The organism is Vibrio toranzoniae, assembly GCF_024347655.1.
GTDB classification, from domain to species: domain Bacteria; phylum Pseudomonadota; class Gammaproteobacteria; order Enterobacterales; family Vibrionaceae; genus Vibrio; species Vibrio toranzoniae.
On record NZ_AP025514.1, the window covers coordinates 1,268,480 to 1,326,150 of the forward strand.

At 44.2% G+C, this 57,671-nt stretch carries 36 protein-coding genes (2 of these 36 running past the window's edge); 15 read left to right on the forward strand and 21 right to left on the reverse strand.

Annotated features, from left to right (window positions below; translation table 11 throughout):
- Nucleotides 1-315: the 3' portion of a GlpM family protein gene (locus OCU50_RS05630; protein WP_060467518.1), read on the forward strand. The gene continues 36 nt to the left of window position 1, outside the view; only the last 315 of its 351 coding nucleotides appear in the window; its start codon lies off the left edge, out of view; the stop codon is at nt 313-315.
- Nucleotides 316-643: 328 nt separating this feature from the next.
- On the opposite strand, the gene OCU50_RS05635 is transcribed toward OCU50_RS05630, so the two are convergent.
- The 3 genes from OCU50_RS05635 to OCU50_RS05645 form a co-directional block, all read right to left on the reverse strand.
- Nucleotides 644-2,014 (reverse strand): SLC13 family permease, encoded by a 1,371-nt coding sequence (locus OCU50_RS05635; RefSeq protein ID WP_060467519.1) that lies wholly within the window; start codon nt 2,012-2,014, stop codon nt 644-646.
- 245 nt (nt 2,015-2,259) lie between these two features.
- Nucleotides 2,260-3,012, reverse strand: coding sequence for a SanA/YdcF family protein (locus OCU50_RS05640; RefSeq protein WP_060467520.1), 753 nt, complete (start codon nt 3,010-3,012; stop codon nt 2,260-2,262).
- A gap of 148 nt (nt 3,013-3,160) precedes the next feature.
- On the reverse strand, nt 3,161-4,849 hold the full coding sequence (locus tag OCU50_RS05645) for an NAD-dependent malic enzyme (protein ID WP_060467521.1): 1,689 nt from the start codon (nt 4,847-4,849) through the stop codon (nt 3,161-3,163).
- 184 nt (nt 4,850-5,033) lie between these two features.
- Here OCU50_RS05645 and OCU50_RS05650 point away from each other — a divergent pair, with 184 nt between their 5' ends.
- Both OCU50_RS05650 and OCU50_RS05655 read left to right on the forward strand, forming a co-directional pair.
- Nucleotides 5,034-7,418 (forward strand): helicase-related protein, encoded by a 2,385-nt coding sequence (locus OCU50_RS05650; RefSeq protein ID WP_060467522.1) that lies wholly within the window; start codon nt 5,034-5,036, stop codon nt 7,416-7,418.
- A gap of 204 nt (nt 7,419-7,622) precedes the next feature.
- Nucleotides 7,623-8,000 carry a hypothetical protein gene (locus OCU50_RS05655; protein WP_060467523.1) on the forward strand — a complete coding sequence of 126 codons (378 nt, stop codon included), beginning with the start codon at nt 7,623-7,625 and terminating at the stop codon, nt 7,998-8,000.
- A 140-nt stretch (nt 8,001-8,140) separates the two neighbouring features.
- On the opposite strand, the gene OCU50_RS05660 is transcribed toward OCU50_RS05655, so the two are convergent.
- The 7 genes from OCU50_RS05660 to OCU50_RS05690 form a co-directional block, all read right to left on the reverse strand.
- The gene (locus OCU50_RS05660; RefSeq protein WP_060467524.1) at nt 8,141-9,244 is read right to left on the reverse strand and encodes a phosphoribosylaminoimidazolesuccinocarboxamide synthase; all 1,104 of its coding nucleotides are present in this window, start codon (nt 9,242-9,244) and stop codon (nt 8,141-8,143) included.
- A gap of 213 nt (nt 9,245-9,457) precedes the next feature.
- Nucleotides 9,458-9,865 (reverse strand): SulA-like leucine-rich domain-containing protein, encoded by a 408-nt coding sequence (locus OCU50_RS05665; RefSeq protein WP_060467525.1) that lies wholly within the window; start codon nt 9,863-9,865, stop codon nt 9,458-9,460.
- Between the two features lie 338 nt (nt 9,866-10,203).
- Nucleotides 10,204-10,392 (reverse strand): hypothetical protein, encoded by a 189-nt coding sequence (locus tag OCU50_RS05670; protein ID WP_004733419.1) that lies wholly within the window; start codon nt 10,390-10,392, stop codon nt 10,204-10,206.
- Nucleotides 10,393-10,557: 165 nt separating this feature from the next.
- On the reverse strand, nt 10,558-11,634 hold the full coding sequence (locus OCU50_RS05675) for a J domain-containing protein (RefSeq protein ID WP_060467602.1): 1,077 nt from the start codon (nt 11,632-11,634) through the stop codon (nt 10,558-10,560).
- A gap of 155 nt (nt 11,635-11,789) precedes the next feature.
- Entirely contained in the window at nt 11,790-12,458 is a 669-nt protein-coding gene (locus tag OCU50_RS05680) for a YiaD family glycine zipper/OmpA-like lipoprotein (RefSeq protein WP_060467526.1), read from the reverse strand.
- Between the two features lie 111 nt (nt 12,459-12,569).
- Complete coding sequence (locus tag OCU50_RS05685) at nt 12,570-13,259, reverse strand: DUF2786 domain-containing protein (RefSeq protein ID WP_060467527.1); 690 nt, start codon at nt 13,257-13,259, stop codon at nt 12,570-12,572.
- Nucleotides 13,260-13,463: 204 nt separating this feature from the next.
- Entirely contained in the window at nt 13,464-14,147 is a 684-nt protein-coding gene (locus OCU50_RS05690; protein WP_060467528.1) for a DUF3334 family protein, read from the reverse strand.
- Nucleotides 14,148-14,367: 220 nt separating this feature from the next.
- Here OCU50_RS05690 and ydiJ point away from each other — a divergent pair, with 220 nt between their 5' ends.
- From ydiJ to OCU50_RS05705, 3 genes are all read left to right on the forward strand, one after another.
- Nucleotides 14,368-17,403, forward strand: a complete 3,036-nt coding sequence (ydiJ, locus tag OCU50_RS05695; protein ID WP_060467529.1) for a D-2-hydroxyglutarate dehydrogenase YdiJ — start codon at nt 14,368-14,370, stop codon at nt 17,401-17,403.
- Between the two features lie 67 nt (nt 17,404-17,470).
- Nucleotides 17,471-17,932, forward strand: a complete 462-nt coding sequence (locus OCU50_RS05700) for a methyltransferase family protein (RefSeq protein WP_060467530.1) — start codon at nt 17,471-17,473, stop codon at nt 17,930-17,932.
- A 151-nt stretch (nt 17,933-18,083) separates the two neighbouring features.
- Nucleotides 18,084-19,727: a trypsin-like serine protease gene (locus tag OCU50_RS05705; protein ID WP_060467603.1), complete on the forward strand. Its 1,644-nt coding sequence runs from the start codon at nt 18,084-18,086 to the stop codon at nt 19,725-19,727.
- A gap of 106 nt (nt 19,728-19,833) precedes the next feature.
- On the opposite strand, the gene OCU50_RS05710 is transcribed toward OCU50_RS05705, so the two are convergent.
- The 6 genes from OCU50_RS05710 to hutC all read right to left on the reverse strand — a co-directional run bounded on the left by OCU50_RS05710 (nt 19,834) and on the right by hutC (nt 27,203).
- Nucleotides 19,834-20,559, reverse strand: a complete 726-nt coding sequence (locus OCU50_RS05710) for a DUF3581 domain-containing protein (RefSeq protein WP_060467604.1) — start codon at nt 20,557-20,559, stop codon at nt 19,834-19,836.
- Nucleotides 20,560-20,786: 227 nt separating this feature from the next.
- Entirely contained in the window at nt 20,787-22,319 is a 1,533-nt protein-coding gene (gene hutH / locus OCU50_RS05715) for a histidine ammonia-lyase (protein ID WP_060467531.1), read from the reverse strand.
- A 14-nt stretch (nt 22,320-22,333) separates the two neighbouring features.
- On the reverse strand, nt 22,334-24,025 hold the full coding sequence (gene hutU / locus OCU50_RS05720; protein WP_060467532.1) for a urocanate hydratase: 1,692 nt from the start codon (nt 24,023-24,025) through the stop codon (nt 22,334-22,336).
- A gap of 48 nt (nt 24,026-24,073) precedes the next feature.
- Complete coding sequence (gene hutG / locus OCU50_RS05725) at nt 24,074-25,138, reverse strand: formimidoylglutamase (protein ID WP_060467533.1); 1,065 nt, start codon at nt 25,136-25,138, stop codon at nt 24,074-24,076.
- Nucleotides 25,125-26,375 (reverse strand): imidazolonepropionase, encoded by a 1,251-nt coding sequence (gene hutI, locus OCU50_RS05730; RefSeq protein WP_060467534.1) that lies wholly within the window; start codon nt 26,373-26,375, stop codon nt 25,125-25,127. The genes hutG and hutI overlap by 14 nt, the downstream gene beginning before the upstream one ends.
- A gap of 114 nt (nt 26,376-26,489) precedes the next feature.
- Entirely contained in the window at nt 26,490-27,203 is a 714-nt protein-coding gene (gene hutC / locus OCU50_RS05735; protein WP_060467535.1) for a histidine utilization repressor, read from the reverse strand.
- 181 nt (nt 27,204-27,384) lie between these two features.
- On the opposite strand from hutC, the gene OCU50_RS05740 reads away from it, so the two are divergent.
- Nucleotides 27,385-28,128: a sporulation protein gene (locus OCU50_RS05740; protein WP_060467536.1), complete on the forward strand. Its 744-nt coding sequence runs from the start codon at nt 27,385-27,387 to the stop codon at nt 28,126-28,128.
- Nucleotides 28,129-28,207: 79 nt separating this feature from the next.
- Here the strand turns inward: OCU50_RS05740 and OCU50_RS05745 are convergent, their stop codons facing one another.
- Entirely contained in the window at nt 28,208-29,194 is a 987-nt protein-coding gene (locus OCU50_RS05745; RefSeq protein ID WP_060467605.1) for a DUF3187 family protein, read from the reverse strand.
- Nucleotides 29,195-29,554: 360 nt separating this feature from the next.
- Here OCU50_RS05745 and thrS point away from each other — a divergent pair, with 360 nt between their 5' ends.
- The 5 genes from thrS to yqfB all read left to right on the forward strand — a co-directional run bounded on the left by thrS (nt 29,555) and on the right by yqfB (nt 33,253).
- Nucleotides 29,555-31,483 carry a threonine--tRNA ligase gene (thrS, locus tag OCU50_RS05750; protein ID WP_017055194.1) on the forward strand — a complete coding sequence of 643 codons (1,929 nt, stop codon included), beginning with the start codon at nt 29,555-29,557 and terminating at the stop codon, nt 31,481-31,483.
- An 83-nt stretch (nt 31,484-31,566) separates the two neighbouring features.
- Entirely contained in the window at nt 31,567-32,037 is a 471-nt protein-coding gene (infC, locus tag OCU50_RS05755) for a translation initiation factor IF-3 (RefSeq protein WP_009846505.1), read from the forward strand.
- Nucleotides 32,038-32,141: 104 nt separating this feature from the next.
- On the forward strand, nt 32,142-32,336 hold the full coding sequence (rpmI, locus tag OCU50_RS05760; protein WP_060467537.1) for a 50S ribosomal protein L35: 195 nt from the start codon (nt 32,142-32,144) through the stop codon (nt 32,334-32,336).
- Between the two features lie 42 nt (nt 32,337-32,378).
- On the forward strand, nt 32,379-32,732 hold the full coding sequence (rplT, locus tag OCU50_RS05765) for a 50S ribosomal protein L20 (protein WP_004733517.1): 354 nt from the start codon (nt 32,379-32,381) through the stop codon (nt 32,730-32,732).
- Nucleotides 32,733-32,935: 203 nt separating this feature from the next.
- On the forward strand, nt 32,936-33,253 hold the full coding sequence (gene yqfB / locus OCU50_RS05770; protein WP_060467538.1) for a N(4)-acetylcytidine aminohydrolase: 318 nt from the start codon (nt 32,936-32,938) through the stop codon (nt 33,251-33,253).
- Nucleotides 33,254-33,354: 101 nt separating this feature from the next.
- On the opposite strand, the gene OCU50_RS05775 is transcribed toward yqfB, so the two are convergent.
- From OCU50_RS05775 to OCU50_RS05790, 4 genes are all read right to left on the reverse strand, one after another.
- A complete protein-coding gene (locus OCU50_RS05775; protein ID WP_060467539.1) occupies nt 33,355-34,593 on the reverse strand; it encodes a leucine-rich repeat-containing protein kinase family protein in 1,239 nt (412 codons plus the stop codon).
- A 114-nt stretch (nt 34,594-34,707) separates the two neighbouring features.
- Nucleotides 34,708-36,282, reverse strand: coding sequence for an ABC-F family ATP-binding cassette domain-containing protein (locus OCU50_RS05780; RefSeq protein WP_060467540.1), 1,575 nt, complete (start codon nt 36,280-36,282; stop codon nt 34,708-34,710).
- Between the two features lie 521 nt (nt 36,283-36,803).
- On the reverse strand, nt 36,804-37,382 hold the full coding sequence (locus tag OCU50_RS05785; protein ID WP_060467541.1) for a TetR/AcrR family transcriptional regulator: 579 nt from the start codon (nt 37,380-37,382) through the stop codon (nt 36,804-36,806).
- Nucleotides 37,379-38,815, reverse strand: coding sequence for a coniferyl aldehyde dehydrogenase (locus tag OCU50_RS05790; protein ID WP_060467542.1), 1,437 nt, complete (start codon nt 38,813-38,815; stop codon nt 37,379-37,381). The genes OCU50_RS05785 and OCU50_RS05790 overlap by 4 nt, the downstream gene beginning before the upstream one ends.
- 583 nt (nt 38,816-39,398) lie before the next feature.
- On the opposite strand from OCU50_RS05790, the gene speA reads away from it, so the two are divergent.
- The 3 genes from speA to OCU50_RS05805 all read left to right on the forward strand — a co-directional run.
- Nucleotides 39,399-41,306: an arginine decarboxylase gene (gene speA, locus OCU50_RS05795; RefSeq protein ID WP_060467606.1), complete on the forward strand. Its 1,908-nt coding sequence runs from the start codon at nt 39,399-39,401 to the stop codon at nt 41,304-41,306.
- Nucleotides 41,306-42,235, forward strand: coding sequence for an agmatinase (gene speB / locus OCU50_RS05800; protein WP_060467543.1), 930 nt, complete (start codon nt 41,306-41,308; stop codon nt 42,233-42,235). Before speA ends, speB begins: the two co-directional genes overlap by 1 nt.
- Before the next feature lie 661 nt (nt 42,236-42,896).
- Nucleotides 42,897-57,671: the 5' portion of a retention module-containing protein gene (locus OCU50_RS05805; RefSeq protein ID WP_065311168.1), read on the forward strand. Its footprint extends 3,147 nt past the window's final position; the window shows 14,775 of its 17,922 coding nt (coding positions 1-14,775); the start codon lies at nt 42,897-42,899; its stop codon lies beyond the right edge, outside the window.

A 57,671-nucleotide genomic window follows, 5' to 3' on the forward strand; every position in this document is an offset into this window, starting at 1 on the left:
GCTGCCGTTTTACTGATTGCGCTGTTGTCGAAGAGTAAGAGCTTTTACATCGCAGGCTTAGTGCCGTTGTTTCCTACCTTCGCTTTGATTGCTCATTATATTGTTGGTACTGAACAAACTATGGTGGAGTTACGCACTACGGCACTATTTGGGCTGTTTTCGCTTGTGCCATACGCAGCTTATCTTGGCGCGGTTTATGTGTTCAGTTATCGCTATAACTTGGTATCGACACTCTCATTAGCTACTATCGTTTGGGTTATGTGTGCTTCTATGCTCATGTTAGGTTGGACGCGTTTAGTAGCCAGTGCGATTTAGTTATTGGTGAGCTGGTGGCCTTTTGAATAGGTCGCCGTGCCGTTCACGTTCGGTTGAGCATTTAACAATTAAGCAGAGAGTAATCTAAGAAGCTGGTTAGTTATGAAACATGGAAGGTTAGAAACAAAAACGGTGGCGAAGAGTCACCAAAAGGGAAAAGCGTTTTTATTGTTTTTTTGGATGCCCGCTCAGTGATAGCTTCAAGTAGGTGACAGCTTCACACTGAGCGGGCATTTTTGTATTGGTTGAGCCGGGGGAACTGCAACCAATTTTTAGAGCATTCCTATAAGTATTGACCTATCAGGTCTACTCTTTAAGCATTGAATGTTTACCAGAAAATCCAAGCGAACAACGTAAGTACTAAGATACAAACTAGGTTTAACACCATACCGATTCGCATCATCTCTTTTTGTTTGATGTGACCAGAGGCAAACACGATTGCGTTAGGTGGTGTTGCAACTGGTAACATAAAGGCACAAGACGCAGCAACGGCGATCAACGCTGATAAAATAACGGGTGACATACCAAGAGCTTCAGCAATAGTTGCAAATAAAGGGACAAGCAGTGCGGCACTTGCGGTGTTACTCGCAAATTCAGTCAGGAATACAACAAAAGCAACTACAGCAAGAATTGTGAGAAGCACGCCAGCCGTTTCCAAGAAGCCACTGAGTGAGTGTGCTAAGAAGACACTGGTACCTGTCTCTTTAAGAACATTACTTAAGCAGATACCACCGCCGAACAGAATAAGTACACCCCAATCCGTTGATTTCTCGACATCTTTCCAATCAACAACTCTAGAAGCACCAAGCAGTACAATCGCACCAATTGCAACTAAGCTATCAAATTTAGAGAACCCGCCGATCATTGCATTGATTGGCTTACCGAATATCCAAAGCGTAACTGTTAAGAGGAAGATAGATAGAGTGATTTTCTTGCTGTTCGTCCATTCAACAGGAGCGTGGTCTAATTCAAACTTGTGGTTTAGCTTAGGTTTAGTCATCACATATAGGATGACCATTGCGATTGGGAGCAAGATCATTGAGATCGGCAGACCCAGTTCCATCCACTCAGTAAAACTCAAGCCAACTTCCGCTGCTGCGATTGCATTTGGAGGACTGCCGACCAAAGTTGCAATACCACCAATGGATGCGCAGTAGGCGATACCCAACAGAACAAACACGTAGGTGTTGCGGTCTTCGCTTTGGTCAACTTTATTCATGATGCCAAGAACAAGGGGAAGCATCATTGCAGTGGTGGCTGTGTTTGAGATCCACATCGATAACCCAGCGCTCACGCCAAATAACATGAAGACGGCGACTGACATTTTCCCCTTTGCTATTAGAAGTACCTTGTCAGCAATCGCTTTATCTAGTTCTTGTTTATTGAGTGCCGCCGCAAGAGCAAACCCACCCATAAACAGAAAGATGATCGGGTTGGAAAAGTTAGACAATGCAGCGGATGTGTTAAAAACACCAAACAAGATAGCCAAGAGTGGAATAAGCAAAGCGGTGATGCTGACGTGGATAGCTTCGGTTAACCATAAAATAGCGACAAATACGAGAATACTTAGGCCTGTATTCACTTGAGCTTCGAAAGGCAAGGTGTTGAGCAATAGTGCAAATAGCGAGAAATTACCAATTAAGATCATGCTGTTGCGTGTAAACAGCCAGTGTTTCAGTGTAGTAACAAGTGCCGTCATAAGGCGCTCCTTTTGTTTATCCTCGTTTTATTGGTGCACCTGACCCAAAGAGCGATGCTTCTTATTTTTTCGAGGTATATAGTTTTCGAATTATCTTGTTTCAAGCTATACAGTGCTAATGCATTGACTTGATGTAGGGGTGAGCTTTGTTGGGATAATGTTACTTAAGTTAATAAAGGAGTGTTGGTGTGTTTTTGTGTAACAGTGGGGAAGTGTGAGGTAACAAATTAAAAATGTGTAGTTTTCTACACATCAGTCTCTGCTGGTCCTGCAATAGGCAGAGTGATAGGTGATGATTCTTGTTTTGGGTTTAGTTGAATTGGCTCTTTCGGGCCAAGAAATTTAGGTGTGGTCCCAATAATGTATAGGTCAAGAAACGCTTTGGTGCGGGCAAACACTTCACGTAAGCGTATGGTCATTCCCGAGTGATGAGTTGGTCCAGAAACCGCTAAACACTTTGCGTGTATATCATAAGAATTAGCGATAAATAGCGCTCTTTCACAGTGAAACTTTTGAGTGATGATCAGGAAGTTATCTGTGTCGAATATTTTTTTTGCACGAACAATTGAGTCTAATGTCCTAAATCCAGCGTAATCTAGATTGATTCGTTCATCAGGAACACCTGCTTTCAATAAGTCTCGTTTCATCGTCCAAGGTTCATTGTAAGAACGGTGAGCGTTATCGCCACTCAGTAAAAATTGATTCACCTTTTCACGATTGAACAACTCGATAGCGGCTTCAATTCGGTATTTATAATAATCGTTGAGCGTTCGACCTAAATATTTGCTGGTGCCGAGGACAACCGCAACTTCGCGCTCAGGTACTTCATCGATATCGTAGATGATGCGATCTTCTGCTTGCCATGAAACCCAATAATCGATAGCAATAATTGCAGCGCAGCTTACCAAGAATACGAGGAAAGCGCCGAATATAAACCCTTGTAGTTTTTGGCAAGCTTTTAGTAAGTAGGTACGGTAAACGTGAGAATCGAATTTCACTCTCGGTATGGCCCTTTGGTTGAACATTAAATTTTTGGTGTTCGATAATACCAAATAAAAATGAGAAAAATCAGTTAAAAAGACAAGACTGTGTAAAGAAAAAGCCCCTGTGATTACAGAGGCTTTGATTAGAAGCGTAACAATTTTATCAGAATGCAGTGCGCTTATAGCGACGGTAAACCGGCTGCCAGAAGTGTTGGTCAATGGCTTGTTGTAGTGCTTCGCCGGTGATCTCTAGAGCTACACCTTGTTCAATCGCTTTTTTACCAACAGCAAGAGCAATCTTCTTAGATACGGTATGGATCTCTTCCAATGGTGGAAGTAGAGCACCTGAACCATTGATCGCGAGTGGCGAGCACGTTGCAAGAGCACGACTCGATTCCATTAGCATTTCGTCAGTGATGCGTGAAGCATTCACAGCAAGTACCCCAAGGCCGATCCCTGGGAAGATGTAGCTATTGTTACACTGAGCAATTGGGTAAGTTGTGCCGTTATGAGTTACTGGCTCAAACGGACTACCCGTTGCAACCAATGCTTTTCCATCAGTCCAACGAATGATGTCGTTTGGTGTTGCTTCAACACGGCTAGTTGGGTTCGACAGTGGGAACACAATAGGGCGTTCACAGTGTAGATTCATCTCTTGGATGACTTCTTTACTGAATAGACCCGGCGCACCAGATACGCCAACAAGAACGGTTGGTTTTGCGTGACGAACGACATCCAGTAGTGAGAAACCTGAGCTATCACTTTCCCAATCTTTAGTATTCGCATTGGTTTGAACTAAGCGTTGTTGGAAATCAAGTAGGTTTTGCATGCCTTCTTGTAGTAGACCCCAACGATCGACCATGTACACTTGAGAACGAGCTTGAGCATCACTGATACCTTCAGATACCATTTGCGCGATGATCGCTTCAGCGATACCACACCCCGCAGATCCAGCCCCTAAGAAGGTAATACGCTGTTCTGAAAGTTTGCTGTTTGCGGCTTTACATGCTGCAAGTAGAGAACCCACAGTGACCGCTGCTGTACCTTGGATGTCATCGTTGAAACAACAGATGCGATCTTTATAGCGCTCAAGCAATGGCATTGCATTCTTTTGAGCGAAATCTTCGAATTGTACTAATGCATCAGGCCAACGGCGTTGAACGGCTTGGATGAACTCTTCAACGAATGCATTGTAGTCAGCCCCTGTGATACGAGGGTGACGCCAACCCATGTACATAGGGTCTGCAAGACGTTGAGGGTTGTTAGTACCAACATCAAGTACAATTGGTAGCATATAAGCTGGGCTGATGCCGCCACAAGCTGTATAAAGTGCGAGTTTACCAATTGGAATACCCATACCACCGATCCCTTGGTCTCCCAAACCAAGAATACGCTCACCATCTGTTACCACGATAACTTTTACGTTGTGGTTGGTTGCATTATTCAGTAGGTCATCGATGCGATCGCGGTTCGGATATGAGATAAACAGACCACGGCCCCGACGGTAAATATTTGAAAAGTTTTCACATGCTGCGCCAACCGTTGGCGTGTAAATGATAGGCATCATTTCAGAGATGTGGTTTTGAACTAAACGATAAAAGAGCGTTTCATTTGTATCTTGGATATTACGCAGATAGATATGCTTATCCATATCGCTTTCGAAGTTGCAATATTGCTTGTAAGCACGTTCAACTTGTTCTTGAATTGTTTCGGTTGTTTCCGGTAACAAGCCTTCAAGGTTGAAAGAACTACGTTCTTGAGCTGTGAATGCACTGCCTTTGTTTAGAAGAGGAGTACTTAGTAGAGCAGGACCAGCATAAGGTATATATAGAGGGCGTTTATCGTTGTTCATTGGATGCCTAATATGGGAGAAAGGGTAACTAAAAAATGATAACGGTTTAGTTATTCAATTGTAAATAGTTTCTCCGAGATCTTAGCAAACAAAATGATATTCTTACTTATGTCCCACACTTCTCGAATTCTAACACCATAATTCGTTATACTTTGCTCACAGTTTTCCATTAGTTACCCTCTGTATGTCATCACTTCCCATCGATTCTTATCAAAAAACTTTCCATGAACAGCTCTCTAATTCTCATCTTGTTGTCGAAGCTGAAACTGGATCGGGTAAATCAACACGCTTACCAGTTTGGGCATCAGCGCATGGGCGAGTGTTGGTTGTTGAACCAAGACGAATCGCTTGTACGTCACTCGCTAAATATTTAGCGCAACAATCGGGTGAGAAGCTAGGTTCAAAAGTTGGCTATGCCATCAAGCTAGAGTCGGAATACAACGAGCAAACGAACGTTGTGTTTGTGACTCCCGGTATTGCATTACGTTGGTTATCAGAAGATGGGCTCGCAGGCTTTGACGTCATCGTTGTTGATGAATTTCACGAAAGACGGTGGGATATCGATCTGCTGGTGGCGATTCTCAAACAAAAACTGAGCCATCGTTTGGTGATAACATCAGCAACGATTGAAGGGGAGCGTCTTGCTCACTACTTGAATGCGAATCGAATCAGTTGCGAAGGTCGAACCTATCAAGTTGCTATTGAACACCGAGCGACGGAATCAAGAACATTGCCGGATATTCGACATTTAGAGCAACGTATTGCAGAAGAAGTGACTCATCAACTTATCGCTTCTTATGGTGATATGTTGGTTTTCCTGCCGGGAAAAAAAGAGATCATGCAATGTGAACAAGCCTTGGCGAAAAATCCGGATATCCAAGTCATTAAATTGCATGCATCGGTCAGTGATAAAGAGCGAGATCTTGCGTTGTCTGGTCGCAATACTGGTAATAGCTATAATGGCAGCGGTTTGCGAAAGGTCATTCTTGCTACCAACGTGGCAGAAACCTCATTAACCATTCCCGACATTGGTGTGGTGATAGATTCAGGATTGGAAAGACGAACCGTTCAACGCAACGGCAGAACGACTCTGATGCTCAAATCCATATCACGAGCCAGTGCCAAGCAACGAGCGGGCCGTGCGGGTAGGGTGATGGATGGTGTCTGCGTTCGCCTATATGGTGAACACGCTGCATTAGAGTTAGTCACGCCTCCTGAGCTGCAGCGCGAAGAACTGACAGAGCCAATGCTTGCAGCTGCCTGCTGTGGAGCACCACTTGAGAGCCTATCTTTCCTCGATTCTATTCCTGATAAATCGCTAAACAGCGCGACTCAAACCTTGCTAACGATGGAAGCGATTAACATCAACCATCAAATTACTGAGCACGGTAAAAAGCTATACCCGCTACCGATTGATGCTCTGTATGCCGATATCGTTACTCGAATCAAAACCAAAGCACTCAAAGAGGCCATGGTGGATCTCACGGCCGCATTGTCCGTTCCGGCTCGTTTGTACCAATTACCTAGCAATGCAGAGCACCTTGAAGCGCTGGCTCAGCAAGAAAAAGAAGGGTGTGATTTATCCCTGTTAATTCAGATTGTTCGCGGTCGTGATTATCCGCATTTAGAAATAGACCAACAGGCATTAAATGAAGCCCAAGGTTTGGCGAAGCAAATGCGTGAGGTGTTTGAGCTTCCTCAGTTAGAAGTCGCGTCACGTTTCCAACGCATTGAACTGCTTAAGACCATTATGAATCTGCATCCTGAACTGGTGTTTGTACGCCGAGTTAAAAGAAAAGAAGCCTTTGCGAATGGCATGTTAGAGGTGGTACTCGGCCGTCAGAATCGTTTCCCTGATAATGCACAAGCCATGTTGGTGTTGGACACTCATAGCTTGCCGGGGCGTGGCGTGAAGCAAACACTGACCTTAGCGACGACCACTGCGCCTGTTCCTTTAGAACTCGTTGTTGAAGCAGAATTGGGTGAATGGCAGCAAGGTGAAACCGTGGTCAATGATGAGGGCGTGTTTACCGAAATGGCATTGGTGTACGCTGGCCGCACGATTACGACTAAGTTAGTGGCGGCAGAAGGTCAGTTGTCGTTGAAGCTTATCGTAGACCTCGTAGTCAGCGGTGAGCTGCTTCCCGGTTTTGCAGAACGCCGCACTCAAGAGATCAAGCATTGGCAGTTGTACGTGAGACTTGGCCTCGATGAGCAAATACACAATACCCCAGAGATTGAACAATTGAGTTTTGAGGGATGGTTTATAGAGCAACTCGAAGTGTTAGGGGTTACTGACATCAGCGACCTAGAAATGTTCGAGCATTCAGATATTCCCTTTGAAGGCATCCCAACTTGGCTCTATTCAGAGTTTTCAGAAAAATATCCGTTTGCCTTGAGCCTTGCCGATTTACAGCTTAGTGTCGAATACTTCCCCGGAAGAAAGCTGATTTACGTGCATTATCAATCGGGTGGTCGCAAGTTATCGGCAAAACGTTGGGAGCTACCAACATGGTCAGGATGGCGTATTCAATATAAAAAAGCGAGCCGTATTATCGATATCAAATAGCTTAGATAAGTTTTATCTCTAAAATATTAATCAAATAGGCGCATATGTGATTTGTCAGTACTTATTTTGTTACAAACTTGATTTTTATATGCCTTTTTAACCAACCAAAAGGTCATAAAAGACCATTCTTCTATATCCTATTGCTATATAAAAGAAGTTGGTGGATATTAAGTATATTGTGTTGCCAAAGTGTCGGGGGACATCATGGATAAACAGAAAGAAACGTGTGTAGAATTTGATTACACAACATTTCTTGGCGCCTCATGCAGTAAAAAATGGACTTTCCTTGAAGCACTTACCACCATTGCCCCAGTATTCAGTACTGTCTGGCGCGATAGTATTAAAGAGCTAGCAAGCCCAGAAGATCGCTTATGGCAGATGGCATTGAAATCAATGTCTACTCGTAAAAGTGATGAGTCAAACATTGTCACCTTGCTTAAGCTTGCCAAGCTAGAAGGGATAAATGAACTCAAAGTTGTGATGCCATATTCTCTTGAAGAAGAGCAGATAGAGTATATCGAATCGCGTAGTCATTTAGTGCTTGCGGTTAATTCTGGAGAAGAGTTTACCATTAAGCTCTAGCTACAAGTACCAATCCTAAGCTTTAATTATGAACGTTGACCACAAGCGTTAAGTGTACGACAACTTATTAACATCACATAGAAAGGGCCTCAATCTTGAGGCCCTTTTTGTATTCAGGTTGCATTAGAAAACGAACGCAATTAGTCGATCAGCCCGTAGTCGGCACGCAATATATCGATGATCTCTTGTTTAGGATTGTCGCTCAGTACGATCTCAGCACCTGTAATTTTTGCTGCGATATCAAGGTAAGTTCGAGACAAAGACATTAATGAATCTAGTGGAAGTTCATTATCACGAGCTAATGCTTCACGCTCTGGCATACGTTCTTTGTTCAACAAGATGTCTGCATCAGGGAAGTAGTTAAGCAAGAACTGACGGAAACCTTCTTTTGAGTTTTCAACGATATTGCCGTTTTTGTATTCCTGAGCATCCCAGATTCGCGATGAGTCTGGAGTGCCGACTTCATCCATATAAATGAGTTTCTCTTTGCCTTGAGCATCGTTTACATAGCCAAATTCAAACTTCGTATCGACAAAGATTTGGTCTACGTTAGCTAATGCTTGGCTGATAACGTTAAAGCCTTCCTTTAGCAGTTTCTCGTAATGTGCGATATCACTCTCTTGAGTAAAGTTGAACGCTGCGAAGTTATCTTTGATGCTGTTACGTGTGATGTTGACGTCATCAGCTTCAGGTACGCCGGGGATACCTTTTAAAATCCCTTTTGTTGAAGGTGTGATTAGAAGCTCAGGTAGTTTCTTGTCTTTCTCAAGTCCTTCCGGCATCTCGATACCACAGAATTCGCGTTCGCCATTCGCGTATGCACGCCACATTGAGCCTGTGATGTATTGACGACAAATAGCTTCAATCATGACCGGGCGAGCTTTTTGTACAATCCATACGAATGGGTGAGGGATATCAAGAATATGACTATCGGCAAGCCCGTTGTCTTGGAACAGTTTGAACCAATGGTTAGAGATAGCATTCAGAGCCGCCCCCTTACCTGGAATACCTTTAAGATTCCCTTCACCGCGCCAGATACAATCAAACGCAGAGATTCGGTCACTGATCACCATAATAGCTAGAGGAGCGTCTGGTGCTACATCGTAGCCTTTCTCTTGAATTAGTCGTTGGCTATCTTCTTCAGTTAACCAGTAGACTGAGCGAACCTTGCCACTGTGGACAGGTTTATCAGTGCGGATTGGTAGGTCATCATTTACGGCAAGAACTTGATCAGCAAGGCTCATTTAGACATTCCTATTTTTTATCAAACGTCGTACAGAGAAGTGCGGTGTGCACATGATTAGATGGGCATTATACCCAATCTATTATTTGCTTCCAGAGAAAAAGCAATCGATTGCTAAATCTGTTGATCAAATAAAAACCCCCGCCTAACTATCCGCTAAGAAATTGGCGAATTGTAGAGCAGGGGGAAGGCAGTATGTTTGGACTACGTCGGTTTAGTGAATACGTTCTGAATTGGCATCCATAAAGAAGACTTCACACTGAAAGCGCAACCCTAACGTTCTTAGGTACTGTTGACTGAACTGGTCAATAGAAGAACTCGCAACAATCGCACTCGCATTCTTAGAGCGGATGGCTTTCTCGACTGTCTCGACTTCTGTCATTTGGTGCGATGCTTTCATATGAATAACGCGGTCGCAGCACACGTTATGTTGTTTGAGCTGCTTGGCTGATGGTCTTGGTGTTTGAGCAGTAAACAGCAGCCATTGATATTGATTGGACAGCAACGCCATTCTTGCGAACAACGCTTCCTCGTTTGAGTTTTTGTTTTTGCGAGAAACTGATGTAAATGCGCAGTGAACTAGCGGGCTAGAGTGTTGTGCTTTAACGTGTGCTTGAATCATTTTGCTGTCCTTATATACATGCTGTATGTGTATACAGTAGTTTTTGTTGTTTATAAGATCAAGTTATTTTTGCGGGATTATTGGACGATCTTTGTCAAAAAAATAGATAGTGATCATCTAACTATATGAAAGTAAATAATAAATTAAATTCGAATGAATTTACTATTTTGTCTCATAAGTTGAAAAATATGTGAGCTTCATACAGGTGTATACAGTGGTTTTTGCATAAAAGTACTGTATACCTCCGTATAGAAGATAAGAAGATAAGAAGATAAGAAGATAAGCCGCAGATACAAAAAAAGCGCCTTAGGCGCTTTCTTATATTTCAGAAGTGTTACTTATCTCAGTGTCGCTTGGGAGAGTTTCGCTCTCATTTCCATTTCACCAATATTGAACTGGCGAACATCAATGGTTGCAATATCATTGCACTCTTTACATGCATGATGACACTTACCATCTAGGTAGTCGTGCTTTTTTACTAGGCTTGGCTTTTTGCACCAATCACAAACGCCTTCTATTGTGAACATATTCTCTCCTCACCTGTATACGCCAGGTGTATTTTCGGCGCAAATTATGACACAAGTAAGACCTATTAGTTAATAGTTTGTTACCTATTTTTGAGAAGGGGATCGATTGCAACACTAATAAAGTCGGTATATTTGTGACTTTGTAAATTTAATAAGTGTGCTTGTTTACGGTTTTGTAACATTTTCTAGTAGGATTTTTAGTGCATTGTTCAAGCGCTTCATTTCTTCGTCGCACCCGCTAGCGTCAGGGTGGTATATTTTTGATAGTTGTTTGTATCTAGCTTTTACACTTCTCTGTTCAGGAATAGAGCTCGGTGTATATCCGAATAAAGCGCAAGCCATTTGTAATTTTTGTATTTCCTTTGAATTTTTCTGTTTCTTTAGTTCGGTAAACATCGCATGCAGTTGTCTTTTTTGATGCTTTATCGTAGCACTTTGAGCTTTTATCTGATCTTCAAGAGAATCCCGTTGCTGGCTCAATATCGCAGAGTTTGGGTTATGTCTCGCTCGGATTATAAAGAGAGTGGTGGTAACGCTTAAAAGTGCAACAAGTGCGCCAATCGATAACTCAAACATCGATATATTTGCTAAAGAAGGCGGTTGGCGTGAGTTTGAATCTGGATTCCTCGGTAGAGAACTAGAGGTTTGCTTAGAGTTACTTGAAGTATCAGTACTATTATCGAGCTGTTCAATTGAAGAAATCTGCTTTGCGCGTTGTTGGTTGAATTGTGTTTCCAGAACACGATTGTATCCATCTTCTGCGTCAGGATGGTCTGGTAAGGCTGCTTCATACCATAGCTGCGCGGCATCTAGTGGTTGAAGGAGCTCCTTATTAAGTGAGGACTCGTAGATCTTAGCTACTTCTAGAGGCGCTTGCTTGTTACCTTGCAATGCCGCTTTGATGAACCACTCTAAGGCTTGTTTGTTATCTTGCTCGACACTTGTTCCCGCCAAGTACCACTCGCCGAGTTTAAATTGCGCATCTGAATTGCCATTATCTGCTGATTGCGTATACCAATAAAATGCGTCGCTGGTGCTAAGGGGGACGTCGCCCCCCGACTCATAAGCTTGAGCTAACTGATATTGAGAAACTGGATCTTGAGGTTGTGATTCTAGTGAAAACTCACCACTGCTTTCAGCATAAACGAAATGTGTGATTGACAACTGTATCGTGGAAAAGGTGAGGGCTAGAAATAGAGTTCTAAGAAATGACGACGACAACAAGTTGGATAAGATAAGCAAAAGATAAGTCTCGTAAAAAGCCCAGAGTCGATAGTTCAATATGAATACATTGATGATTGTTGGTTAGCCGTATTACTTTGAATAAGTAACACGGCTGACAAGCAACTATATAATGGTTAATTCAATAGATAAAGACGAGCTGGGCTTTAGTTGTGCTACTTAAGTGGCAAGATTTGAATTTCTACGCGACGGTTGCAAGCACGACCTTGAGAGGTTTTGTTGTCACAAAGAGGGTAGCGCTCACCGTTACCACGGGCAATAGCACGACCTGCCGCTACATTTTGAGAGACCAAGAATGAACGAACGGATTCGGCGCGACGCTCGGAAAGGATTTGGTTAGTCGATTCACGGCCAGTGCTGTCAGTGTGACCTTCAATCACTAGGCTAGTATCTGGATATTCAACTAAGATACGAGCAACACCGCGCAGCGTGTTGTGAATGCTAGACTGCAAAGCGTAAGAGCTGGAATCAAAACCGATGCCGTTCTCTAGACGAAGTAGAAGTTGGTTCTCACCTACACGCTGTACTTGAACTCCTGAGTTCATTAGCTCTTCACGAAGTGCGGCTTCTTGTTGGTCAAAGTAGTAACCAACACCTCCGCCAACGGCAGCTCCGCCCGCAGCACCAATTAAAGCCCGCTTACGGCGGTCTTTAGAATCGTCACCGGTAACAGCCCCAGCAACGGCGCCTGCGATAGCACCAATTAGAGCGCCTTGAGTTGCAGAGTTAGTCTCAGACTCGCCAGTTGTCGCGTTTTGGCGTTGCGTTGCCTGGCAACCCGTTAGAGCGGCAGTAAGCGCTAGGGCTAGAGTGATTTTTTTCAACGTATTTCTCCATCATGTACTTCAGTCAAACGATGAATTCGAATGACAAACATAGTCCTGTAAATCTTATTGATGGTTTTTATCAATACGCTGATGCAATGTAAAGTGGCTCTATGATTTAGTTATCTTTTTCGCTGCCTGGGCGCCGGCAACTGGTCTATTAACAGACAGTTTACGGCCTTTCTTCAAGCCAACTTCATAATCTGCGGTGAGGTTTTTCATCGCTTCTCTCAGTTGTTGCTTGAAAGTTTCGCGGTCGATATTTTTGAATTCTTTATCAATGTAGTTATTGATCTTGTTGTTTGATTCATCGTCTGGGGTAATAGTAGGTAGCTTCTCAAGCGCACCTTCAACCCAACCTGAAACAAACGAGTTCACACGACGTGTAACCTCTAATGATCCGGTTCCAGAGCCAGCGAAGCTATTTCTGAATTGGCCCGTGTGTTCATTCAGCTCGCGATAAATAATATCGAACGCAAAAGCTGCAAAGATAGCGCGATCGGCTTCACCAATGAATTCAACACGCTTGAGGCCTTTGTGATTCAGTAGCACGGCTTCAACACCAAATTTGGTGTTGATACCACGAATAACACGCAGCAGTGTAGAACTGATATTTGCAGGTAACAGATGACTGGATTGAGTTTTTCCCATCTTGATAAACTCAATATCGTCTTTTTCGAGACCATATTTCAGCATCAAGCTGTGCGCCATTTTTATCGCATTGGCAGCTTCATTGACGTTCGCAGAATTTCCAAGCTCAAGACACTTGGCAATTTTCTTTAGGGCTTTTTTCTTATCCATCGACTACTTAATCATTACCGCAAATTTTTAAAAGTCCGACATTTTACATGTTTTGACCGGTAACAGAAAGTTAAAACTCACATATAAGCCTATAGGTCTGGTGATGAAGTCGAGGTAAAGCTGTTTTTCGAAAAATAAAAACGCCATCAGCGTATTGATGGCGTTAGTGAGGTTATTTATCAGAACGACTAGGGCTTTGTGGAGTTAGATTCCGAGTTCATCGAGTAGATCCGCTGCAGAATCGTTGCCTGAGCTTTGAGTGGGTTTGTTTGCTCCTTGCATATTTTTCTGAGTAGTTTCAAGAATGCTATCTGGACATTCGTCCTCAGCGATTTCAAATTCTTCCAATTGGATGAATTCTGTCTTATCCATGGCTAACTCAAGATAGAAGATATTGTTCTTTTCGGTTGAGAAAGTTACACGGCGCGCTTGTGGACGATCTAGGTTGGTGTCTACAGAAAGGTTAACTTGCTTGTTAAGCGCCAGCATTTTAGGCTGGTTTTGCGTGATGTTAGTTTGCAGTTCTTTACGGATTTTATTCGTAAAGTCGCCGACTAATTGATTCATTAATTCACCCAATACATCACCAACTTCGTCTGAAGTATGGAGAACAGCAAGTTCTTCTTCTGGCATCCCCATGTTACGCATATAATTGGCATAGATCTCTAATGCCGCTTTTGACGTAAAGTTGATAACAACAAGACCGGAAAAACCACCGTCAAATAAGACGAAACAGCCGAAATCAGGTTTCAAACTCGTTTTATTGATTTTTTGAACCATGGCTGAATAGGACACTTGAGAAGCCGTCGCTGAAGTGAGTACGCTGGAGACTGATTGGCATAGCTTAAGAAGAATATCTTCAGTTGTGACTGTTTTGTTTTTTTTCATTGTGATGTGCTCGTGAAGTGCCTTAAACAAAATGTTATTCAATATATTACTACTGAATTAAGACAAAAGTGACTATTTCTCTATTCTTGCACTGAGATTCTTATTTGAGCACCTTTTTATATGATCTTAATAGTAGTAAAGTGACGAAATTCAAAGAAAATTACTAAAATCTCAAATAACCCAATGCTGATAGGATCAGCGAAGTAGGGGCAGGAAGCAAATGTTACCAAGACTTCAACTCAATGCTGATGTCGACCCAGTAGTCGTACGCTTTTTAGATGATTTAAAAACAGTGGGCTTTACTGGCGACATTGAATCTCAATATTCTAGCCGTTTGGCCGTGGCGACTGATAACAGTGTCTATCAGCAATTGCCACAGGCTGTCATTCTTCCTAAGACAACGCACGACGTTGCATTGATCGGCAAAGTTGGCTCTAAATCCGCTTACGAACGAGTGACTTTTTCTCCTCGTGGCGGTGGTACTGGCACCAACGGACAGTCATTAACAAAAGGCGTGGTGGTTGACCTATCACGATATATGAATAAGGTTCTTGAGATTAACGAAAACGAAGGCTGGGTAAGAGTTCAGTCTGGCGTCGTTAAAGACCAACTGAACGATGCTGTGCGTCCCTACGGTTACTTTTTTTCTCCAGATCTTTCAACCAGTAACCGAGCAACTATAGGTGGCATGGTTAATACCGATGCTTCTGGTCAAGGGTCACTCAAGTACGGGAAAACCTCTGATCATGTGTTGTCGCTGCAAGCAGTGTTCGCAGATGGTTCATGTCTCGAATCTGATTTATCACACGGCTTACCCGTTGAGGGTGAATTTGCTCACCATGCACTTGCGGTGACTGAGGCTGTTTGTCGTGAAAAACGTGCTCAAATCCTAAATAAATTCCCCCCGTTGAATCGCTTTTTAACAGGCTATGATCTAAAGAATGCAATCAACGAACAAGATGACAGCTTTGACCTGACTCGCGTTCTATGTGGCGCTGAAGGTTCTTTAGCATTCATCACGGAAGCAAAATTAAACCTAACCAAGATTCCAAAAGCTCGAACACTGGTTAACGTAAAATACAACACGTTTGACTCTGCGTTGCGTAATGCGCCGTTCATGGTTGAAGCGAAAGCACTGTCTGTTGAAACCGTTGATTCAAGAGTATTGAATCTTGCAAAGCAAGATATTGTTTGGCACACCGTGAGCGACCTGCTTATGGATGTGCCAAATAAAGAGATGCTTGGCATCAACATGGTTGAGTTTGCTGGGCAAGATGAAGCGGAAGTTGAACAACAAGTTCAAGCGTTGACTGCACAACTTGAAACCATGGTAGAAACCGAAGAAGCGGGTGTGATTGGCTTCCAAGTGTGCAGCGACTTAGCGAGCATTGGCCGAATCTACAACATGCGTAAGAAAGCGGTGGGTCTGTTAGGTGCGGCGAAAGGCCGAGCTAAGCCGGTCGCTTTTGCTGAAGATACCTGTGTACCACCGGAAAACTTGGCGGATTTTATCTCTGAATTTAGAGTGTTACTCGATTCCAAAGAGTTGAACTACGGCATGTTTGGTCACGTTGACGCGGGCGTATTGCACGTTCGTCCGGCTTTAGATTTGTGTGACCCGATGCAAGAAGCATTAATGCACGAAGTCTCTGATGAAGTGGTTAAGCTGGTGGCGAAATACGGCGGCTTGATGTGGGGTGAGCACGGTAAAGGTTTCCGTTCTGAGTATGGACCTGACTTCTTTGGTGAAGAGCTGTTTACCGAATTAAGACGTGTTAAAGCAGCGTTCGACCCGCACAACAAGATGAACCCAGGCAAGATCTGTACGCCATTAGAAAGCGACGCTGAATTGGTGAAAGTCACCGATACCAAGCGTGGCTTCTATGACCGTCAGATAGACGTTCAAGTCCGTGACAGCTTTAAGCAAGCGATGGAATGTAACGGCAACGGCTTGTGCTTTAACTACGATACGAGCTCGCCAATGTGCCCTTCGATGAAAGTCACGGCAGACCGTCGTCACTCACCAAAAGGCCGTGCAGGCCTCGTGAGAGAATGGTTGCGTCAGTTGACGGAGCAAGGCGTCGATATTCTTGATTTAGAGCAAGAAGCGCTGAAGGACAATACTCCGCTCAAAACCATGGTTGAGCGTGTTCGTAACACGATGAACAAACGCCATGAGTACGATTTCTCGCATGAAGTTCACGAAGCGATGAATGGTTGTCTTGCATGTAAAGCGTGTGCGAGCCAGTGTCCTATTAAAGTCGATGTGCCGAGCTTCCGTTCTCGATTCTTAAACATCTATTACTCGCGTTATCAGCGCCCAGCAAAAGACTATTTAGTTGCCAACATTGAATCCATGCTGCCGCTGATGGCGAAAGCGCCGAAAGTTGTGAACGCAGCATTGGGGCAAAAGTGGGTTCAATCTGCAACGGCGAAAACAGTCGGTTATGTCGATGCACCATTGATGTCGGTGCCTACGCTGAAAAATCGTCTGGCGAGTAAAGAACTGCAGCTGTTCGATATTCAATATCTAGAAGGTCTTTCTTCGGAACAGAAGAAGCAGCATGTATTGATCGTCCAAGACCCGTTTACTAGCTTCTATGATGCAGAGGTGGTTGAAGACTTCGTCACTCTGGCTCAAAAGCTTGGCAAAACTCCGGTCTTACTGCCATTCAAGCCAAATGGTAAAGCACTGCACATCAAAGGCTTTTTAAGTCGTTTTGCACGTGAGGCGAAATCGACGTCTGATTTCTTGTCGATGGTCGCTGATATTGGTATTCCTTTAGTGGGTGTCGATCCGGCTCTGGTACTTTGTTACCGCGATGAATACGTCGAGATCTTAGCGGATAAGCGTGGCGACTTTGATGTGCTCACCGTGCATGAGTGGTTAATGCCATCGCTCGGTGACTTTGAAGCGCGTTCTACAAGTGAGGAAATGTGGTACTTGTTCGCCCACTGTACTGAGAAAACCAAAATGCCGAATGCTGAAAAAGAGTGGGGCGCTATCTTTAAACACTTTGGCGCTGCACTTACCAGTGTTCCTGTCGGTTGCTGTGGTATGGCGGGTACCTTCGGGCATGAAGTCGATAAGCTACAGATGTCGAAAGATATATTCAGTCTAAGTTGGAAGCCAAGGATGCAAGACTTACCGAAAGAGCGTTGCTTAGTGACGGGGTATTCCTGCCGAAGCCAAGTGAAGCGTTTTGAAGGTGAGAAGCTTGCTCACCCATTACAGGCGCTAGCCAAAATTCTTTAATACATTTAGCCCAGCAATTGCTGGGCTTTTTTCTAAACTAACAATGGAATTGTTAATAAGGAAAGCTATGAGATTTCTAGAGTTGAAAGTCCCACCGGTTGCTCTATTTATACTAGTATTCGTTGCGTCTTATTTTAGTGCTCAGCACCTGAGTGTAGGGGCAATAGTATTGCCTTATAAGGTCATTGTTCTGGGGATCGGAATTGCACTGAGTGGCGTGGTTGGATTATCTGGTATATGGGAGTTTCGAAAACAGAAAACCACCGTTAATCCGATCAAAGTCGAAACCGCCTCGGCAGTCGTGGACAGTGGTATTTTTGGTTACACGCGAAACCCGATGTATCTAGGGCTATTCATCCTACTGTTTTGCCTTGGCTATTTCTTCCAAAACCTGTTCAGTGTTTTATTAAGTTTTGTATTCGTAATTTACATGAATCATTTCCAGATCAAGCCGGAAGAGCGCGCACTAGAGCAATTATTTGGTGCGGAATATGTTGATTACAAACAAAAGGTTAGACGCTGGATCTGATTTGGATTTAAATACAATGAAGTAATTAGATAAGAATTATTATCGCTTGGTTGATCTATATCACAAATTAATATGATTTAGGTTTTATATTGATTTTTTATAAAATAGTCTGCGCCCCATTATTAAAATGGATAAAGGCTAGGTAATGAAAATTGTTGAGGCGAAATGGTTGTCGCTAGGTGTCTGTGTCGTGAGTCTGTCTTCAATGTCGGTGTTGGCAGATGTTTCAGCTCGAATTATAAACGGTAAAGAAGCCACACAAGGTAATTGGCCATTTATGGCAGCGCTAGTCTCAAGGAACGTGAACGCTTATGACGGTCAGTTTTGTGGTGCGAGCTTCATTGGTGAGCGATATGTATTAACTGCTGCTCACTGTGTGGAAGGTAATGGTCGTGAAGATCTAGATGTGGTGATTGGCGTATCAAACCTTTCTTCATCTCAAGCTGCACAACATAGATACGCCGTTGATAATATTTATGTACATCAATATTACAACCCTGAAGCGATAGGCAGTGACATTGCTATTATTGAGCTAGTAGAAAAGCCGTCAGAGTCTGTGGTTAATCTCGTCGATGGTTATGTTCGCGGTAACCTGAATGATGGTCAAATGCTAACGGTCATGGGCTGGGGTGATCAGGACGCATCCGATGGGTATTCATCGAAGAGTGAATTGTATCAAGTTAATGTTCCCCTTGTTAATCAGTACCAATGCAATACTGTTCCTTACAGTGGCTACTCTTCTATTGGTAGCGATGCGTTCTGTGCGGGTTACAGTGATGGTGGTTATGATTCGTGTCAGGGTGACAGTGGCGGTCCAATTGTTGTTTCGACCAATGGAACGTATGAACAACTGGGTATTGTGAGCTGGGGTAAAGGATGTGCAGAAGCTAACGCTTACGGTGTCTATACTAACATTAGCCACTTTGATGATTGGATTGATGAGCAGCAATCAGGGCTTAGTTACCGTCAAATTGAAATGCTTGGTGCAAAATTATTGGCGCCTATTTCACATACCTTTGAATTCACGAATAAATCTGCTCAAAACATTGCAGTAAACCGTGTTTATCCAATTTCAGGTAATGATACTGTTATAACAGACAACGGATGTAGCATTTTAACTGCAGGGCAAAGCTGTGAAGTTGTGGTTAGTTTCGACCTAAACTCAATCGGTGAACATGAGTTTGGTATTAATGTTGACACTGATTTATTGGTAGGCACGGTTACTTCAACGGCTTCTGTTATAGGGGCGAGATCTGTAACGAATACTGTGAACTCTTATGTCAGCATACCAAACAGTGGCGTCTACAGCACACAAGCGTGGGGTACCGAAGGATCAACAATCGTCTCTCCATCAATAGGTAGCAGCGAATCGACAATGTTGGTTGTAGAGGGTATACCGACCGGGACTGTCTCTTTCGATGTGACGGTATCGTCTGAGTTGGATCATGATTACCTTGAGCTCTATATCAACGGTCAAGAATTCGATAAAGAATCAGGTCAGCTTTCTGGTTCAGTGAACCTGCCGATGGTTAGGGATTCCAACAACAGTCTTATGATTAAATATGTGAAAGATTGGTATGGCACTTACGGGGATGACAGAGTTACGATCAAAAACTTTGCTTATACCGATGAGATCAAGGTATCTAAGTCTGAAGGAACACAGAACGCAAAAAGTTCAGGTGGTGGTAGTGGTGGTTCACTGGCTTGGCATTGGTTACTCGTTCTTTTCGGTGGTTTGATTGTGCGAAAGTCACCTTCACCACTAGAGTTTAAAAAGGTAATCAGAAAAAGATAACTTGATGGTTAAAAAACTAAAAAGCCCAGCTTGAGGATATCAAGCTGGGCTTTACTGATCTTGTTCTAGAGCTATTTACATCAAGTGGTGTAAATAAGAGTGTCCATTAAGCAGCAGCTGCGAACTGAGCTAAAAACATCTCTTTACGCTCGTTGAAGCGGTTTACTAGGTCGTCTACAGAAGCTTGGTCGTATGGCTTAAGGCCACTTGCTACCATGCGTTTTACGCCTTTACCTACTACTTCACCGTCTTCTTTAAAATCAAAGTTCAGCGTCACGATACCTCGTTTGCCTTCAACATTAAAAGTTGCACCAGAAAACTCAACTTCTGGGTTGGTTAGGTCTAGGCGAGTAAATTCAACTTCCATGCTCTCGTAAATCACAAGAGGGCGCTGGCAGTTGATCATCATTTGCTGTTCTTCCATTAGAGGCACCATGATGTGCGGGAAGTTCATGCCTGAAAACTTAACGTAGTTTGTTACCACGTGCTCGATGAATGCTTGATCGTGACTCTTTTCACCTTCACATGACATGTGGAGGTATTCTTTGCCTTTTTCGTCAACTAATGAGCTTTCTCTTTCACATTTTTTGTCAACGCTTAGCGCAATACCATTACCAACCATGCCTGAAAAATCAAAACGCATTTTTTGGCTAATGCCTTCTTTTTGCAGAAGTACTGCAAACAAAAGATCACCAGGTACGCAAAAGCGTTTATTGTCTTCATCGTGAATTGGGTTGAAGTCAGCAGCTACTTTTTTTGCAAAGTGGCTAGCTTGTTCACGAGTGAATTGAAATTCATTGTCTTCAGTAGAAAAGTAAGGTGTCAGAAACATAGTATCGCTATTAGTCATCAAATCTGGTGTGGATTATAGCTAACTAACTTCTCTTTAATGGTCTATCCAGTTAACTTTGTATAAATATCAATGGATTAGATGAATATGTTGGATGGTATGTGACGATTTTGAGGGGGTTTGAGGTGAATAAGGGCTTGGGTTCAATGCAACAAGGGCTAATTAATAGCCCTTGTATATGTGACGTGTTATTGAGTTTTCAATAGCATCTAGAAGCTACACAGAATACTTTCAGGCATTAGGTGGTTGTGTGCTGACAACTTTAATAATAGGTTTGCTTGTTCAATATCTGGTGAGAAGTAGCGGTCTTTGTCATAGAAGCTGACTTTTTCACGAAGGATTTGTTTCGCTTCTTCTACACGCGGTGATGATAGGTTCGGCGCTCTGAAGTCTAGACCTTGTGCTGCGGCCAAATATTCGACAGCCAATATGCCACGTGTGTTTTCAGCCATGTATCGAAGACGACGTCCCGCAAATGTTGCCATTGATACGTGATCTTCTTGGTTTGCCGAAGTCGGTAAGCTGTCGATTGAAGCTGGGTGTGCAAGTGTTTTGTTTTCACTTGCCAGCGCAGCAGAGGTCACTTGAGCAATCATGAAACCTGAGTTCACACCACCATTATCAACTAAGAAAGGTGGCAGTTTACTTAATGCGCTATCGATAAGCAGTGCCATTCTTCGCTCTGAAAGGCTACCTATCTCTGCAATCGCAAGAGCAAGATTATCTGCAGCCATTGCGACTGGTTCTGCATGGAAGTTGCCGCCTGAAATAATGTCGCCATCTTCAGCAAAAACCAGTGGATTATCGGATACAGAGTTCGCTTCAACATTTAGGGTTTCCGCAGAATTACGGATTTGTTGTAAACATGCCCCCATAACTTGGGGCTGACAGCGTAGTGAGTACGGGTCTTGAACTTTTTCACAGCTAGTATGTGACTCGCCAATCTCGCTATTTTGATCAAGCATATGACGGTAAGCCAGAGCTGCATCCATTTGGCCACGGTGGCCACGAACACGATGGACTCTAGGGTCAAACGGACGACGGCTACCCAGTGCGGCTTCAACAGACATAGCACCACATACCGTTGCCGACGCGAACAAATCTTCCGCGGCGAATAGGCCTTCTAATGCGAATGCTGTGGACGCTTGAGTACCATTTAACAGAGCTAAACCTTCTTTAGGTGCTAGTGTTATTGGTTCTAGACCTGCGATTTTCATTGCTTCTAAGCCGGTGACTATCTTGCCGTTGTGTCGTGCTTGGCCTTCACCCAATAGCACTGTACTCATGTGCGCTAGGGGAGCAAGGTCACCAGAGGCACCTACTGAGCCTTTTTGTGGGACACAAGGATACACTTGTGCATTCACTAGATCGATTAGAGCATTAATTACCTTCAGTCGAATACCTGAATAACCACGAGACAAGCTGTTAATTTTTAGTACCATCATTAAACGCACGGTTTCATCAGACATGAATTTGCCTATGCCAGCCGCATGAGAAAGTACGATGCTTTTTTGTAGAACTTCCAGATCTTCAGGCGCAATTTTGGTGTTTGCCAATAAGCCAAAGCCTGTATTGATGCCATATACAGTGCGATCTTCCGCAATCACTTGCTCTACAACGCGTGTACTTGCTTCAATGTCAGGAATTGCTGCGGGATCGAGTGACAAGCTCACAGGGCTGCGACTCACTTTGCGAAGTTCAGGTAGGCCGAGCTGTCCTGGTTTAATTAATAAATTCAACATGTTTTCTCCAGACATTAAAGATGACGCAGTTCGTCGTTAAGCATAGGTAAATCAAGCTTTTGTTCTTTAGCACATTGTTTGGCTATATCGTAGCCTGCATCTGCATGACGCATAACACCGGTTGCCGGATCATTGTGAAGTACACGAGCAATACGTTGCGATGCATCTTCACTGCCGTCACAACAAATCACCATACCCGAATGTTGTGAGAAGCCCATTCCCACGCCACCACCATGGTGCAGAGAAACCCAAGTTGCGCCGCCTGCTGTATTTAGCAGAGCATTTAGCAGAGGCCAATCTGATACAGCGTCTGATCCATCCATCATGCCTTCTGTTTCACGGTTAGGACTCGCGACTGAACCTGAGTCTAGGTGGTCACGACCGATAACAACCGGTGCTTTCAGTTCGCCATTTTTAACCATTTCATTGAATGCTTGACCCAAACGTTCACGATCTTTTAAGCCAACCCAACAGATACGAGCTGGCAGACCCTGGAATTGGATGCGTTCACGTGCCATATCTAGCCAGTTGTGCAGATGTGGGTTATCTGGGATCAGTTCTTTTACTTTTTGGTCTGTTTTGTAGATGTCTTCAGGGTCGCCAGAAAGGGCGGCCCAACGGAATGGGCCGATGCCTTCACAGAACAGAGGACGAATATACGCAGGAACGAAGCCTGGGAAATCAAATGCATTCTCGACACCTTCTTCCAGTGCCATTTGGCGAATATTGTTGCCGTAATCTACGGTCGCAGCACCGCGGTACTGAAGGTCCAGCATTGCTTGTACTTGAACAGCCATGGATTGTTTAGCTGCCTTCACGACTTTTGCTTCATCAATCAAGCGTTCTTGTGCGGCTTTCTCCATCGTCCAACCTTGAGGCAAGTAGCCGTTCAGTGGATCGTGGGCAGAGGTTTGGTCGGTCACTACGTCAGGTGTGATGTTACGTTCTACTAACTCCGGGAATACGTCAGCAGCGTTACCTAATAGACCAACAGAAATAGGCGTGTCTGACTCTTTAATCATAGCCATTGCTTCATCTAAGCTGGTGGCTTTCTTGTCAACATAGCCAGTGCGTAGACGGTAATCGATTCGAGATTCATCACACTCAACCGCAATCATTGAGAAACCAGCCATTGTCGCAGCAAGAGGTTGAGCACCACCCATTCCGCCAAGACCGCCCGTTAGAACCCACTTACCATTTGCTTCGCCTTGGAAATGCTTTTTCGCGATAGCAACAAACGTTTCATAAGTACCTTGAACAATGCCTTGTGAGCCAATGTAGATCCAGCTACCTGCTGTCATTTGTCCATACATCATCAAGCCTTCTTTATCGAGCTCGTTGAAGTGTTCCCAGTTTGCCCAATGTGGAACAAGGTTGGAGTTGGCAATCAGTACGCGAGGTGCATTTTTATGAGTCGGGAATACACCTACAGGTTTCCCTGACTGAACAAGTAGAGTTTGGTCATCTTCTAGACGTTCTAATACTTCGACAATCTTGTCATAACATTTCCAATCACGAGCTGCACGGCCAATACCACCGTACACAACCAGAGCATGTGGGTGTTCTGCCACATCTGGATCTAGGTTGTTCATCAACATACGTAGTGGTGCTTCTGTTAACCAAGATTTAGCACGTAAAGCCGTACCATGCGGTGCGCGAATTTCGCGAGTCGTGTCGAGACGAGAGTCATTGTTGTGTTCCGTCATTCTGGAATTCCTTATGTTTCACGTTATATAGCTGTCGGTATAGCTTAATTAGTTGTTGGCCATTGCATTGGCGATATCCCAACACAAACGAGCCGCCAATCGAGCCGTGTGGCCGTCGACGTCGTAGTTTGGGTTGTATTCCGCAATGTCCGCGATAATGAGTTTCTCAGGGTGTTTGAAAATCTGTTCTAGGAAAGGCGCGAGCGCTTCATAGCTCACGCCTCTGGCTGCGGGTGCGCTCACGCCCGGTGCTGTTGCAGCTGGAAATACATCAAGATCGATAGTGAGATAAAGATAATCACACTCAGCGATGAATTTTTGTAACTTAACCAGTTGAGCGGTTTGATTCACTTGGGTCATGTTGCGGTCGTGTTCATACCAAACGCCCAATTGGTCAGCTTTGTTGAACAGCGCTTTGGTATTACTGGCTGCACTAACGCCAAGACAAGCGTAATGAAACGGCCATTGATGCATGTGGCAGTAATCACTGATCTGGTTAAAAGGCGTACCTGAGCTGGGCTTAACGTCGGCGATGTCGCTTTCGAATTCACGAAGATCAAAGTGAGCATCAAAGTTAACGATGCCAACCTTAGGTTTGTTTACTAACTGATCTTTATGAATGTGCTCCGCTTTATGTCGTTGTTCCGTTTGATGTAAATGCTCAGCGAGGCCTTGGAAAGACGCCCAAGCCACTTCGTGACCACCGCCAAGGGTAATCACTTTGTTAGTTGATAGAGCATTGGCAATCACAGAAGCGCACTGTTTTTGGCTGACTTCTAATTGACCATCGTTACATTCAACATCGCCAAGATCAGCAATGTGTGTGTCGTTGTGCCAAGCCATATTAGCCAGAGCTTGGCGAATCAGGTTAGGTGCTTGTTTCGCGCCTACTCGACCTTTGTTTCTTGCAACGCCCGCATCGCTGGCAAAGCCAACTAAGGCGATAGTATTCTTAGTCGGTTCGTTACTTAAATCACTATTTTGGATTTGGCTAGTGATGTGGTGAACACGCGTACCCATTGCACCATCTTCGAGATCATTACGTCCCGCCCACTCAAAGTTATGTACGGTTCTTGCGTTATCTTGGGTGTTGTTAGACTTAGATTGAGTCATGACATACCTCGCCATTAACAATGCGTTTATGCAGGTGAGGAACACCGACTTGATAACTAAGGTCGGCAGGGTGCTCGATATTCCAAATAGCTAAATCAGCAGCGTAACCCACTTCAATTTTGCCTCTGTTTTTCGATTCGCCAATGGCAGCGGCAGCATGGCAAGTCACACCGCGCAGTGCCTCTTCAGGCGTTGTACCAAATAACGTACAGCTCATGTTCATCATTAGTGTTAGGTCGGCAAAAGGGGAAGTGCCGGGGTTTAAGTCGGTAGCAATCGCCATAGGGATATTATGTTTACGTAGTAATGCAATGGGCGGCTGTTGGGTTTCTTTCAAGAAATAAAAAGCACCAGGTAGTAACGTCGCAGCAGTGCCTGATTCCGCTAGCGCTTTTACTCCGGCTTCATCAAGGTACTCAACATGGTCAACAGAGAGTGCGCCGTATTTTGCTGCAAGCGCACTGCCTCCCATATTCGAAAGTTGTTCAGTGTGGCCTTTAATCGCTAGCCCATGTTGTTTGGCTGCTGCAAAGACACGTTCGGTTTGTTCTAGATTGAAGCCGATAGATTCGCAGAACACATCAACCGCATCGGCTAACCCTTGTTCTGCGGCTTTAGGAATGATCTCTTCGCAAACCAGATCGATATAACTATCCGGTTTTTCTTTATATTCGGGCGGCACAGCATGTGCTGCAAGGAGAGTAGTGGTGATCTTAATACGGCGATGATTTTCTAACGCTTTAGCTGCGCGTAACATTTTGAGTTCATCATCAAGCGTTAAACCATAGCCCGATTTTACTTCGATGCTGGTTACGCCACTTCTTAGGAGGCCATCGAGTCTAGGTAGCGCCATTTCAACCAGTTCAGACTCTTGTGCTGCGCGTGTTGCAGTGACTGTCGCTAGAATACCGCCGCCTTGCTTAGCGATGTCGGTGTAAGATACACCATTCAAACGTTGTTCAAACTCGTTGGCACGATTGCCCGCAAATACCAGGTGAGTGTGGCAATCAATTAGCCCTGGGGTGACTAACTTATTTTTGCAGTCATAGGTGGCGTAATCCAAAGAACTATCAACACTGACTTGTTGTAACTCAGAAGTAAGTACGCCTTGGTTTGAACAAGAGATGGACACTATCTTGCCGCTTTCGATAACGATATCTTGAGGGAAAGAGGGTTGATAACCATCGGTTCCCGAGCTCATGGAGACCACTCGTGCGTTTTTGAGGATTAAATTCATACTCACCTAGATCTTTGCTAAACATTAAATGTATATACAAATAAATAATCTAAACGTTTACTTGAATCAAGTTTATGTTGCAAAAATGTGATCAGAGTTCAGGGCGATGTTCTTTTAATCTAGAATTATCTTGGAGCTTAATTTGTACTTAGAACCAGGATGGTAGAGCAATGCAAAGCTGATTAGACGCTCTTTGCTCCATGTTCTTCGATTCAAAAGAAGGCAAGGTTCTGATTCTAGAAGTTTGAGCGAAGCTCTAATTTTTGAGTCTGGAATAATGGCTTCAACAGTATGCTCAATAGCACTCAATGGGCAACTTTTTGAAAGGTATTCATTAGGTGTTGATGCCGAAAAATCTTGTTCAAGGTATTTCGGTGCGGCTAGAGAGTTAACCCATCGAGCCTCTAGCTGAATTGGTGTTCCATCTGCAAAATGTATGATTTCACTATAAAAAACTTCTTCGTGAATCATTACACCTAACCGTGTGGCGGTGCTTTCATCGGCCTTGCTGCTTTCGTGTTTGATGACTTTGCTTGTATACGTTTGGCCTCGGTCTTTGATCTCTTGCGCGATGTTATTGATATCAAGCAAGGGAGATTGGGCTTTTTCATTCGGCTCACAAACAAAAGTTCCCAGCCTTGGTTTTCTGACTAATTTCCCTTCAGAAACGAGGTCTCGAATGGCTTTATTAACTGTCATTCTACTCACATTAAACTGTTCTGTGAGTTCAAGTTCGGTGGTGATCTGATAACCAACTGGCCAATAACCACTAGTGATTTTCTCGTCTATGAATTGTTTTATTTGCAGGTAGAGCGGTGCTTTTGACATAATGAAACCTTATTTGACTATACAAATAGAGTAGCGAATTTCTTAGTGATTTCAACATTTCCTTGGACTATGTGATGCTACTCGACATAGATAGTGCAAATTACTTGATTCTATGAGGTAAGTGTCGCAAATTGTCGCGCAATAATTATTAGAAAATCAAATGATTAAAAAAGGAAATAATATGTTTAAGAAATTAAAGGCCTCGTTGGGCCTCGGTGCAGCAAAGGTTGATACCGTCTTAGATAATATTGACGTTTTCCAAGGTGGCGAGTTGTCTGGCAATGTTCACATCATTGGTGGCGACGTTGAGCAACAAATCGACCGGATCAACTTGGTTCTTAACACAGAAGTAAAAGTCGAAACGGAAGATAGCACCAGTTACGAAACCTTTACTCTGAGTCGTATTCAAGCTGTAGAGCCTTTCGTTATTCAACCGGGTGAAACCAAACTGGTCCCATTCCGCCTCAAGTTAAATGATGAAACGCCACTCACCGTGTTGAATGCACAAATGAACCAATGCCATGTGTGGGTTGAAACCAACCTAGATATAGGCTTCGCGATTGACCCTAAAGACCGTGATTTTATCTCCGTTCATCCACTGCCAACAGTCGCTAAAATCATCCAAGGCGTGGAAGCATCGGGTATGGCCATGGTGAAAGCAGACGTAGAGAAGGGCTTCTTACAAGGCAACAGCTTTGCTTCTCGTTCGGGCTGTTACCAAGAGATTGAATTTCGCAGCGGCGGTTTCATGAACAACAAAGAGATCGAGCTGTCATTCATCGTTGAAGGTTCAATGGTTCACTGCCTAGCAGAAGTCGACCGATCAATGAGCTTCCGTGGCGACCAATACATCTCATTCAGTTTGCCAGCTAACGCCGCTGATTCAGACATTCGCAATGCGGTTTCAAGAATCATGAGTGCGTAGTTGCCAACAGCGCCAACAATATTAAGCCGAACGAACTCGTTCGGCTTTTTTGATGCTGCTGTCTCGACCTGAAATGTGTTTACCACTGGTGACGATAAGCTAATTGAAAAGCAACATCGGTGGAATTATCCATGTTGAAGATGTTTTCGATAATGGATATCTCGATAGCTGAACGTTGCATGAGATAGCGATATCCAAGCATCATTTCATTCGCGGCTTCTGAAAATTCAGTTTCACCGTCTTCTGCGCCTTCATACCATCGGTATTCAAGGTGTAACTCATGCTTTTCAAATAGTGTGAGCTGATAGCCGCCCATCCATGACCATGTTCTCTTTTTATGTGAAAAACTATTTTCGACCTCTCGACTGGACTGATTGGTAAACCCTAAGCTTGTATAAAAGGTATTGATGTCGAGTTGGTATGAATAGTTGAATTGTGCACTTTGCTCGGTGCTGCTTCCTTCGAAGGCGCCGTGGCTGACATTGTTGTGATATAGGGATACACCAAAGGATAAGCCGTGGTTTTCAAGGTCTATGATTTGGTATTGAGTGTAGAGAGTGAAAGCGTTGGTTAGCGTGTCGCCGGAGAAGTCACGAATATTGATGTCGTGGGCTGGTGCATAGATGTCGAATTGGTGTCGCTCTTTTTGGTCGCGCCCTGCTTGGTCGATGTTAAATAGGTCATGAAAATTGATGGTGATTTTGTCGAGGTGATTATTGGCTGCATAAAGCCAACGGTAATTTAATTCTACTTGCCACCTTGTGGTTAATTGCCACCGCAGTCCTGTCTGAAGTTGGTTTTGATAATAGTCGAAGTGATAGTCGGGGGAGTGGGCCCAGATGCTCGCGGCAGTTAAGGCAGTAAACACTTCAACCTTATTCTCTTCGAGTGGGAAGCCAGAACGAAGTGTTGGAGTGAGGCGCACGGACTGCAATGGTGCTTGGGTATAACTGATTAAGGGGCCGTAATCCTTGTTGGCCCATACCGTTGCTGGTGCAGTAACTGCTATGGCTATTGTTAACAGTAAACGAGGTGTGAGTGATATAAAAGTAGCTAGCTTCTCCATATGCGCCTCATCTGTATCTAGTTGCTTTATAGAGCTTAGTTCTAAATGACTAATTTGTAAGAGTTGAGTCGAAATAGGTAAGTTAAAACAGTTCGATTCGAAAGGTGGTTCAAGGAATGGGAAGTCACTTTTTGGCATAACGACGTCAATAGGAGAGTCGGGAGATTCCCTCCATCATTGTCATTTCATATTATTTCGTTAAAATGCTCGGATACGTACAAATGGGGCATCTGTATTTGCTTCTATGTGGGTATCTTTATTATGCATATATCTACGATCAACATACTCGTTGATTGAAAAACATATATTAAACATTTTCATGTGTTGCTTGGTGTGCAACACCACTGTAAAGGACAAATAATGCCAATTATTACTCTTCCTGACGGTAGTCAGCGTCAATTTGACAACCCTGTATCAACTCTAGATGTTGCCCTATCAATCGGTCCTGGTCTTGCTAAAGCAACCATTGCTGGTCGTGTAGACGGCGAGCGTGTCGATGCTTGTGATCTTATCGAAAATGATGCAAGCCTAGAAATCATCACAGCTAAAGATGAAGTCGATGGCCTTGAAATCGTTCGTCACTCTTGTGCTCACCTTTTAGGTCACGCGATTAAGCAGCTTTTTCCAGAAGCGAAAATGGCGATCGGTCCTACTATCGATAACGGTTTTTACTACGATATCGATCTTGAGCACTCTCTAACGCAAGAAGATCTAGAAAAGATTGAAAAGCGTATGAAAGAGCTAGCGAAGACCAAGTATCAGGTTGTTAAGAAGAAAGTTAGCTGGCAGGAAGCGCGTGACGCATTCGAAGCTCGCGGCGAGACTTACAAAATTGAAATCTTGGACGAGAACGTTTCTAAAGACGACCGTCCTGGCCTGTACCATCACGAAGAATACATCGATATGTGTCGTGGCCCACACGTACCTAACATGAGCTTCTGCCAGCATTTCACGCTACTTAATGTAGCAGGTGCATACTGGCGTGGTAACAGTGATAACAAGATGCTTCAACGTATCTACGGCACTGCATTCCAAGACAAGAAGGCACTTAAAGCTCACCTTGTGCGCCTAGAAGAAGCGGCTAAACGTGACCACCGTAAAATCGGTAAAGCGCTTGACCTATTCCACATGCAGCAAGAAGCACCAGGCATGGTGTTTTGGCATCACAACGGTTGGACTATCTTCCGTGAGCTAGAAGTATTTATTCGTCAGAAACTGACTGAGTATGATTACCAAGAAGTAAAAGGCCCATTAATGATGGACCGTGTTCTTTGGGAACGCTCTGGTCACTGGGATAAGTACGCCGACGCGATGTTCACAACTTCTTCAGAGAACCGTGAATACGCTATTAAGCCAATGAACTGTCCTGGTCACGTTCAAATCTTCAACCAAGGTTTGAAATCTTACCGTGATCTACCGCTACGTATGGCTGAGTTCGGCTCATGTCACCGTAACGAGCCGTCTGGCGCACTTCATGGCATCATGCGTGTTCGTGGCTTCACTCAAGATGATGCTCACGTATTCTGTACTGAAGACCAAGTCCAACAAGAAGTTAAAGCTTGTATTGAAATGGTTTACGATACTTATACAACTTTCGGTTTCGAAAACATTGTTGTTAAGCTATCTACTCGTCCAGAACAGCGTGTCGGTTCAGACGAAATGTGGGACCGTGCAGAGGCTGATCTTAAGCAAGCGCTAGAGTCAATGGAGATTGCATACGAGATTCAAGAAGGCGAGGGTGCGTTCTACGGACCTAAGATTGAATTTACTTTGCATGATTGTTTGGACCGTGCATGGCAATGTGGTACAGTGCAGCTCGATTTTGCATTACCAGAACGTTTAGGTGCTACTTACGTAGGTGAAGATAACGAGCGTCACACGCCAGTTATGATCCACCGCGCGATTTTAGGTTCACTAGAACGCTTCATTGGTATTCTTATTGAAGAATACGCTGGCTTCTTCCCTACGTGGTTGGCGCCAGAACAAGCAGTTGTAATGGGCATTACAGACAAACAGTCTGAATATGTACAAGAAATTACGAAAAAACTGCAAAAAAGTGGATTTAGAGTCAAAGCAGACTTGAGAAATGAGAAGATTGGCTTTAAAATCCGCGAACATACTTTGAAACGTGTACCGTTCATGCTTGTGTGTGGTGACCAAGAAATGGAAGCCGGCGAAATTGCAGTACGTACACGTAAAGGTAAGGACCTTGGCAAGTTTAAAGTGGATGACTTTATTTCATACATCCAAGCCGAAGTTTCAAGCCGTAAGCTCAATCTGGAGGAATAGCTATTAAAGGCGGAAGACGTGGCCAACAACCGGCCAAACAAAACCAGCACCGTTTAAACGGTGACATTCGTGGCGTTCGTGAAGTGCGTCTAACTGGCGCAGACGGCGAAGCTGTTGGTGTAGTAACAATCGCAGAAGCGATGGAAGCTGCAAATGAAGCTGGTATGGATCTTGTGGAGATTAGCCCTAACGCCGAGCCGCCAGTTTGTCGTGTGATGGACTACGGTAAGTTCCTCTTCGAGAAGAGCAAAGCTGCGAAAGAGCAGAAGAAAAAGCAAAAGCAGGTTCAGATCAAGGAAATTAAATTCCGACCTGGAACTGATATTGGAGACTATCAGGTAAAACTACGCAACCTGACTGGTTTCCTAGAAGACGGCAACAAAGTGAAGGTAACAATTCGCTTCCGTGGCCGCGAAATGGCTCACCAAGAAATCGGTGTTGACGTTCTTAATCGTTTGAAAGTAGATACTGAAGAATTTGCAGTTGTCGAATCTTTCCCAACGAGAATTGAAGGTCGCCAGATGATCATGGTGTTGGCCCCTAAAAAGAAGTAATTAACGGCTTTGCAAGTAATTAAACCCTGCAGCCTCAGGTTGCGGGGTTTTATTCGCCCTAATTACTATGTTATTAACAACTCAACAATGCGGAGTTATTCATCATGCCTAAGATGAAAACCAACAAAGGTGCTGCTAAGCGTTTCCAGAAAACTGCTGGTGGTATTAAGTTTAAGCACGCTGGTAAACGTCACATCCTGACTAAGCGTACTACTAAGAACAAGCGTCAGCTACGTCCGAACTCGGTTCTTCCTAAATGTGAAGTTGCTCAAGTTCTACGTATGATGCCATACGCTTAATTCTTTTTAGTTTATAAATTCGTTTAGTTTAGGAGAAGCATAATGCCTCGCGTAAAACGTGGTGTACAAGCTCGTGCACGTCATAAGAAAGTTCTAAAACAAGCTAAAGGTTACTACGGAGCACGTTCACGTGTTTACCGCGTAGCTTTCCAAGCAGTTACCAAAGCTGGTCAATACGCTTACCGTGACCGTCGCAACAAGAAACGTCAATTCCGTCAACTTTGGATTGCACGTATCAACGCGGCATCTCGTCAAAATGGTCTATCTTACAGCCGTTTCATCAACGGTCTTAAGAAAGCATCTATCGAGATCGATCGTAAGATTCTTGCCGACATCGCAGTATTCGACAAAGCAGCATTTGCTGTTCTAGTTGAAAAAGCGAAAGCATCTCTATAATTTAGAGTTAGCTTAAAGGTTTAAGAAAAGGAGAACTTCGGTTCTCCTTTTTTATTGCCTGCTATTTAGCTCTGCCATATTCTCTCGCATCTCGCATCTCGCATCTCGCATCTCGCATCTCGCATCTAATTTTTGTTCGCTTGAACAAGCATTCTGGTATATAAACATCTACCTAACCTTTAAATGTTAAGCGATAGAGATAAATGACCGCACCTACCACTATGACGTTCTTCGAACGTTTTGAAACCGATATCCTTTCAGGCAAAAAGACGATTACTATTCGTGATGAATCTGAGCGCGATTACCAGCCAGGTAGCGTTGTGGAAGTATCAACGCTAGAGCAAGGACGTGTGTTCTGTAATCTTAAGATCATCAGCGTTGAGCCAATCTTGTTTGATGAACTGGGTGAGTTCCATGCTCAACAAGAGAACATGACGTTAGACGTTCTGAAGGGTGTGATTCAAGACATCTACCCTGGGATCTCTGAGCTTTATGTTGTCTCTTATGAGTTAGTAGCTTAAGTCTTATTGGGTTCATCAATATGTTAAAAAAAAAGCTAACGACAAACGTTAGCTTTTTCATTTCTATCGAAACTTAATTGAGCGCTTAAGCTTAGTAGCACTTATGCGTGATAGTTTTTGAGTTTCTTATACAGCTCTGAATTGATATCGCTTGCTGCACAAACCGTCAGTAGGTCTTCAATAAAGTAATTTAGAGCGCGAGCTTCGATGCGTCGAATACCTTGTTGCTGCTCTTCAGTCAGGTAGCCGTAGATAGTTGCTGCTCCAAAATCACCAAAGATCATTTGGCCTTGTTCATTGACTAAGGTGTTGTGCGCATACAAGTCACCGTGGCAAACCTTGTTATCATGCAGGTGATTAAATACATCAACCATCTGGGTTACGATGTTGTCGATTTGCGCGATCGGGAGTTCGAAACCTTCGTTGAACGTATCGCGAGTACAACTTTCAAGAGTAGGGGGCAAGCCTAGGTTGTAATAGCTGCTTGGGATAAGCTCCATCACCAACGCTAGGTAGTCTGACTCGTCGACTTGAGCGATAGACTTCACTAGGTTGCTATGGTGACCTGCTTGTAGACACGCTTCCAGTTCATCATGTGGGTAGCCGTCACTTGTCACTTCGCCTTTAAAAACTTTAACCGCCACTTCCTGAGGGAAATCAAAATCACTGTTTAACCAGTTTGCGTGAGAAATCACGCCTGAAGCGCCTTGGCCCAGCACTTGATTCAATGAGTAACATTGAGAACTCACAGCTGGCACGCTATCTAAGCTGCTAGGGTGTTTACAAAATGGGTTGCCCGCAAAGGCTAACCAAGCCAGCTTTGGTAGCTTAATAAGGAACTCTGGGAATTCAGTCAGTTGGTTTGCAGACAGGCGAACCAATTCGAGGTTGGATAGCTTTTCCATACTCTCAGGTAAAGCGCGAAGTTGGTTGCCTGCGAGTGCCAGCTTTTGCAGTCGTGGTCTTTCACCTAGTGAGTTAGGCAGAACTTCGATTGCATTATCCGTCAGAATTAACCAGCGTAATTGAGCGGGTAGAGACTCTTCACTCACGGTTTTGATTTGGTTGGTCTTAAAGCCAACCATTTCAAGCTTAGGAAGGGAACCAAGAACATCAGGAAGGTGCGTAAATAGGTTATTCGACGCAAAGATAATACGCAAGTTGGTCAGCTGTGTTAACTCTTGTGGGAGATCCGATAACTGATTCCCTGAAAGATCCAGAATCTCTAGCGAATCGGCAAGTTCCAAGATCTCTAGTGGGAACTCGATGAGATCTTCTGACAGTTTTAAGCGCTTAGTTCCTTTTAGTTGCCCTGATTTTAATTGTTCTAGAGTATGCAAACCTTAGCCTTATGAGTAGATGTTCGAGGCGCGTAGTGTACTTGTCTCAAGTGAGAAAGGCGAGCACCGGAACGATGCTCGCCTAACTAAGCTCAGTGAACGAATTGACGAAGCTTAAAGCTGTATGTGATTCTGACTTACGCCGACCTCCTCAACAAAATCAGCATCATGACTGACTAGGATAAACGCGCCTTGGTATTCACGTAAAGCCGACGCCAGTATTTGCTTTGAGTCGATGTCCAAGTGATTGTCTGGCTCATCGAGCAGCAGTAATGGCGAATCTTGCTTATGGCTGACAATCAACATCGCCAGTTTCATTTTCTCTCCACCACTTAGGTGAGCTACTTTGCGGTAGACGGAGTCTCGCCTAAATCCAATGCCAGCTAACAAGGTTCGTGCCTCACTCTCTGTCATGCCACAGCTATGTGTCATCAGGCTATCGAACATGGTGTCGTTGGTGTCCAACAGTCCAAAGTGTTGATCCAAGTATACTGTGGTTCCTAAGCGTTTAATGGAGCCTGTATAGTTCGAGTGTTGCCCATGAATGGCCTTTAACAGCGTCGACTTCCCACAGCCGTTTGCGCCGGTTAGATAACACCGTTCACCTTGCGACATAGAGAACGTGATAGGAGCACCAGAACCAAAACTCAGGTGGCAACCTTCAACGGTTAATAGCGCGTTCTTTTTACTGTTATTGCCCTGTTGCAGATACAAGGCCTGCGGTTTCAGTTGCTCCTTTTGTTCTTTTAGAGATTGAAGCTTATTTTGGTTTTGATCCTTTAAGTTCTTTTGGCTAGTGGCTGATGCTCCCTGGGTTCGTCCTGCTTTGTCTTTCATCGCATCCAATAATATCTTGGGTTGGCTGCCTGATTTTCTGAGTCGATTACCTTGGGACTCACGTTGCTGCGCTTTTTCCTTAGTGGCCTGAGCTTGGCGTTCCAGTCGTTTCTTTTCAGATTGGTGATGCGCAATCTGCTTGTCCAATGCTTCACTTTGGCTCGACATTTGTTTGAAGTAATCATCGTAGTTTCCTTTGTAGAAACGTAATCCCAAACTGTTGAGATGGTAGATTCCTTCCATGTGTCTCAATAAGCTTCGGTCGTGACTGACTACAAGTACTTTTCCTTCAAATTGTTGGCACTGCTTTAGTAACCAATTTCGCCCGTCGCCATCTAAATGGTTGGAAGGTTCATCGAGAATTAATATGTCGTGATTCGATGTAAATAAGAGATGAAGTTGCAAGAGGGCAAGTTGGCCACCACTTAATATGTTGCACGGTGTGGTTAACTCACAGGTTATTTTCAATGTAGCTAAAAGCTGTTGAGTGCTTTCTTGCAAATCCCAATCGTCACCAACGGTATTGAAGTGCTCAAGTTCGCAACTACCTTGCTCGATGGCTTGCAAGGCATTGAGCTTTTCAGTGATACCTAAGAAGTCAGCAATGTTGATTTCGCTATCTAAAAGATCTGAAGGTAATTGCGAGTAAAAGCCGATCGAGCCTTGCCTAGAAACACTGCCTGATGTCGGTTGTGTTTGCCCGGTGAGTAACGAAAGTAGCAGTGACTTTCCAGCCCCATTTCTTCCAACTAGGCCTGTCAGGAGCGTGTTCAGATTAAAGGTGATGTCTTTGAATAACCACTCACCAGTATCGAGCTGAAATGAGAGATTATTGGCTAATATAGTAGGCATAAGAATACCTCCCTTTACGTGTAAACGAGTAAAAGGGGTGAGGCGCTTTTTTACATAGACTCCACATAGGGCTCTAAAAATAGATCGCCAAAGACGTTACTTAGGTAGATGACTAATCAAAGATAGAAAAGCTGTGCTGAGGTAATTTCTGTCTTTGAGGTGCAGTTCTGCAAGATTCATGTTGTCAAAAGACGAAACTTTAAGAACTTGATTTGTTGCGAAAATAGATGACGAAGTAACGCCCACTAACCCCGAGTGTCCAAATGATTTTTTATAAAAATAAATCGGATGTCAGGATGTTAGTACTTCATTATGGCGCTATTCTCTTTTGAAATGATGGTGGGATGGTACTGAAAGAACGTACTCTGAGTCAATATGATGAAGTGATTAAATTGTGTTCAAATAATTAAAGTGCCTATGTGGCGCTTTAGTGATCATTATTGGAAATAAGTTAAGTCAAGAACTTAAGAACTTAAGAACTTAAGAGCTTTGGGCTTAGAGCCTTAGGCTTAAAGCTAAAGTTACTTGGTTTGCCCACCAACGGCTCGCCAGAACATATTAAAGCTATCATTGACGTACTTGGTTGATTGCTCTGGTGATATCTCGTTCTGCTCGATTAGCCAGTTTGCACAAATCAGAAAGTGGCTATGGATGAAGTGCCTAACAAGGTTAATGTCTAACGCCATCAATTCACTATCTTCTTGCCCTTTCAAAATGATCTCGTCTAGCGATGCGAACATCTGCGACACAATCACTTCACGAGTTTGAGTCGTTGGGTCAAAATGCACATTTGTAAAGAACTTCATGGCGATTGGGTTTTCTAATGCCCACTCAATCCCTGTCATCCACATGAATTTAAAGGCTTGATAGCGATTTTGTTCAGCGATTTCTGTGTGCTGGTCAAGGGTAGAAAATAGCTCTATTTTCAGTTCACGAAACAGTTCATCAATCAGTAGAGATTTGTTCTCAAAGTGATGAAACAGCGTCGCTTTTGCTACACCTGCGGTCTTCGCTATTTGTCCGGTAGATGTGCCCTCTAGCCCTTGTTGAGAGAAAAGCAGGAGCGCAGCATCTAGGATTTTTTGTCTTTTCGTGATCATCTATTGAGTACTTTGAACAGAATCTTTTTAATTGGGTTGTTGTAAGGAGGATGCATTAACTTGGTGAAGTTGATTTTTCCTCTGCTTAGAACGGTTTTGGCGTGGCTAAAGGTCTTGAAGCCTTCAATGCCGTGGTAGTGTCCCATGCCTGAAGGGCCGATGCCACCGAACGGCGCGTCTTCTGCTGCCACATGCACCAGAGAGTCGTTAATACATACACCGCCTGAGTGCGTGTTTGATAAAAACTTGTCTTGGGTTTCTTTATTATGGCTCATTAGGTACAGAGCCAGTGGGCGTTCTCTTTCTGTGATGTAGCTGATTGCCTCCTCGATAGAATTATAAGGCACGATAGGTAGCACGGGACCAAACAACTCTTCTTGCATCGCGATCATGTCGTCGTTTACTTCGGTGAGAAGGTGCGGCGTCATTCTGTGGTTTACATCGTCTTGCGCTTGTTCGGTGACGGTGTGAACAACTGCGCCTTTGGCTTGTGCGTCTTCAATCACACCTTTCAACCGATTGTATTGGCGCATGTTGATCACTGAAGTTAAGTCTTTGCTCTCAATTCCAGCTTTATATAGTTTCTTGAAGTAGCGCTTATAAGCCGTGATAAATGCATCGACTTTTTCTCGTGGCAGCAAGATGTAGTCAGGTGCGACACAGATTTGACCTGCGTTTAAGCTCTTGGCAAACAGGATGCGTTCAACCGCGTCTGTGACATCGAAATCTGGGGCAATAATGGTTGGAGATTTCCCGCCGAGCTCTAGCGTAACCGGGGTTAAGTTATCAGCGGCGGCTTTCATCACGTGCTTACCAACAGCGGTTGAGCCTGTGAATAGGATATGGTCAAACGGTAGCTGACTGAACTTAGCGGAAACATCGGCTTCACCTTCAATGATCGCCACTTGATCCTCACTGAATCCTTCGGCCAACATCGCTTTTAAAACACGGTTGGTCGCAGGGGTAAACTCAGACATCTTGATCATCGCGGTATTACCTGCCGCCAATGCTGTGATGAGAGGACCCAAAGCGAGCATCACAGGGAAGTTCCAAGGAACAATAATGCCGACAACACCTACTGGCTGATAGTGAACGGTGATTTTAGCCGGGGTTAACATCAAACCTGCTTTACGGCGTGAAGGCTTCAACCACTTCTTAAGGTTCTTGTCACTGTAACTGATTTGGTGCAGAGAAGGGGTGATGTCAGCAATTAAGCTGTCGTGCTTTGCTCGGTGGCCATAATCTTCAGATACCGCTTCAATCAATTGCCCTTGGTAGCGCATTAACAAGGTTTTCAATACTGAGATATCATTTCTTCTCTGCTCAAGCGTTGGATTAACGTTGTTGCGGTAGTGATCTTGTTGTCGGTTGAATATTTGATCCATGTCGTTGGTGCCCGACGTGTTTGGTTCAAGGTCTAGATTATCACTCATAGTATCCCCTTAAATTCGAAGGCTGACCGATTGGTTGGTCAGTTGAAATTACAAGAAGATCGAATCGAATACAAGATATGCACAGGGAAAGTTTATTTCTTGTTCAGTTGCACGCTGTGTGGTCGAAGGAAAAATAAAGAGAATGAACTTTAGAAGTTGGAGGGTAGCAGTAATCCATAGGTTTGGAATAATAAGATACTCGCTATGTTGGTGATAGTGATAGTTCTGATTGAGGAGTGCTCCTATTTGTCACAATCTTGACTTAACCTAACTCATTTGGCGGAAACTATGATGTGCCATTGGCATTTTTGTATCTGAATTTCTGTGGGAGAGCGCTTTATATTTAATGTGCTTCCGCCTATATTTTATCCTAATACCTTGTGATTCCTTACGTGCTACTTTAAGTCGGATTATCGATAAAAATATGTAACCGTAACCATAAATATCAATGGTTGGACTCACTCTTGATAATATTGGTTAATGCAGCCAACAAATCGTTTTCGAACGGTTTTTGTTGGGTTATACCTCGCTATTCCAAAGAGGTATCTTCTGTCGATGGCCCTATAATGTGAGGTCTCTAGAATTGGAAAATTCGGTTAATTTGGAACGCATCCGTGCTGAGTATAATGTAAAGCATTGGAGCCAAGGTTTTTATGGAATTGATGATAATGGCGAGGTGTATGTTTCACCGAGCGAAACGGATCATCAAGTACCCCTAAGTAAGATCGTAAAACAGTTAGAGCAGCGAAATATTGGTTTACCTGCTCTTGTGCGTTTTCCTCAAATAGTGCATCAGCGTGTGCACAATATCTGTAACGCATTTAACCAAGCGATCGACGAATATCAGTACGACAATCGTTACCTACTTGTTTATCCGATTAAAGTTAACCAGCAAAAAGAAGTGGTTGATGAGATTTTAGCGAGCCAAGCTCAATTAGAGCAAAAGCAATTAGGCCTAGAGGCGGGTAGCAAACCTGAGCTATTAGCAGTATTGGCGCTGGCTCAAAAAGCGAGTTCTGTGATCGTATGTAATGGTTACAAAGACCGAGAATACATCCGCCTTGCGCTGATTGGCGAAAAGCTAGGACACAAGGTGTTCATCGTTTTAGAGAAGTTATCAGAGCTTGATCTTGTTCTTGCTGAAGCGAAAGCGCTTGGCGTAAAACCTCGTTTGGGTTTACGTATCCGTCTTGCTTCTCAAGGCGCAGGAAAATGGCAAGCAAGTGGTGGTGAGAAGTCGAAGTTCGGTTTGTCTGCATCACAAGTGCTTACTGTTATTGAACGCTTGAAAGCCGAAGACCAGCTAGATGTTCTAGAGCTCGTGCATTTCCACCTTGGTTCGCAAATGGCGAACATTCGTGATGTGCGAAATGGCGTGAGTGAAGCCGCGCGTTTTTACTGTGAACTACGCGATATCGGTGCTCAACTGAAGTACCTAGATGTTGGTGGCGGTTTGGCGGTCGATTACGATGGCACACGCAGCCAATCTTCAAACTCGATGAACTATAGCTTGCTTGAGTACGCTCGCAACATCGTGATGACAGTAGGGGATATCTGTAAGCTCTACAATCAACCACAACCTGTAATTATTTCAGAATCTGGTCGCTCACTGACAGCGCACCATGCAGTACTAGTGACTAACGTGATTGGTACAGAAAGCTACTCGCCAGAAGACATGACGGCACCAGAAGCTGACGCTCCAATGTTGCTTAACAACATGTGGAAGAACTTCTTAGAGCTAGATGCGGGCAATGATGACCGAGCGTTGATTGAGATCTACAACGATACTCAGAGTGATATCGCAGAAGCGCACAACCAATTTGCAACAGGTATGCTGAATCTGCAGCACCGTGCTTGGGCAGAGCAGATGTCTTTGCGTATTAACTACGAACTTAGCTCTCGTATGAGCACTAAGAACCGTTACCACCGTCCTATTTTGGACGAGTTGAGTGAGCGTTTAGCCGACAAGTTCTTTGTGAACTTCTCGTTGTTCCAATCGTTGCCAGACGCGTGGGGTATCGATCAGGTGTTCCCTGTGTTGCCACTGAGCGGTTTGGATAATGCGGACGAGCGACGCGCTGTAGTACTGGATATCACATGTGATTCTGACGGTACGATTGACCAGTATGTTGATGGCCAAGGTATTGAAACAACGCTGCCAGTTCCTGCGTGGAACCCTGATGAACCATACCTAATGGGCTTTTTCTTAGTTGGCGCATACCAAGAAATCTTGGGTGATATGCATAACCTATTTGGTGATACCCACAGTGTCGTGGTGAATGTTGATGAAAGTGGTCAAGCGAATATCGACTACATCAACGAAGGCGATACGGTTGAAGACATGATGCGTTATGTTCACATTGATACAGATCTGATTCGCCAGAACTACAAAGATTTGGTCACGGCGAAAGTACCAGCGCAAGAGCAACAAAGTGTACTTGAAGAGTTAGAGCAAGGCTTGATGGGTTACACCTATCTTGAGGATTTTTAATGAACGATCTATTTACGAAACCAGATTACTCGCTGTATTCCAACGCCATGACGTTTATGCGTCGTCCATTGGTACAGAACCCAATTGATAACGATGCCGATGTGGTTGTGTTGGGTGCGCCGTTAGATATGGCGACGTCGGGTCGTCCGGGTGCACGTATGGGGCCTGATGCGATTCGTCGTGCTTCTGTGAACTTGGCATGGGAAGGCAAAAAATTTCCTTGGGACTTCAATGTATTTGAACATACCTCGGTGATTGATGCTGGTGATCTTGTGTTTGATTGTGGTGATGCAGAAGACTTAACTCAACGTTTAGAAGCAGCCGCTGATGCGATTCTAAACAGCGGTAAAACACTGTTAGGTTTAGGTGGTGATCACTTCATTACATTGCCTTTGCTAAGAGCATACGGCAAGAAGTACGGTGAAATGGCTCTGATTCACTTCGATGCACATACTGACACGTACAGTCAGGGCAGTCGTTACGATCACGGTACCATGTTCTACCATGCACCAAACGAAGGCCTTATCTCGCCAGAACACTCGGTGCAGATCGGCATTCGTACCGAGTATAAACAGGAAGGTCACGGCTTTAATGTCATTAATGCGATGCAAGCGAATGACATGAGCGTGGATGAGATCATTGCTCAAGTGAAAGGTATTGTTGGTGATAAGCCAGTGTACTTAACATTTGATATCGACTGTCTGGATCCTGCTTTTGCGCCGGGTACTGGTACGCCAGTGTGTGGTGGTTTGAATTCAGATAAAGTGCTGAAAATCATCCGTGGCTTACAGGGTATCAACATGATTGGTATGGATGTGGTAGAAGTTTCTCCAGCGTACGATCAAAGCGAGATTACCGCATTGGTTGGCGCGACGATTGCGCTTGAATTGCTTTATGTTTGGACGGCGAATCGCCTTGCTAAGTCATAATCTTTTATAGCAAAAAGCATAACGCTGTATACTGATTCAAAAGCCCACCAGGTTTAATTTGGTGGGCTTTTTAGTTTGTATATGGAGGCAAAGTAGCGAACCTTTAAAAATGAATCCGTTTTTTACAACGCGATTCAATATTCCAAGAAGTGCGTAATATGCAGCTTGTTTTAGTGATTTTAGTTGTAATTGCATTGTCTTTATTCTGGGCGCTGTCTCAAATATGGGACTTACCTTCGCTTTGTTGTAAACGTATAGCTCACCCGAATTTATACCCCATATTTGGTAATGATTTAACAACCTTATTGCTGTATATATTTATCAAACGAAGAGGTGAGATTTCAGTGTGAATTTATTTGCACATAAATCAGCGCCCTACTAACTTTTAACTATTGCTTTCTAGAGTCAGAGGAAATACCTAGATTTGTGAAAAGACGTTTCGTCGCACAGACATGGTATTTTTTATGGGGAAGACTAGGCTTAATAGTAAGTAAACTATAAAAAAAACAGGTGAAACGAATCTTTCTTTTCGAGTCAATTGAACATCACGATTGATTACTATTGATGAAAATTTAGGTCTAAGTTCTATTTAATCTTGAAATCGCTATTACTATAATTTTCACAGCTCTAGAGAATAGTGCTTTGTGGCAACGGGGGATATATGGATATCGAAGTTTCACGTCAGGTTGCGGTAGTTGAAGCAACCAGTGGAGATGTCGTCGTAGTTAAGCCTGACGGCAGTGCAAGAAAGGTTTCAGTTGGCGATATTATCCGTGAAAACGAGATTGTCATTACTGCAAACAAGTCAGAGCTTGTATTAGGCGTTCAGAATGATTCGATTCCGGTTGGAGAGAATTGTGTCGGTTGTGTTGATGAGACTGCCGCATGGACAGACGTCCCAATCGCGGGTGAAGTTAATTTTGACTTACAGCAAGCAGACGCAGGAACCTTTACCGATGATGACCTCGCTGCTATTCAACAGGCCATATTAGCTGGTGCCGACCCGACTGAAATCTTAGAAGCAACGGCGGCTGGTGGCGGATTAGGTTCTGCGAATGCTGGTTTTGTGACGATTGATTATAATTACATAGAAACTCACCCATCGACATTCTTTGAGACCGCTGCTCTAGAAGAACAAACCGTTGATGAAGACAGAGAAGAATTGAGATCGATCACTCGCTCATCAGGTGGCCAATCAATCAGTGAAGCTCTTACTGAAGGATCGATATCTGAGAGTACCTATCCTCAATCTATCACGACGACAGAAACGATTATTGCTGGTAGTTTAGCGCTCGCTCCTGACTCTTTCGTTCCAGATACTCTATCCCTCGCTTCACTACTTAGTGAATTAAACAACGACATTACTTCAAGTGGTCAGCCCGTTACTTTTACATACAACGCGGCGACCAATTCTATCGTTGGTGTTCAAGGCTCCGATGAAGTATTACGTATCGACATTGATGCCATCAGTGTTGGAAATAACATTGAGCTTTCTTTAATTACAACGATTTCTCAGCCGATAGACCATGTTCCGTCCATCGGTGGTGGCCAAGTTTCCTATACCGGTGATCAAATAGATATTACCTTTGATATTCAAGGTGAAGACACCGCTGGAAACCCATTAATAACACCTATCAACACACAAGTTACCGTGTTTGACGGGATCGATCCGTCTGCTGAAAGTGTGAATATCAATACCGTTGAGACTAACAGTGCAGCGATAGAAGGAACCTTCTCTAATATCGGGAGTGATAATCTTCAATCTGCGGTCTTTGATGCAAGCGCATTAGAGCTGTTTGATGGGGTACTCAGTGATAACCAGAACACGCTGGCAAGGCTTTCTGGTGATGGAACGACGATCACTTTGGCTATTGAAGGTTCTGGTGAGGTTGTTCTCACTATCTCACTGGATACCAATGGCACCTATAAGTTTGAGCAGTTTAATCCGATTGAACAGAACGGCACTGACTCACTCTCTTTCTCTCTGCCGATCACGATTACCGATTTTGACCAAGATATTGTAACCAATGCCATTAACATTGCTATCACTGATGGTGATAGCCCTGTTATCACTAATGTTGACAGTATTGATGTTGATGAAGCGGGCATTGTTGGCGGCTCGCAAGAGGGCATGTCGTCAGTGTCTGGCAGCGGCAGTGTCACCGCGGACATTTTTGAAAGCGACATCATTGATCATTATGAACTCGAACCGGCAGAATTTAATACTGGTGGTACCTTAGTTTCAAATGGTGAGGCCGTACTACTTGAGCTTATTGATGAAACCAACGGTGTAAGAACTTACGAAGGCTATGTAGAGGTCAATGGATCGAGAATTACGGTCTTTGATGTTAAAATTGACAGCCCTTCATTGGGTAACTACGAGTTTAATCTGTATGAAGACCTTTCGCACCAAGGCGCTGAAGATGCGTTATTAACTTTTGCACTGCCAATTTATGCCGTTGATGCAGATGGTGACCGTTCGGCACTGTCTGGAGGTTCGAACACACCAGAAGCTGCTGAGATTCTCGTCAATGTTAAGGACGATGTCGTTGAGTTAGTCGATAAGGTTGAATCAGTCACTGAACCAACCTTAGCGGGCGATACCGTTGTTTCGTATAACCTATTCAACTTCGAAGGCGCTGATGGTTCGACAATTCAATCGTTCAACTACGACGGTGTTGACTATTCGTTAGATCAAAGCCTGCTCCCCGATGCTACCCAGACTTTCAGTTTTACTGAGGGTGTCGTCACTATCTCATTAAACGGTGATTTCAGTTTTGAAGTCGCTCGTGATATCGACCACTCAAGCAGTGAAACTATAGTAAAACAGTTCTCATTTTTAGCTGAAGATGGTGATGGAGACACTGACTCTTCAATGCTTGAGCTAAGTATCACTGATGGCCAAAATCCGATCATTGATTTGATCCCGCCTGTTACTCTCTCAGAAACCAACCTTGCTGATGGATCTTCTCCAAGCGGAAGTGCGGTGAGTCAAACAGATACGATTGCCTTTACCGCTGGTAGTGACAATGTGGCGAGTTTCCGTATTGAGCCAACCGAGTTCAATGTGGGCGGTGCATTAAAGTCGAATGGATTTGCGGTTGAGATAAAAGAAGATTCTGCCAATCCGGGTACTTACGTCGGTTTTATTATTAATGGCTCGGGCATTGAAATTCCAGTGTTCACCATTAGTTTCTCTACGAACACACTGGGCGAATACACCTTTACTTTACTTGAAGCGTTAGACCATGTGGATGGTTTAGATAAGAACGATCTGAGCTTTGAGCTGCCTGTTTATGCGGTTGATACGGACGGTGACGATTCATTGGTATCTCAACTGAATGTGACCATCGGTGATGATGTTCAAATCATGCAAGATGGTACGTTAGATATTGTTGAGCCGAATCTTGCAGACGGCACAATCACGACCAATACCATTGATGTGATGCCAGAACAGAGCGCTGATGGCGCGACGATCACTCAGTTCACTTATGACGGTATCGTAAACACACTCGATCAAAGCATTTCAGGAGAGCAGCAATTCAGTTTCACGGAAGGCGAACTGTTTATCACCCTTGAAGGCCAAGTGCGCTTTGAACCTAATCGCGACCTTGACCACTCAATTAGCGAAGACATCGTGAAGTCGATAGTCGTGACTTCAAGTGACTTCGATAACGATCCGGTGACTTCAACTATTACGCTGACCATTACGGATGGTGATATTCCGACCATTGATGCAGTACCAAGCGTTACGCTTTCAGAAACGAATTTGACGGATGGTTCTACTCCAAGCGCCGCTGCGGTGAGTTCAACGCAAACTATTACTTTCACCAACCAAAGTGATGACGTAGTTCGCTTTCGAATTGAACCAACAGAATTCAATACCAACGATGCGCTTAAATCGAATGGATTAGCCGTAGAGTTACGTGAAGCTCCGGCAGGGTCGGGTGACTATATTGGTTTCACGACCAGTGCCACTAACGTGGAAACTCAAGTATTCACATTGAGCTTTAACGCTGGGTCATTAGGCGAATACACGTTCACGCTCATCGAAGCGTTGGACCACCAAGATGCTCGAGGCAACAACGAGCTCAGCTTTGATCTACCCGTTTATGCGGTAGACAGTGATGGTGATGATTCCCTGATGTCGCCGTTAAGTGTGATCATCGGCGATGATGTTCAAATCATGCAAGACGGTGCGCTTAGTATTACTGAGCCGACGGTTGCTGATTTAGCAACAGGCAAACCGACGACTGCTATTTTCGATGTGATGCCAAATCAAAGTGCCGATGGCGCGACGATCACTCAATTTACCTATGATGGTCAGCTTCGAACGCTGGACCAAACTGACAATGGCGAACAACAGTTTAGCTTCACGGAAGGTGAATTGTTCATCACGCTTCAAGGTGATGTGCGTTTTGAACCCAATCGCAATCTAGATCACACACTGAACGAAGACATCGTGAAATCGATCGTGGTCACTTCCAGTGATTCTGATAACGATGTGTTGACCTCAACCGTCACGCTGACCATTACCGATGGCGATATTCCAACCATTGATAATGTGCCAGCTGTGACCTTGTCGGAGACCAATCTAAGTGGTGGTTCAGCGCCTAGTGGCAGTTCAGTTAGTTCAACTCAAACCATTACCTTTACCAATCAAAGTGATGATGTGACAAGCTTCCGTATTGAACCTACTGAGTTCAATATTGGCGGTGCTCTGACATCAAATGGATTGGTAGTTGAATTGAAAGCTGACCCAACCACACCGGGTGGCTTTATCGGTTTTGTTACCGATGGTTCGAACGTTGAAACCAACGTATTCACGATTAGTTTTTCAGATACTAACTTAGGCCAGTACACCTTCACTTTACTTGAAGCGTTAGACCATGTTGATGGCCAAACTAAGAATGATCTGACCTTTGATCTTCCGGTTTACGCCGTTGATAGCGATGGTGATGATTCATTGGTGTCTCAACTGAATGTGACCATTGGTGATGATGTTCAAATCATGCAGGACGAAACGCTTAATATTATTGAGCCAACGGTTACTGATTTAGCTACAGGTACTCCGACGACAGCCACTGTTGATGTGATGCCTGAGCAAAGTGCCGATGGTGCGACAATTACTCAGTTTATCTACGATGGCGGGGCGGCAATAACACTCGATCAAAATGATACAGGTGAACAGAAGTTTGACTTTACTGAGGGTTCTTTGTTCATCACCTTGCAAGGAGAGATTCGCTTCGAGCCAAACCGTAATCTAGACCATACGATTAGTGAAGACATCGTGAAATCGATTGTGGTGACTTCAAGCGATTTAGATAACGATGTAGTGACGTCAACAGTAACTCTGACGATTACCGATGGTGATATCCCGACCATTGATGCCATGCCAAGCCTTACCTTGTCTGAAACGAATCTTGCTGATGGTTCAAATCCAAGCGGCAGTGCAGTAAGTCAAACCGAGACAATTACCTTCACCAATCAAAGTGATGATGTGACCCGTTTCCGTATTGAGCCAACCGAGTTCAATGTGGGCGGTGTATTAAAATCGAATGGATTTGCGGTTGAGATAAAAGAAGATTCTGCCAATCCGGGTACTTACGTCGGTTTTATTATCAATGGCTCGGGCATTGAAATTCCAGTGTTCACGATCGCCTTTTCTACGAGTGCGTTGGGCGAATACACTTTTACCTTACTTGAAGCGTTAGACCATGTGGATGGTTTAGATAATAACGACCTGAGCTTCGAACTACCTGTTTATGCTGTTGATACGGACGGCGACGATTCATTGGTGTCTCAACTGAATGTGACCATTGGTGATGATGTCCAGATCATGCAAGACGGTGCGTTAGATATTGTTGAACCAAATCTTGCAGACGGCACAATCACGACCAATACCATTGATGTAATGCCAGAACAGAGCGCTGATGGCGCGACGATCACTGAGTTCACTTATGACGGCCAGCTACGAACACTTGATCAGAATGACACTGGCGAACAGCAATTCAGCTTCACGGAAGGCGAACTGTTTATCACCCTTGAAGGCCAAGTGCGCTTTGAACCTAATCGCGACCTTGCCCACTCAATTAGCGAAGACATCGTGAAGTCGATAGTCGTAACTTCAAGTGACTTTGATAACGATCCGGTGACTTCAACTATTACGCTGACCATTACGGATGGAGATATTCCGACAATCGATGCGGTGCCGAGAGTCGTACTTGAAGAAGCTGACCTAATGGAAGGTTCATCGCCAAGTGGTAGCGCAGTCAGTCAAACGGAAACCATCACTTTCACTAATCAAAGTGACGATGTTGAGAAATTCCGTTTAGAGCCAAGTGAATTTAATACTAACAACGCGCTCAAGTCCGATGGCTTGATCATTGAGATTCGAGAGGAACCAACAGGTTCTGGCAATTATATTGGTTTCACGACCGATATTTCGAATGTCGAAACTACAGTATTCACTCTCGATTTCAGCAGCACTACTTTGGGTGAATATACATTTACGCTTCTGGAAGCCATTGACCATACGCCTATTCAAGGTAATAACGACCTAACATTCAACTTGCCAGTGTATGCCGTTGATAGCGATGGTGATGACTCTGTGATGTCACCACTGGCCGTGACGATTACTGATGATATTCAAGTGATGGTTAATGACTCTCTCACTATTGAAGAGCCAACGGTTGCAGATTTGGCAGCAGGTACACCGACTACGTCTATCGTTAATGTCCTTGATGAAGAAGGTGCTGATGGCACGACCATTACTCAGTTCACTTACGATGGTGGGGGGGTATTAACGCTTGACCAAAACGATACGGGTGAGCAGAAGTTTGTGGTTGCTGACGGGTCTTTGTATATCACTCTACAAGGCGATATTCGTTTTGAACCCAATCGTAACCTTGACCATACTGGCGGCGATATCGTTAAGTCGATAGTCGTAACCTCAAGTGATTCTGATAGTGATCTTGTTTCCTCAACGGTAACGCTAACCATCACGGATGGCGATATCCCAACGATTGACACTGTGCCAAGCGTTACACTGTCAGAAACGAATTTGAGTGACGGCTCTGATCCAAACGCAAGTGCGGTGAGTTCAACTCAAACCATCACCTTTACCAATCAAAGTGATGATGTGACGAGTTTCCGTATTGAACCGACAGAGTTTAATGTTGGCGGTGCTCTAACATCAAACGGATTAGCGGTTGAGTTGAAACCTGATCCAACCACACCGGGTGGTTACATCGGTTTTGTGACGACAGGTCCGAATGTTGAAACTAACGTGTTTACAATTAGCTTCTCGGATACCAATTTAGGTCAATATACTTTCACCCTGCTTGAAGCGTTGGATCATGTAGATGGTTTAGCGAATAATGATCTGTCTTTTGATCTTCCTGTTTACGCCGTTGATAGCGATGGCGATGATTCATTGATGTCTCAACTTAATGTGGTCATTGGTGATGATGTTCAAATCATGCAGGACCAAACGTTCAGTATTATTGAGCCAACGGTTGCGGATTTGACTGCGGGTACTCCGACGACAGCCACTGTTGATGTGATGCCTGAGCAAAGTGCCGATGGCGCGACGATCACTCAATTTACCTATGATGGTCAGCTTCGAACGCTGGACCAAACTGACAATGGCGAGCAACAGTTTAGCTTCACTGAAGGTGAGTTGTTCATCACCTTACAAGGTGAGGTGCGCTTCGAACCCTATCGCAATCTAGACCATACGGCTAGCGAAGACATCGTGAAGTCGATAGTGGTGACCTCAAGCGATTCAGATAATGACCTACTGACTTCCACAGTGACGCTGACGATTACTGATGGTGCTATCCCAACCATTGATGCCATGCCAAGTGTTACTTTGTCTGAAACTAATCTTGCTGATGGCTCAACTCCAAGCGGCAGTGCAGTAAGTCAAACTGAGACGATTACCTTCACCAATCAAAGTGATGATGTGGTCAGTTTCCGTATTGAACCTACTGAATTCAATGTGAGTCGCGCACTGAAATCGAATGGCTTTGCGGTCGAGATAAAAGAAGACTCTGCTAATCCAGGCACTTACATAGGCTTTATTACCAACGATTCGAGCACTGAAGTTCCAGTGTTCACCATTAGTTTCTCGGCAACCACGCTAGGTGAATACACCTTTACCTTACTTGAAGCGCTAGACCATGTAGATGGCCTAGATAAGAACGATCTAAGTTTTGATCTACCCGTTTATGCAGTAGACAGCGATGGCGATGACTCTCTGGTATCTCAGCTAAACGTGACTATTGGCGATGATGTCCAAATCATGCAAGACGGTACGTTAGATATCACCGAGCCAACCGTCGCAGATTTGGCTGCTGGCACGGTAACGACTAACACAATCGATGTGATACCAACTCAGAGCGCTGATGGTGCGACGATCACTGAGTTTTCTTTTGGCGGGATTGTCAAAACACTCGATCAAAGCATCGTAGGCGAGCAGCAGTTTAGCTTCACGGAAGGTGAGTTATTCATCACTCTTCAAGGCCAAGTGCGCTTTGAACCTAATCGTGACCTTGACCACTCTGCCAGCGAAGACATCGTGAAGTCGATTGTCGTTACTTCAAGTGACTTCGATAACGATCCGAAGACTTCAACTATCACGCTTACCATTACCGATGGTGCCATTCCAACCATTGATGCGGTGCCGGGTGTTACTTTGTCGGAAACGAATTTGACGGATGGTTCTGCGCCAAGTGGTAGTGCGGTGACTCAAACAGAGACGATTACTTTCACCAATCAAAGTGACGATGTGGTTCGTTTCCGTCTGGAACCAACTGAGTTCAATACTAACGATGCACTTAAATCGAGTGGCTTAGCGGTCGAATTACGTGAAGAGCCTCAAGGTTCCGGTCAGTACATCGGTTTTACGACCAGTTCGTCTAACGTAGAGACAACGGTGTTTACGTTGGATTTCAACGCCGGAACATTAGGTGAATACACATTCACTTTAATCGAAGCTCTGGATCATCAAGATGCGCGTGGCAACAACGATTTAAGCTTCAATCTGCCAGTTTACGCAGTTGATAGTGAAGGCGATGATTCGTTAGTTTCTCAACTTGGCGTGACTATTGGTGACGATGTGCAATTGATGCAGGACGGTACCATCACCAGTCGAGAATCTGCAACAAGTGTAGAAACGTCAAATACCCTTGATGTGATGCCAAGTCAAAGTGCCGACGGAGCGAAAGTCACTTCATTTGTCTTTGATGGTAAAACCGCAGAAAGCCTTGATTTAAATGTGAATGGAGAACAAGAGTTTGTGTTCACTGAAGGTTCTGTATTTATCACCACAGAAGGCGAGATACGATTCGAGCCTGTGCGAAATCAAAACCATGCTGGTGGGGATATTACCAAGTCGATTGTGGTGACTTCTGTTGATCTTGATGGCGATATTGTCACATCGACTGTGACGTTGAAGATCACCGATGGCGACCTTCCGACGATAGATTTCGTTCCTGAGGTCAGCCTTTCTGAAGTCAACTTAAGTGATGGTTCTTCGCCAAGCTTGCCAGTCAGCCAGACTGAAACCATGACCTTTACCCAAGGTAGTGATGATGTAAGCCACTTCCGTATTGATACGGCTCAATTCAACACATCTGGCGATCTGAAAGCGGATGGTTTGGTAGTTCAGCTAAAAGAAGATCCTGCCAACAGTGGAAGTTATATTGGTTTCGTGGAAAGTGGGGGTGTTCAAACGGACATTTTCACCATCACCTTTAGCAGCCTGGTTCTAGGAGAGTACACATTCACCTTACTGGAAAAGTTAGATCACCTGCCAGTACAGGGTTATAACGATCAAATCTTCACCTTGCCAGTTATCGCTGTCGACAAAGACAACACTGACTCAGCGATCAAACCGCTAACGGTGACCATTGCTGATGATGTTCCAACCATTACTGACACATCTGTCGCAAGTACGTTTGTGGTTGATGAAGATGATTTGGGTATTCTGGCACAAGCGACGGGTTCGTTTGTAACCACAGAAGGTGCAGACCAAGTTGAGGTTTACGAACTGCGCAATATCTCAACGCTGGAAGCAACACTATCGTCTGGTAATGAAGGTATTAAGATCACTGAGATCACAGGTGCTGCTAACACGACCACCTACCAAGGCGTAACCGATCCGGGTGGAACGCCAATTTTCACATTAGTGCTGACTGATGATGGTGCTTACACGTTTACCCTGCTTGGCCCTCTCAATCATGTCACAACACCGAGCAACCTCGATACATTAACAATACCGTTTGATGTTGTTGCTGTTGATGGCGACGGTGATGATTCCAACCAATATCGATTACCAATTGAAGTCATTGATGATGTTCCGGTAATGACGCCGCCGACGGGCGAAACGGTTGTCGATGAAGACGATCTTACTGGCATTGGTTCTGATCAAACGGAAGACACCATCATCAATGGATTGTTCACCGTCGATGAAGGCGCCGATGGTGTTGTGAAGTATGAACTGGTTGATGAAGACTTGGTTCTGACGGGCTTAACCTCTGATGGGGAAAGTTTAGAGTGGCTAGCGGTTTCACAAACCGGCACAACCTTTACCTATGTTGCTCAAACCGTGACGAGCAACGAAGCTGTGTTCGAGATTGTTTTCGATACTTCAGACAATAGCTATCACTTTGAATTGTTTAAACCACTCCAGCACCCTGATGGCTTAAGTGAAAATACGATTGACCTTAACTTTTCGGTAGTAGCAGAAGATTTCGACCAAGACCAGTCAAACGCGATCGATCTCACTATCACAGTAACGGATGATGTTCCGCTGGTAACAACACAGTCGATTACTCGTGTTGAAGGTCAGAATTACGGTGGCTCTAAAGTCGACATGTTTGCTGATGCGACGGATGTTGGGGCTGATGGTGCGGTACTGAGCCGAATTGAGGGGATCTCAAGCAATGGTGCAGATATTGTGTTCCGTACAGGAAACAACGGACCATACAGTAGCGGTTTCGACTTAAATAGTGGTAGCCAAGAGATTAGAGTTTATGAGCAGACGAATGGCGGTGCTGATACTCGTGAGCTCGGTCGATTACGTATTAACTCAAATGGTGAAGTGGAATTTAGAGCCAACGGTTATCTCGATCATGACGGTGACACCATCGACTTTTCTATTAATGTGATTGCGACGGATGGAGATCTAGACACCTCTGAAACACCATTAGATATCACGATTACGGATAGGGAGTCGTCTAGAATCGCTTTAAAAGTGACTACCTTTGAGGATGCGGGTAGAGACTCAACGATACCTTACGCAACAGGGGATGCGCCGACTCTTGAGAATACCCAAGATAACCAAAGTGGCCTACCTGATGCTCCAGCACAAGTTTCGCTGCAAGTTAATTTGTATGATCAAGATAATAGTGAGTCTATCGGTCAACTGACGATTCAAAACAGCAATCACAGAGGCACTTTCTATTACTTTGATGGCGCTGAATATCATAAGTTAACGGCTGAACCAAACGGTGACATCCTATTTGGGCCTCCGGAGATGCAACAAAGCTTTGATCCAAATCCGAATGACGCGAGGCAGACGATCGCGACCATCGATAACTTGTTCTTTGTTCCAGACCAAAACTTTGGTTCAAATAACAATGGCGTGCGTATCAACTATGAGCTCGAAATTGATAATAACGGTTCACCAGACCACACAGTAAACTCAAATTTCAGAATTGAGATTGAAGCTGTGGCTGATATTGCGACTTGGGATGATTCCAACAGCACGTATCAGTATCAAGTGAATGAAGACGAGGATAACGTCACGCTGCAGTTGAATGCAGAGTCACAAGATAATAGCAGAACTGAAACCATTACTTACGAGCTAGAAGCAGTGCAGGGCAGCGGTAAGTTTGAGTTACTAGACCAAAGTGGCAACGTGCTTACTCCGACCAATGGTGTTTATATTATTGCAGCTGGCGATATCAATAGCACAGTGGTTAACCCTATCGATAACTTCTCTGGACAAATTGAGTTCAAAGCGACGGTCATTACCGAAGAAACGCGTAATCCATATGATGATTCTGCTAACGGTGGGGCAAATGATAAAACGACTGCTCGCTCGGTAGAGCAAAATATTATCATTGATGTTACTGCTGATGCGGATCCAGGTACATTCAGTGTCAATCGTATTCAGATTAACGAAGACAATATTGACGACCCTAATTATATCGGACCTCTGGACAATAAAGATGTGTTCACGTTAGACGAAGTCATCACCATGGCAGGGTCGGTAGATTCGGACAGTTCTGAAGAGCTATTTGTTCGTATCAGTAACGTAACAGAAGGCGCGGTGCTTTATTTCTTAGGCACCACTACCGTTGTGCCGACCATCACCATTAATGGGGTGGATTATCAGGAAGTCGCGTATTCCGATTTAGCGAACGTTGAGGTGGTTCCCACCAAAAACAGTAATGAAGATTTCACCTTCGATGTGACCGGAGTGGTTAAAGATACCGCGAACTTGTCTAGCGGTGTTCAAGTCGATGAGGAAATATTGGGAACCAAAACGGTCAATGTCGCTGTTAAAGGTGTTGCTGATATTCCATATGGCGGTACGCATGGTACGGCTTGGACTGATATTACGGACGGTACTGCAAGTGGTGTTCAAACCACCATTCAAGAGAGTCAAAACGGCGATAGCTTTGCGGTTCTCGATTTTTCTGTGCTTTCTGGTGAGAGAAGGCCTAACGACCCTGCTGATTTACCTTTACCGGGTGATGGTTCAGAATCGATAACGGTCATCCTGTCTGGCATCCCTGATGGCGTTATTCTGGAAGATAGCGATGGTACGGTTATCGATCTTAACTTTGTGGGTTATGAGGACGACATCAATGGTAATCCAGATCTCAGTAAGCCTATCTACGAAGCCAACATAACGCAATTCGCGACCACATCAGGAATCCGAATCAGGCCTGTTGATTCATCCACTGAGAATATTCACATTCAAGGGAAAGTGATCGTCACTGAGAATGACGGCCATGCACTTACTTTTGATCAAGAAGTGCGAGTGTTAGTTGAGCCTATCATCGATACGTCATCTACCTACAGCAATGTTACAAACGGAAATGAAGATACCGCGATTAATATTGATTGGCACCCTAAGGACGTAGATTACATTGATGACGACGAGCATTTCACTTCTATTGTCATCAGTGATATCCCGAGTGATGTAGAAAGTGTTGTGGTTAATGGTGATGTGATATGGGTTTATGATGCCGCAGCAGGTACTTTGACCATCACGCCGAAGAGTGGCCAAACGGCAGAAGATTTTACTCAGATTGCGCTGAACAATAACTTCATTCAAATAACGCCGGCTCAAGATTCAAGTACCGATTTTACGCTCGATACGGTTGTGATGATTGAAGAGCGAGATCATGAATACATTGATGCCTCAAACCCTGGACAAGGAATAGTGACGGCGACGATTACAGGTACGATTGATGTACGTGTAAGACCTGTCGTTGAGCCTGGAGATGTTGATAACAAGATTGTGGTTTCAAATGAAGATGGCTCTGGAGATCTCACTACGATTACGGCTGATGCTAATGGCGTAATTAAATTTACAACCAACAGTGACAACACATCACTTACAGATGAGTATGTCGTCCGATACCAGGAAACGGATTTAAGTACAGTTGAAGAACAAGTCGACGAAGTGATTGTCGAGTTAACTAACACTGATGGTAGTGCGCTATCTGACGATATTTTGGTGCAACTTCTAGTCACTGGCGCCTCTTATGAAGGTGGTGGTCGTTGGGTTGTTACGAATGAAGATGCCTTTAGTATCAGGGCGCCTCGAGGGTTAGATTTCACGCCAGGCGATGATAGTGACGATGTCGCTACTAATTTCAATAACATCAAGATGACAATGTCTACCTTGGTGTCAGACCTTGGTGATGCCAATAACAAGACATCAGCTCAAGAATTGCGAACTGGCGAAGTAACTCTGTCTTACCCGGAAGTGCTCATTGCTCCAGATAAAGTGGCGGCAGCGATCTCGATTGTGCCAGACAGTGTTATCGATGCTGTAGAAGATACTCAGCTTGATCTCGGCGCGGCGTTAAATGGTATCTTGAGCTTGACCGGTCGCGATGATTCTACTGACCAAGTGACTGTGATCATCGATGGCACTTTGGTTATCGATTCTAATACATCATTCCCAATTAGCCTCTCGGGAACAAGTGATGTTGATTTTGTGAACGGAAAATATGTTTACGAAACCACGGTCGAGCAGGGCGTAACCGTTGATTCATCCGGCTTGTTATTGAACCTACCCCCCAATTACTCAGGTGACTTTAGATTGCCAATGACCGTAGTGACTAAAGATCTTCAATCTGGGGATGAGAAGACACTAGTTACTGAAGTTGTCATCAAAGTTGCACCAGATGCAGAGACGGATCCAACGATTGATGTCAATGTCGTGGGTTCTCGTGATGATGCCTTTAACCCTGTCGATAACGATGGTCAGAGTGGACAAGACACGGTCGGTTATGAAGACACCTATATCCAGCTCGACTTCAATTCAACCATTTCAGATCAGGTTTCAGGCGTTGAAGGCGGTCAAGAAGAGTTTACGTCCATTACCTTAACGCTGGACGACCCTTCTATAGGTGCGTTTTATGACAATACAGGTACCTCATTAGGTACATCTGTCACGTTTAATCAAGCTGAAATCGCGGCTGGTGCATTAGACAATGTGCTCTTTAGGGCTGTAACAAACTACCCTACAGGGAATGATGTAAATCAGGTACAGGTCAATGTCAGCGGTACAGTGACCGATACAGCGACCTATAATGATCCTGCCTCACCGGTAGGCACGGCAGCAGACACTGATTCATTTAATACCAGCGTGAGCTTTGATGTAGTCCCCGTTGTCGATGATGTGCTGGTCACGGGTCCTGGTAGTAACCCAGATATCATTGAAATAACAGGTAATGAAGATCAGTCAATTTCATTAGCAGGGACCGGACCTGTATCGATAGCTTTGACCGACCTCGATGGTTCTGAGCAGTTCGTTTCGATTAAGTTTACGGGTGTACCAGATGGTTTTTTGATGAACGCAGATGCAGGATCTGGATATACAGTCAAGAATAACGGCAACGGGGAGTGGAGTGTTAAGCTTCCTCAAGCTTTGGGGCTTTCGTTCGACCTTAGTGAGTTATCGATATTGCCGCCTAAAAATTTCAGTGGTACTGCCGAGTTTGGTGTGGAAGTCTTTACTCAAGAATCTTTGCTTGGTGTACCGACTGCGGCGGCGAACTTACCGAGTTTCAAACTGCATGTGGTGCCTGTTGGTGATGATGTAGATACCAATCCAACAGATTCCGTTGTAGGCAATGAAGGACAAAACATTGATATTGAGATCAATGCAACCATTTTGGACAAA

What these genes read in the sequence shown, in the direction of transcription:
- OCU50_RS05685 (WP_060467527.1), bottom strand. Translation starts at nt 13,259, where the DNA reads ATGGATAAGAAAAAAGCCCTAAAGAAAATTGCCAAGTGTCTTGAGCTT.
- rpmI (WP_060467537.1), top strand. Translation starts at nt 32,142, where the DNA reads ATGCCTAAGATGAAAACCAACAAAGGTGCTGCTAAGCGTTTCCAGAAA.
- OCU50_RS05740 (WP_060467536.1), top strand. Translation starts at nt 27,385, where the DNA reads ATGTTTAAGAAATTAAAGGCCTCGTTGGGCCTCGGTGCAGCAAAGGTT.
- OCU50_RS05690 (WP_060467528.1), bottom strand. Translation starts at nt 14,147, where the DNA reads ATGAAAAAAAACAAAACAGTCACAACTGAAGATATTCTTCTTAAGCTA.
- OCU50_RS05700 (WP_060467530.1), top strand. Translation starts at nt 17,471, where the DNA reads ATGAGATTTCTAGAGTTGAAAGTCCCACCGGTTGCTCTATTTATACTA.
- rplT (WP_004733517.1), top strand. Translation starts at nt 32,379, where the DNA reads ATGCCTCGCGTAAAACGTGGTGTACAAGCTCGTGCACGTCATAAGAAA.
- OCU50_RS05645 (WP_060467521.1), bottom strand. Translation starts at nt 4,849, where the DNA reads ATGAACAACGATAAACGCCCTCTATATATACCTTATGCTGGTCCTGCT.
- OCU50_RS05710 (WP_060467604.1), bottom strand. Translation starts at nt 20,559, where the DNA reads ATGTTTCTGACACCTTACTTTTCTACTGAAGACAATGAATTTCAATTC.
- ydiJ (WP_060467529.1), top strand. Translation starts at nt 14,368, where the DNA reads ATGTTACCAAGACTTCAACTCAATGCTGATGTCGACCCAGTAGTCGTA.
- OCU50_RS05660 (WP_060467524.1), bottom strand. Translation starts at nt 9,244, where the DNA reads ATGAGCCTTGCTGATCAAGTTCTTGCCGTAAATGATGACCTACCAATC.
- OCU50_RS05745 (WP_060467605.1), bottom strand. Translation starts at nt 29,194, where the DNA reads ATGGAGAAGCTAGCTACTTTTATATCACTCACACCTCGTTTACTGTTA.
- hutC (WP_060467535.1), bottom strand. Translation starts at nt 27,203, where the DNA reads ATGTCAAAAGCACCGCTCTACCTGCAAATAAAACAATTCATAGACGAG.
- hutU (WP_060467532.1), bottom strand. Translation starts at nt 24,025, where the DNA reads ATGACGGAACACAACAATGACTCTCGTCTCGACACGACTCGCGAAATT.
- speB (WP_060467543.1), top strand. Translation starts at nt 41,306, where the DNA reads ATGAACGATCTATTTACGAAACCAGATTACTCGCTGTATTCCAACGCC.
- OCU50_RS05790 (WP_060467542.1), bottom strand. Translation starts at nt 38,815, where the DNA reads ATGAGTGATAATCTAGACCTTGAACCAAACACGTCGGGCACCAACGAC.
- OCU50_RS05785 (WP_060467541.1), bottom strand. Translation starts at nt 37,382, where the DNA reads ATGATCACGAAAAGACAAAAAATCCTAGATGCTGCGCTCCTGCTTTTC.
- OCU50_RS05650 (WP_060467522.1), top strand. Translation starts at nt 5,034, where the DNA reads ATGTCATCACTTCCCATCGATTCTTATCAAAAAACTTTCCATGAACAG.
- yqfB (WP_060467538.1), top strand. Translation starts at nt 32,936, where the DNA reads ATGACCGCACCTACCACTATGACGTTCTTCGAACGTTTTGAAACCGAT.
- hutH (WP_060467531.1), bottom strand. Translation starts at nt 22,319, where the DNA reads ATGTTGAATTTATTAATTAAACCAGGACAGCTCGGCCTACCTGAACTT.
- thrS (WP_017055194.1), top strand. Translation starts at nt 29,555, where the DNA reads ATGCCAATTATTACTCTTCCTGACGGTAGTCAGCGTCAATTTGACAAC.
- OCU50_RS05655 (WP_060467523.1), top strand. Translation starts at nt 7,623, where the DNA reads ATGGATAAACAGAAAGAAACGTGTGTAGAATTTGATTACACAACATTT.
- hutG (WP_060467533.1), bottom strand. Translation starts at nt 25,138, where the DNA reads ATGACTCAATCTAAGTCTAACAACACCCAAGATAACGCAAGAACCGTA.
- OCU50_RS05670 (WP_004733419.1), bottom strand. Translation starts at nt 10,392, where the DNA reads ATGTTCACAATAGAAGGCGTTTGTGATTGGTGCAAAAAGCCAAGCCTA.
- OCU50_RS05635 (WP_060467519.1), bottom strand. Translation starts at nt 2,014, where the DNA reads ATGACGGCACTTGTTACTACACTGAAACACTGGCTGTTTACACGCAAC.
- hutI (WP_060467534.1), bottom strand. Translation starts at nt 26,375, where the DNA reads ATGAATTTAATCCTCAAAAACGCACGAGTGGTCTCCATGAGCTCGGGA.
- OCU50_RS05665 (WP_060467525.1), bottom strand. Translation starts at nt 9,865, where the DNA reads ATGATTCAAGCACACGTTAAAGCACAACACTCTAGCCCGCTAGTTCAC.
- OCU50_RS05780 (WP_060467540.1), bottom strand. Translation starts at nt 36,282, where the DNA reads ATGCCTACTATATTAGCCAATAATCTCTCATTTCAGCTCGATACTGGT.